Annotated in this window: 47 protein-coding genes (1 of these 47 running past the window's edge); 14 read left to right on the top strand and 33 right to left on the bottom strand. The window is 70.1% G+C overall.

The annotated features are described in order from the left end of the window. Positions 1–285, bottom strand: the 5' end (the start) of a protein-coding gene (gene glyA, locus ACFW0G_RS35145; protein ID WP_378329786.1) for a serine hydroxymethyltransferase. Its footprint begins 1026 nt before the window's first position; 285 of the gene's 1311 nt are visible here — the first part of the coding sequence; the start codon lies at positions 283–285; the stop codon falls past the left edge of the window. Between the two features lie 59 nt (positions 286–344). Here glyA and ACFW0G_RS35140 point away from each other — a divergent pair, with 59 nt between their 5' ends. After that, positions 345–992: a GntR family transcriptional regulator gene (locus ACFW0G_RS35140; RefSeq protein WP_378329785.1), complete on the top strand. Its 648-nt coding sequence runs from the start codon at positions 345–347 to the stop codon at positions 990–992. A gap of 2 nt (positions 993–994) precedes the next feature. Here ACFW0G_RS35140 and ACFW0G_RS35135 read toward each other — a convergent pair whose 3' ends face one another. The 4 genes from ACFW0G_RS35135 to ACFW0G_RS35120 all read right to left on the bottom strand — a co-directional run bounded on the left by ACFW0G_RS35135 (position 995) and on the right by ACFW0G_RS35120 (position 4825). Further along, the gene (locus ACFW0G_RS35135; RefSeq protein ID WP_378329796.1) at positions 995–2113 is read right to left on the bottom strand and encodes an aromatic ring-hydroxylating dioxygenase subunit alpha; all 1119 of its coding nucleotides are present in this window, start codon (positions 2111–2113) and stop codon (positions 995–997) included. Between the two features lie 46 nt (positions 2114–2159). Next, positions 2160–2789, bottom strand: a complete 630-nt coding sequence (locus tag ACFW0G_RS35130) for an MBL fold metallo-hydrolase (RefSeq protein WP_378329784.1) — start codon at positions 2787–2789, stop codon at positions 2160–2162. Then, entirely contained in the window at positions 2789–3874 is a 1086-nt protein-coding gene (locus tag ACFW0G_RS35125) for an S-(hydroxymethyl)mycothiol dehydrogenase (protein ID WP_378329783.1), read from the bottom strand. The genes ACFW0G_RS35130 and ACFW0G_RS35125 overlap by 1 nt, the downstream gene beginning before the upstream one ends. A gap of 375 nt (positions 3875–4249) precedes the next feature. Next, a complete protein-coding gene (locus ACFW0G_RS35120) occupies positions 4250–4825 on the bottom strand; it encodes a TetR/AcrR family transcriptional regulator (RefSeq protein WP_378329795.1) in 576 nt (191 codons plus the stop codon). Positions 4826–5027: 202 nt separating this feature from the next. Between ACFW0G_RS35120 and ACFW0G_RS35115 the strand changes: the two genes are divergently transcribed. The 5 genes from ACFW0G_RS35115 (at position 5028) to ACFW0G_RS35095 (ending at position 11417) form a co-directional block, all read left to right on the top strand. After that, positions 5028–6494, top strand: coding sequence for an aldehyde dehydrogenase family protein (locus ACFW0G_RS35115; protein ID WP_378329782.1), 1467 nt, complete (start codon positions 5028–5030; stop codon positions 6492–6494). A gap of 39 nt (positions 6495–6533) precedes the next feature. Then, positions 6534–8087: an amino acid permease gene (locus ACFW0G_RS35110; RefSeq protein ID WP_378329781.1), complete on the top strand. Its 1554-nt coding sequence runs from the start codon at positions 6534–6536 to the stop codon at positions 8085–8087. A gap of 19 nt (positions 8088–8106) precedes the next feature. Beyond that, a complete protein-coding gene (gene betA / locus ACFW0G_RS35105) occupies positions 8107–9789 on the top strand; it encodes a choline dehydrogenase (protein WP_378329780.1) in 1683 nt (560 codons plus the stop codon). Positions 9790–9915: 126 nt separating this feature from the next. Beyond that, positions 9916–10233 (top strand): bifunctional 3-phenylpropionate/cinnamic acid dioxygenase ferredoxin subunit, encoded by a 318-nt coding sequence (locus ACFW0G_RS35100; protein WP_378329779.1) that lies wholly within the window; start codon positions 9916–9918, stop codon positions 10231–10233. Beyond that, on the top strand, positions 10230–11417 hold the full coding sequence (locus tag ACFW0G_RS35095; RefSeq protein WP_378329778.1) for an NAD(P)/FAD-dependent oxidoreductase: 1188 nt from the start codon (positions 10230–10232) through the stop codon (positions 11415–11417). The genes ACFW0G_RS35100 and ACFW0G_RS35095 overlap by 4 nt, the downstream gene beginning before the upstream one ends. Before the next feature lie 9 nt (positions 11418–11426). Here ACFW0G_RS35095 and ACFW0G_RS35090 read toward each other — a convergent pair whose 3' ends face one another. The 3 genes from ACFW0G_RS35090 to ACFW0G_RS35080 all read right to left on the bottom strand — a co-directional run bounded on the left by ACFW0G_RS35090 (position 11427) and on the right by ACFW0G_RS35080 (position 14606). Beyond that, positions 11427–11630: a hypothetical protein gene (locus ACFW0G_RS35090; protein WP_378329777.1), complete on the bottom strand. Its 204-nt coding sequence runs from the start codon at positions 11628–11630 to the stop codon at positions 11427–11429. A gap of 141 nt (positions 11631–11771) precedes the next feature. Next, the gene (locus tag ACFW0G_RS35085; protein ID WP_378329776.1) at positions 11772–13280 is read right to left on the bottom strand and encodes a methionine--tRNA ligase; all 1509 of its coding nucleotides are present in this window, start codon (positions 13278–13280) and stop codon (positions 11772–11774) included. A gap of 168 nt (positions 13281–13448) precedes the next feature. After that, positions 13449–14606: an AAA family ATPase gene (locus ACFW0G_RS35080; protein WP_378329775.1), complete on the bottom strand. Its 1158-nt coding sequence runs from the start codon at positions 14604–14606 to the stop codon at positions 13449–13451. Positions 14607–14760: 154 nt separating this feature from the next. Here ACFW0G_RS35080 and ACFW0G_RS35075 point away from each other — a divergent pair, with 154 nt between their 5' ends. Both ACFW0G_RS35075 and ACFW0G_RS35070 read left to right on the top strand, forming a co-directional pair. Beyond that, positions 14761–15069, top strand: coding sequence for a hypothetical protein (locus ACFW0G_RS35075; protein ID WP_378329774.1), 309 nt, complete (start codon positions 14761–14763; stop codon positions 15067–15069). A 48-nt stretch (positions 15070–15117) separates the two neighbouring features. Beyond that, positions 15118–15348 carry a hypothetical protein gene (locus tag ACFW0G_RS35070; protein ID WP_378329773.1) on the top strand — a complete coding sequence of 77 codons (231 nt, stop codon included), beginning with the start codon at positions 15118–15120 and terminating at the stop codon, positions 15346–15348. Positions 15349–15351: 3 nt separating this feature from the next. On the opposite strand, the gene ACFW0G_RS35065 is transcribed toward ACFW0G_RS35070, so the two are convergent. The 13 genes from ACFW0G_RS35065 to ACFW0G_RS35005 all read right to left on the bottom strand — a co-directional run bounded on the left by ACFW0G_RS35065 (position 15352) and on the right by ACFW0G_RS35005 (position 29546). Beyond that, positions 15352–17442, bottom strand: coding sequence for a hypothetical protein (locus tag ACFW0G_RS35065; RefSeq protein ID WP_378329772.1), 2091 nt, complete (start codon positions 17440–17442; stop codon positions 15352–15354). 28 nt (positions 17443–17470) lie between these two features. Further along, entirely contained in the window at positions 17471–18403 is a 933-nt protein-coding gene (locus tag ACFW0G_RS35060) for a dihydrodipicolinate synthase family protein (protein WP_378329771.1), read from the bottom strand. Continuing rightward, entirely contained in the window at positions 18400–19164 is a 765-nt protein-coding gene (locus tag ACFW0G_RS35055) for an amidohydrolase family protein (RefSeq protein WP_378329770.1), read from the bottom strand. The genes ACFW0G_RS35060 and ACFW0G_RS35055 overlap by 4 nt, the downstream gene beginning before the upstream one ends. Next, the gene (locus ACFW0G_RS35050; protein ID WP_378329769.1) at positions 19161–20036 is read right to left on the bottom strand and encodes an amidohydrolase family protein; all 876 of its coding nucleotides are present in this window, start codon (positions 20034–20036) and stop codon (positions 19161–19163) included. Before ACFW0G_RS35050 ends, ACFW0G_RS35055 begins: the two co-directional genes overlap by 4 nt. Then, the gene (locus tag ACFW0G_RS35045) at positions 20033–21145 is read right to left on the bottom strand and encodes a mandelate racemase/muconate lactonizing enzyme family protein (RefSeq protein WP_378329768.1); all 1113 of its coding nucleotides are present in this window, start codon (positions 21143–21145) and stop codon (positions 20033–20035) included. The genes ACFW0G_RS35050 and ACFW0G_RS35045 overlap by 4 nt, the downstream gene beginning before the upstream one ends. Beyond that, positions 21142–21921 (bottom strand): amidohydrolase family protein, encoded by a 780-nt coding sequence (locus ACFW0G_RS35040; RefSeq protein ID WP_378329767.1) that lies wholly within the window; start codon positions 21919–21921, stop codon positions 21142–21144. Before ACFW0G_RS35040 ends, ACFW0G_RS35045 begins: the two co-directional genes overlap by 4 nt. Continuing rightward, entirely contained in the window at positions 21918–22643 is a 726-nt protein-coding gene (locus ACFW0G_RS35035; protein ID WP_378329766.1) for a creatininase family protein, read from the bottom strand. The genes ACFW0G_RS35040 and ACFW0G_RS35035 overlap by 4 nt, the downstream gene beginning before the upstream one ends. Then, a complete protein-coding gene (locus ACFW0G_RS35030; RefSeq protein ID WP_378329765.1) occupies positions 22640–23623 on the bottom strand; it encodes a Gfo/Idh/MocA family protein in 984 nt (327 codons plus the stop codon). The genes ACFW0G_RS35035 and ACFW0G_RS35030 overlap by 4 nt, the downstream gene beginning before the upstream one ends. Further along, entirely contained in the window at positions 23620–25197 is a 1578-nt protein-coding gene (locus tag ACFW0G_RS35025) for a dipeptide ABC transporter ATP-binding protein (RefSeq protein ID WP_378329764.1), read from the bottom strand. Before ACFW0G_RS35025 ends, ACFW0G_RS35030 begins: the two co-directional genes overlap by 4 nt. Next, positions 25194–26072 (bottom strand): ABC transporter permease, encoded by an 879-nt coding sequence (locus ACFW0G_RS35020; RefSeq protein WP_378329763.1) that lies wholly within the window; start codon positions 26070–26072, stop codon positions 25194–25196. The genes ACFW0G_RS35025 and ACFW0G_RS35020 overlap by 4 nt, the downstream gene beginning before the upstream one ends. After that, positions 26069–27031 carry an ABC transporter permease gene (locus ACFW0G_RS35015; RefSeq protein ID WP_378329762.1) on the bottom strand — a complete coding sequence of 321 codons (963 nt, stop codon included), beginning with the start codon at positions 27029–27031 and terminating at the stop codon, positions 26069–26071. Before ACFW0G_RS35015 ends, ACFW0G_RS35020 begins: the two co-directional genes overlap by 4 nt. Before the next feature lie 20 nt (positions 27032–27051). Then, complete coding sequence (locus ACFW0G_RS35010; RefSeq protein WP_378329761.1) at positions 27052–28629, bottom strand: ABC transporter substrate-binding protein; 1578 nt, start codon at positions 28627–28629, stop codon at positions 27052–27054. 125 nt (positions 28630–28754) lie between these two features. Beyond that, entirely contained in the window at positions 28755–29546 is a 792-nt protein-coding gene (locus ACFW0G_RS35005; RefSeq protein WP_378329760.1) for an IclR family transcriptional regulator, read from the bottom strand. A 109-nt stretch (positions 29547–29655) separates the two neighbouring features. Here ACFW0G_RS35005 and ACFW0G_RS35000 point away from each other — a divergent pair, with 109 nt between their 5' ends. Next, a complete protein-coding gene (locus tag ACFW0G_RS35000; RefSeq protein ID WP_378329759.1) occupies positions 29656–30930 on the top strand; it encodes an MFS transporter in 1275 nt (424 codons plus the stop codon). Here the strand turns inward: ACFW0G_RS35000 and ACFW0G_RS34995 are convergent. Next, positions 30908–33220, bottom strand: coding sequence for an FtsX-like permease family protein (locus ACFW0G_RS34995; RefSeq protein ID WP_378329794.1), 2313 nt, complete (start codon positions 33218–33220; stop codon positions 30908–30910). The two genes, ACFW0G_RS35000 and ACFW0G_RS34995, sit on opposite strands and share 23 nt — an antisense overlap. An 84-nt stretch (positions 33221–33304) precedes the next feature. Here ACFW0G_RS34995 and ACFW0G_RS34990 point away from each other — a divergent pair, with 84 nt between their 5' ends. Next, entirely contained in the window at positions 33305–33628 is a 324-nt protein-coding gene (locus ACFW0G_RS34990; RefSeq protein WP_378329758.1) for a GerW family sporulation protein, read from the top strand. A gap of 87 nt (positions 33629–33715) precedes the next feature. Then, entirely contained in the window at positions 33716–34657 is a 942-nt protein-coding gene (locus ACFW0G_RS34985; protein ID WP_378329793.1) for a methyltransferase, read from the top strand. Here the strand turns inward: ACFW0G_RS34985 and ACFW0G_RS34980 are convergent, their stop codons facing one another. Then, positions 34658–35143, bottom strand: coding sequence for an SRPBCC family protein (locus ACFW0G_RS34980; RefSeq protein ID WP_378329757.1), 486 nt, complete (start codon positions 35141–35143; stop codon positions 34658–34660). Positions 35144–35349: 206 nt separating this feature from the next. Here ACFW0G_RS34980 and ACFW0G_RS34975 point away from each other — a divergent pair, with 206 nt between their 5' ends. Then, positions 35350–36606 (top strand): erythromycin esterase family protein, encoded by a 1257-nt coding sequence (locus ACFW0G_RS34975; RefSeq protein ID WP_378329756.1) that lies wholly within the window; start codon positions 35350–35352, stop codon positions 36604–36606. Between the two features lie 70 nt (positions 36607–36676). Here the strand turns inward: ACFW0G_RS34975 and ACFW0G_RS34970 are convergent, their stop codons facing one another. Beyond that, positions 36677–36886 carry a DUF397 domain-containing protein gene (locus ACFW0G_RS34970; RefSeq protein ID WP_378329755.1) on the bottom strand — a complete coding sequence of 70 codons (210 nt, stop codon included), beginning with the start codon at positions 36884–36886 and terminating at the stop codon, positions 36677–36679. Further along, positions 36883–37746: a Scr1 family TA system antitoxin-like transcriptional regulator gene (locus tag ACFW0G_RS34965; RefSeq protein WP_378329754.1), complete on the bottom strand. Its 864-nt coding sequence runs from the start codon at positions 37744–37746 to the stop codon at positions 36883–36885. The genes ACFW0G_RS34970 and ACFW0G_RS34965 overlap by 4 nt, the downstream gene beginning before the upstream one ends. A gap of 323 nt (positions 37747–38069) precedes the next feature. On the opposite strand from ACFW0G_RS34965, the gene ACFW0G_RS34960 reads away from it, so the two are divergent. After that, positions 38070–38765, top strand: coding sequence for a hypothetical protein (locus ACFW0G_RS34960; protein WP_378329753.1), 696 nt, complete (start codon positions 38070–38072; stop codon positions 38763–38765). An 11-nt stretch (positions 38766–38776) separates the two neighbouring features. Here ACFW0G_RS34960 and ACFW0G_RS34955 read toward each other — a convergent pair whose 3' ends face one another. The 8 genes from ACFW0G_RS34955 to ACFW0G_RS34920 form a co-directional block, all read right to left on the bottom strand. Next, a complete protein-coding gene (locus tag ACFW0G_RS34955) occupies positions 38777–39787 on the bottom strand; it encodes a TolB family protein (RefSeq protein WP_378329752.1) in 1011 nt (336 codons plus the stop codon). A 78-nt stretch (positions 39788–39865) separates the two neighbouring features. Further along, on the bottom strand, positions 39866–41440 hold the full coding sequence (locus ACFW0G_RS34950) for a discoidin domain-containing protein (protein ID WP_378329751.1): 1575 nt from the start codon (positions 41438–41440) through the stop codon (positions 39866–39868). Positions 41441–41593: 153 nt separating this feature from the next. Continuing rightward, positions 41594–42478: a hypothetical protein gene (locus tag ACFW0G_RS34945; protein ID WP_378329750.1), complete on the bottom strand. Its 885-nt coding sequence runs from the start codon at positions 42476–42478 to the stop codon at positions 41594–41596. 32 nt (positions 42479–42510) lie between these two features. After that, positions 42511–42795 (bottom strand): LuxR C-terminal-related transcriptional regulator, encoded by a 285-nt coding sequence (locus ACFW0G_RS34940; protein WP_378329749.1) that lies wholly within the window; start codon positions 42793–42795, stop codon positions 42511–42513. A gap of 153 nt (positions 42796–42948) precedes the next feature. Further along, entirely contained in the window at positions 42949–44289 is a 1341-nt protein-coding gene (locus ACFW0G_RS34935; RefSeq protein ID WP_378329748.1) for an OFA family MFS transporter, read from the bottom strand. A gap of 400 nt (positions 44290–44689) precedes the next feature. Beyond that, positions 44690–47524 (bottom strand): LuxR C-terminal-related transcriptional regulator, encoded by a 2835-nt coding sequence (locus ACFW0G_RS34930; protein ID WP_378329747.1) that lies wholly within the window; start codon positions 47522–47524, stop codon positions 44690–44692. A 793-nt stretch (positions 47525–48317) separates the two neighbouring features. Continuing rightward, positions 48318–48677 carry a hypothetical protein gene (locus ACFW0G_RS34925; RefSeq protein ID WP_378329746.1) on the bottom strand — a complete coding sequence of 120 codons (360 nt, stop codon included), beginning with the start codon at positions 48675–48677 and terminating at the stop codon, positions 48318–48320. 95 nt (positions 48678–48772) lie between these two features. After that, entirely contained in the window at positions 48773–51595 is a 2823-nt protein-coding gene (locus ACFW0G_RS34920) for an ATP-binding protein (RefSeq protein ID WP_378329745.1), read from the bottom strand. 487 nt (positions 51596–52082) lie between these two features. Between ACFW0G_RS34920 and ACFW0G_RS34915 the strand changes: the two genes are divergently transcribed. Continuing rightward, positions 52083–57554: a biotin carboxylase N-terminal domain-containing protein gene (locus ACFW0G_RS34915; protein WP_378329744.1), complete on the top strand. Its 5472-nt coding sequence runs from the start codon at positions 52083–52085 to the stop codon at positions 57552–57554. The last annotated feature ends 117 nt before the right edge of the window (positions 57555–57671 follow it).

Genomic DNA, 57671 nt, shown 5'->3' with positions numbered 1-57671 from the left:
GCCGAACAGCGCCTTGATCCGGTCCAGCGCCAGTCGCTCGATGACGTCGACGTGCTCGCACCCGCCGTAGTAGCGGCGGCCGGGATAGCCCTCCGCGTACTTGTTGGTCAGCACCGAGCCCTGGGCCTCGAGCACCGCGCTCGGCGCGAAGTTCTCGCTGGCGATCATCTCCAGGGTGCCCTGCTGACGGGCGAGTTCCTCGTTGATCGCCTCGGCCACGGCCGGGTCGTACTCCGCCAGCGAGCGGTTCAGCACCGCGCGGCGGCTGTCGATCGTCGCAGTCATGGGCATCCTGTTCTGCTGGTCGACTACTGGTATATCAGTCGTCGTGTAGACTAGCTCGCGTGAACACACAGGTCAACAGCCCGTCTCTCGCCGAGAAGGCCTACCTCCACATCCGTGATCGCCTGGTCATGCTCGACATCAAGCCGGGAGAGCCGATCAACGAGGAGGGGCTCGGCCACGCCCTCGGCATGGGCCGCACCCCGATCCGGGAAGCGTTGAAGCGACTCGAAACCGAGCGGCTGGTCGTCGCCTTCCCGCGCCGCGGCACGTTCGCCACCGAGGTCAACATCTCCGATCTCGCGCACATCTCCGAGGTGCGCCGGACGCTGGAGCCGATGGCCACCGCCGCGGCCGCCGAACGCGCCTCGGCGGCCGAACGCGAGGCGCTGCGCATCCTGCGCACGGAGCTGGACGCCACAAAACCGGCTGATGACAACGCCGACCTCCTCAAAGCCGATCTGGGCGTGCACCGCGCGGTCTACCGCTGTGTGCACAATCCCTTCCTCGAAGACACGTTGCTGCGCTACGACAACCTGGCCACGCGGATCTGGTGCGTCTTCGTGCCCCGCCTGCGGGGCATGGCGGGGCACGTCGACGAACACGTCCCGCTGCTGACCGCGATCATCGAGGGCGACGCGGGCAAGGCGGCCGAGCTGACCCTGAAGCACGTCCAGAGCTTCGAACGCGCCATCCGCGCCCTCATCTAGCGTTACGCGAGCCGCGCCTTGACCCAGTCGTGGAACTCGCCGATGTGGTGTTCGCTCGGCACGAGCACCCCGCCCTTGGCGTACGACCGCGAGTCCATCGCCAGCTGGCAACGCTCGCACGCGTCGAAGTCCTGCTGGTTCACCCGGTGGAACAGCTCGACCGAACGCGTGAGGTCCTTTCCGGACTCCACGACCTCGGGCAGGTAAAGCCAGTCGCAGCGCACGATCGTGCGATCCGGGGCGAGCGGGAACATCCGGTGCACGATCACGTGATCCGGCACCAGGTTGACGAACACCTGTGGCCGGACGGTGATCGCGTAGTACCGGCGGTCCTGGTGCTCCCCCACCCCGGGCAGCCGGTCGACGCCCGCGCCGCCGTCCACGGTGAAGCCCTGGACCTCCTCGCCGAACTCGGCGCCGTGGCCGACGTAGTACTGAGCGGCGTAGCCGTCGGCGAACTCGGGCAGTACCTCGGTGAGTTCGGGATGGATGGTCGCGCAGTGATAGCACTCCATGAAGTTCTCGATGATCTGTTTCCAGTTCGCCTTCACGTCGTACTCGATGCGACGGCCCAGCGCCAGCTCGTCGATGTCGTACGCGGCGATCTCGTCCGGGCCGCCGAGCCTGCTGTGGATGTCGGCCATCACGGTGGTCTCGAAGGACGGCGGATCATCGGCGAGACACACCCAGGCGTAACCCAGGTACTCACGCAGGTGCAGGCGGGTCAGCCCGTACTCGGCCCGGTCGATGTCCGGCATCCCGGTGAGGTTGGGCGCGGCGATCAGCTTGCCGTCGAGCCCGTAGGTCCAGGCGTGGTACGGGCATTGGAAGGATCGCTTGACCGAGCCGCTCTCCTCGGTGCACAGCCGGGCGCCCCGATGACGGCAGACGTTGAGGAAGGCGTTGAGCTTCCCGTCGCGGCCGCGCGAGATCAGCACGCTTTCCCGTCCGATTTGGACGGTCTCGAAGGTGCCCGGCGCCGGCAGGTCGGCGCTGCGCACGGCGCAGAACCACGACGTCTCGAAGATCCGCGCCTGCTCCAGCGCGAAGATGGTGCGGTCGGTGTAGTAGTGGCCGGGCAGGGTCGCGATGAGACTCGGGGGCAGGTCGGTGCGCGGCAGGTCGGTGCTGGTCACCACGAAGCTCCTCTCGGTGGCGGGAAGTCGGTCAGTGGCCGCGGGAGATCCACTCGCCGAGGTGCGGGGCCTCGGCGGCGATGGTCGTGGTCGGCCCGTGTCCGGTGTGGACGGTTGTGGTGCCGTCGAGGACGAGCAGCCGGTTCGCGATCGAGGCGATGATGACCTCGAAGTCCGAATAGGACCGTCCGGTGGCGCCGGGGCCACCCTGGAACAGCGTGTCACCGGAGAAGAGCCAGCCGTGCTCGGGAACGTGCAGGCTGACACCACCCCAGGTGTGCCCCGGTGTGTGCAGCACGCGGACGTCGAGCCCGGCCACGGTGAGCCGCTCGCCGTCCGACAGCGACCGGTCCGGCGGCCGGTTCGGGTACACCGCGTCCCACAGCTCACGGTCCGCCGGGTGGAGCAGGATCGGGGCGCCGACCTTGTCCGCCAGCGGGACCGCGCCGTTGATGTGATCGTTGTGCGCGTGCGTGCAGACGATCGCCGAAACCGTGCGCGTGCCGATCGCGTCGAGTACCGGCTCGGGGTCGTGTGCCGGGTCGATCACCAGGCATTCGGTGTCGTCACCGAGGATCCAGACGTTGTTCTCCACCTCGAACGTGCCGCCGTCGAGAGTGAACTCGCCGGACGTGCGAACGAGGTCGACCCGCGCGGACATCAGAGGATCACCACCGAACGCAGCACTTCGCCGTGGTGCATCTTCGCGAACGCGTCCTCGACCTCGCCGAGCCCGATCGTCTCGCTGACGAACGCGCCCAGCGGCAGGCGGTCCTGACGGTAGAGATCGACGAGCATCGGGAAGTCCCGGCTGGGCAGGCAGTCCCCGTACCACGACGATTTGACCGCGCCGCCGCGCGAAAAGACGTCCACCAGCGGTAGTTCCAGGCGCATGTCCGGGGTCGGCACGCCGACCAGCACGACGGTGCCCGCCAGGTCCCGCACGTAGAACGCCTGCTCGAACGTCTCCGGCCTGCCGACCGCGTCGATCACGACGTCGGCACCGTGGCCGCCGGTGAGCTCGCGAATGGCTTCCACCGGATCGGCCTGTTTCGCGTTGATCCTTTGCGTGGCACCGAGTTCGACGGCCTTGGCGAGCTTCGCGTCGTCGATGTCGACCGCGATGACCTCGCGGGCACCGGCCAGCCGCGCCCCCGCGATCGCGGCCCCGCCGACACCCCCGCAGCCGATCACGGCCACCGAGTCGCCGCGGCCGACCTGCCCGGTGTTGATCGCGGCGCCGATCCCCGCCATCACGCCGCAGCCGAGCAGGCCCGCGACCTCGGGCGGCACGTCCGGGTCGACCTTCGTGCACTGTCCGGCGGCGACCAGGGTTTTCTCGGCGAACGCGCCGATGCCGAGCGCCGGGGACAGCGGGGTGCCGTCGGTCAGCGTCATCGGCTGCTTCGCGTTGTGCGTGTCGAAGCAGTACCACGGACGGCCACGCTTGCAGGCCCGGCACACCCCGCACACGGCACGCCAGTTGAGCACCACGAAGTCGCCGACGGCCAGATCGGTGACCCCGTCGCCGACCGACTCGACGACGCCGGCGGCCTCGTGCCCGAGCAGGAACGGGAACTGGTCGTTGATGCCGCCTTCGCGGTAGTGCAGGTCGGTGTGGCAGACCCCGCAGGCCTGCACCCGCACCACGGCCTCGCCGGGACCGGGGTCGGGAATCACGATGTCGGCCACTTCCACTGGTGCGCCCTGCTTGAGCGCCACCACGCCACGAACCTGTTGGGGCACAGGCTCTTCTCCTCTCCGCGGGTCCGGACGTACCGGGTCGGGAACGGGCAGCACGCTGTCTCCCGGGACGGCCGCGCCGGCGGGATCAGGAGCTGCGGGGGATGATCGAGTTCGGGATTGAGTTGCGTATTACGCACGAGGTTGCCCTATCGGAAACAAACGATGACTGGGCATCAGGCCGGTGTCAAGACGCGTTTTCCGGCGAGCCACGATCGGAGCAGAACTACCCGGCGGTAACGATTTGCCGCGCCGGGCCAGGAGATGCCGCGGGGCCGGGGGTGCCGGGGGACGCCTTGGGTGCGTTCGATGCACCGGGGGCGTCCCTCGGTGCGGCCAACGCACCAAGGGCGTCCCTCGGCTCACCGGGCCGGGCGGTCAGGGGCCTTCGATGGCTCGGCGGAACAGGGCCTCGATCTCGGCGTGGGTCGGCGACGGGTCGGCCAGGACGACCTGCATGACCAGGCCGCAGAACATCGCCGCGAGCACGCGGCCGGTGAGCGGATCGGTGCGGGAGCCGAAGAACTGGATCAGCGCGTTGTCCCAGGCCGCACTCGCCGGGCGCAGCCGCGGCCGGTGCAGGGCGGCGACGTACAGGTCGTACTCGACGATCGTGTGCCGGGACGCGTCCTCGAGGTAGCTCATCACCAGCGCGGCCAGCTCGACGGCGAAATCGGCGTCCGGGTCGAGGCCCTTTTCCCACTCCCGCAGCTGCCGCACGTTGTTGTCGGCGGCTTCGTTGAGCGCGACTTCCAGCAGATCGTCCAGCGTCGCGAAGTGGTAGGTGGTCGACCCGAGCGGCACGTCGGCCACCTTGGCCACCGCCCGGTGCGTAAGCCCGTCGATGCCCCGCTCGGCGACGACGGCGATAGCTGCCCGCGCGATCTTCGCCCGCCGATCGGGATCGTTCGGCCCGCGCAGCCGTTTCCGCCCGTTCTCCTCGATCTTCGCCATCGTCCCGGCCCCAGCTCCCTCGCGGTCTCCGGCGGACATCGAACCGCCGACGGTGATCGTCGCACGACGCCCGGTGCGGAAATTGCCCGCCTCGCGATGTGGACAGACGTACATGCTTCGCGTACAAATGTACGCACTCGATGTGCTGCCTGTCACATCCACCCAGTTCACGGCCGCAGCGCTCACCGACGGGAAAGGCCGCATGAAAGACCTCCACCTCGACGGAAACTGGTCCGAGTCCTCCGACGGGACCCGCTCCGACGTGCTCAATCCCTTCAACGCCGAAGTGCTCTGCACGGTCGCCGTCGCGAGCCCCGACGACGTGGCCACGGCGGTCACGGCGGCGAGAAGAGCGTTCGACGGCGGCCCCTGGCGACGGACGAGCGCCGCGGAACGCGGCCGGATCCTGCGTCACGTGGCCGAACTCCTCGTCCGCGACCGCGACGAACTGGCCCGCACCGAAAGCCTCGACACCGGCAAGACGTTCGCCGAAGGACGTATCGACGTCGACGACGTCACGGCCGTCTTCCGCTACTACGCCGGGCTCGCCGACGCGGACGCCGGACGCGTGGTCGACGCGGGCAGCGGCACCGTCGTCAGCCGGATCGTGCACGAGCCGGTCGGCGTGTGCGCGCTGATCGCGCCGTGGAACTACCCGCTGCTCCAGATGTCCTGGAAGGTCGCCCCGGCGCTGGCCGCGGGCAACACCCTGGTGCTCAAGCCGAGCGAGGTCACCCCGCTGACCACGATCAAGCTCGTCGCGCTGCTCGAAGAGGCCGGGGTCCCACCGGGGGTGGTCAACCTCGTGCTCGGCCCTGGCCACGTCGGCGCGACACTGACCGAGCATCCCGGCGTCGACCTGATCTCCTTCACCGGCGGGCTGGCCACCGGCGAGAAGATCATGGCCGCGGCGGCGAAGGGCGTCCGGCGCGTGGCGCTGGAACTCGGCGGCAAGAACCCGAACGTGGTCTTCGACGACGCCGATTTCGACACCGCTCTCGACTACGCGCTGGCCGCCGCGTTCGTCCATTCGGGACAGGTCTGCTCGGCGGGTTCCCGGCTGATCGTGCAGGACGGGATCCACGACCGGTTCGTCGCCGAACTGGCCGCGCGGGCGGACCGGATCCGGCTCGGCAACGGACTCGACCCGGAGACCGAGACCGGCCCGCTGGTCTCGGCCGAGCACCGGGCGAAGGTCGAGCGGCACATCGCGGACGCACTCGCGGCGGGCGCGGTGCTGCGCGCGGGCGGCTCGCGGCCGGACGACCCCGCGCTGTGCGACGGATTCTTCTTGCGCCCCACCGTTTTCAGCGAATGCACCGCCGACATGGCGGTCGTACGGGAGGAGGTGTTCGGCCCGGTGGTCACCGTGGAGCGCTTCCGCACGGAGACCGAAGCCGTGGCGTTGGCGAACGACACCGATTATGGGCTGGCAGGGGCCGTGTGGACGTCGGACGCCTCGCGCGCGCAACGCGTCGCGGGCGCGCTCCGGCACGGCACGGTGTGGATCAACGACTACCACCCCTACCTGCCCCAGGCCGAATGGGGAGGCTTCGGCAAATCCGGCATCGGCCGGGAGCTCGGCCCGTCCGGGCTCGACGAGTACCGCGAAACCAAGCACGTCTACCACAACATCGCGCCGGCACCGCAGCACTGGTTCAAGGGCTGACGCCCGCTCCCGAAGTCCCCCACCACAGAGGACGTGGCCATGACGACACGCTCCAAACCCCCGAACACCCCGCCCGAAGCCGCCGACAGCTCCGAACTCGCGAAGTTCGGCTACCGCCAGGAGCTGGAACGCTCGCTGGGCGGCTTTTCCAGTTTCGCCGCCGGGTTCAGCTACATCTCGATCATGACCGGGGTGTTCCAGCTGTTCTTCTTCGGCTTCGGCTCCGGCGGCCCCGCCTTCATCTGGACCTGGCCGATCGTCTTCCTCGGCCAGCTCGCCGTCGCGCTGTGCTTCGCCGAGCTGGCGGGGCAGTTCCCGCTCGCCGGGTCGGTCTACCAGTGGGCCAAGCAGATCGCGAAACCCGCGACGTCGTGGATGGCGGGCTGGATCATGATCATCGGCGCCATCGTGACCGCGGGCGCGGTCGCCGTGGCCTACCAGATTATCCTTCCCCAGGTCTCGCAGGTGTTCCAGATCGTCGGGAGTCCCTCGGACGCCGGGCTGACGAGCACACCCGGCGGCGCGAAGAACGCGATCCTGCTGGCGCTCGGCCTGGTCGTGTTCGCCACCGTCGTCAACGTCATCGGCGTCAGGCTCATGGCGAAGATCAACAACTTCGGTGTCGCGGTCGAACTGACCGCGGTCATCCTGCTCATCATCGCGCTGGCCGTACACATCAAGCGGGGCCCGCAGGTGGTGTTCCAGACCCACGACACCGGCGGCGGCCATTCGCTCGGTTACCTCGGCGCGTTCCTGGTCGCCTCGCTGATGAGCGCGTACGTCTTCTACGGCTTCGACACCGCGGGTTCGCTGGCCGAGGAGACGACCCAGCCGCGCAAGCACGCGCCGAGGGCGATCCTGCGCGCGATCACGGCGTCGTTCGTCGTCGGCGGGCTGGTGATGCTCTTCGGGATGATGGCCGTCGGCAACATCAACGCCGAAGAGCTGTCGACGTCCGGAATGCCGTACCTGCTCAAGAGCACGCTCGGCAACGGACTGGGCAACGCGTTCCTCATCTGTTCGGCGATCGCCATCACGGTGTGCTGCCTCGCGGTGCAGACCGCCGCGATCCGGATGACGTTCGCGATGGCGCGCGACAACCGGCTCCCGTTCTCGAAAGCGCTTTCCCGGGTGTCGCCCAAGTCGAAGACCCCGATCGTGCCCGCGCTGATCACCGGCGCGCTCACCATCGGCGTCCTGCTGATCAACCTCGGCAACCAGCGCGCGTTCTTCGTGCTGACCTCGACCGCGATCGTCCTTTTCTACATCCCCTACCTGATGGTCACCGGCCCGATGCTGCTGCGCCGCCTGCGCGGCCAGTGGCCCCGCCCCGGCCACGGCCCGTACTTCAGGCTGGGCCGCTGGGGCACGCTCGTCAACGCGATCGCCGTGCTCTACGGCGCCGCGATGACGGTCAACCTGATCTGGCCGCGCGCCGAGGTCTACGGCGACGACCACTGGTACTTCCAGTGGGGCGCGGTGCTCGTCACCGGCCTGATCGTCGTGGTCGGCGGCGTCCTGCTCTACGTCCGCCGCAAGCGCTGGGCGGCCACCCACACCGGCCAGGCCGTCCCCGAACCGCTCACTCCCTAGCACCAGGAGGAATCACCCGATGAGTTCCACCCAGTACGACTTCGTCATCGTCGGCGGCGGTTCGGCGGGCAGCGCGCTGGCGAACCGGCTGTCCGCGGACCCGGCGAACAAGGTCCTCGTCCTCGAAGCCGGGCGCCCGGACTACCCGTGGGACGTGTTCATCCACATGCCCGCGGCGCTGACCTTCCCGATCGGCAGCAGGTTCTACGACTGGGGCTACCGCAGCGAGCCCGAGCCGCATATGAACCGCCGCCGGATCTACCACGCCCGCGGGAAGGTACTGGGTGGTTCCAGCAGCATCAACGGGATGATCTTCCAGCGCGGGAACCCGATGGACTACGAGCGCTGGGCCGCCGACCCCGGAATGTCCACTTGGGACTACGCGCACTGCCTGCCGTACTTCCAGCGGATGGAGAACTGCCTCGCCGATCCGCCGGACGGGCCGTGGCGCGGCCATTCCGGGCCGCTGGAGCTGGAACGCGGCCCGGCCACCAACCCGCTGTTCGGCGCTTTCTTCGACGCCGCCGAGCAGGCCGGGTACCCGCGCACCGACGACGTCAACGGCTACCGGCAGGAGGGATTCGCCCCGTTCGATCGCAACGTCCGGCGCGGGCGGCGGCTTTCGGCGGCCGGGGCGTACCTGCGGCCGGTCATGCACCGGCCCAACCTGACCGTCCACACGCGAGCGTTCGTCTCGCAGATCCTGTTCGACGGCGACCGCGCGATCGGCGTCGAATACGCACAAGGACGTCACGCACCCACCGAGGTGTACGGCAAGGAGATCATCCTGTGCGGCGGCGCGATCAACACCCCGCAGCTTCTCCAGCTCTCCGGTGTCGGCAACGCCGCCGAGCTGGGGAAGCTGGGCATCGACGTCGTCGCGGACCTGCCCGGCGTCGGCGAGAACCTGCAGGATCACCTCGAGGTGTACATCCAGTACGCCTGTAAGCAGCCGGTGTCGATGATGCCGTCGCTCGCGAAGTGGAAGCGGCCGCAGATCGGCGCGCAGTGGCTGTTCCTGCGGTCCGGACCCGCCGCCACCAACCACTTCGAGGGCGGCGGGTTCGTCCGGAGCAACGACGAGGTCGCCTACCCGAACCTGATGTTCCACTTCCTGCCGGTGGCGATCCGTTACGACGGCTCGGCGCCGACCGCGGGACACGGCTACCAGGTGCACGTCGGGCCGATGTACGCCGACACCCGCGGCACCGTCAAGATCACCTCGACCGACCCGCGCAAGCACCCGGCACTGCGCTTCAACTACCTGTCGACCGAGCAGGACCGGCGCGAGTGGGTGGAGGCGGTCCGGGTGGCGCGGAAGATCCTCAACCAGCCCGCCCTCGACCCGTACAACGGCGGCGAGATTTCGCCGGGGCCCGGCGTCGAGACGGACAAGGAGATCCTCGACTGGGTCGCGCGCGACGCCGAGACGGCACTGCATCCCTCGTGCACCGCCAAGATGGGCGTCGACGAGGGGGCGGTCGTCGATCCGGAGACCATGCGCGTCCACGGCCTGAAGGGGCTGCGGATCACCGACGCCTCGGTCATGCCCTACATCCCCAACGGGAACATCTACGCCCCGGTGATGATGACCGCCGAGAAGTCCGCGGATCTGATCCTCGGCAACACTCCCCTGGCCCCGATCAAGCAGCCCTTCCACCGCCACGAAAACTCGTCGAAACTACCTCGCCGTAGCTCTTGACGAGATCCTGACGCGCGATTCAAACTTGTTGCGTATCCCGGTTCGAGTTCCGCAGTACGCAACTCAACACAGCGCAACTCAACTACTCCCCCCGAACTTCAGCCCGGCACATCCCGGAGGTCCGACATGATGCGCGCGTGCACGGTGGACGAACTGCCCCCCGGGGAATCCGTGAGGATCCCCGGGGCCGTGCCCATCGCGGTGTTCAACGCCGACGGTGAGCTGTACGCCATCGACGACACGTGCAGCCACCAGGACGCCTCCCTCTCCGAGGGCTGGCTCGAAGGCTGCTTCGTGGAATGCCCCCTCCACGCCGCCCTCTTCGATCTGCGCACCGGCATGCCTTCGTGCCTCCCCGCGAAGAGGCCGGTGCGCACCTACTCCGTCGTGGTCGACGAGGGCGTCATCTACGTCCAGGCGGAGTCGCAGGAGGACGCGGCGTGAAGAGCGTCGCGATCGTGGGAGCGTCGCTGGCCGGTGCCCGCGCGCTCCAGGAGCTGCGCGGTCAGGGTTTCGAGGGCGACGTGGTCATGGTCGGCGAGGAGCCACACCGGCCCTACGACCGGCCGCCGCTGTCCAAGGAGTTCCTGGCCGGGACGAGCGACCGGGAGTCACTGGACCTGCTCGACGCCGAGGACGAACTCGGCGTCACCTACCGGCTCGGCGTCCGGGCGGAACGGCTCGACCCGGCCAACGGCAGGCTGACGCTTTCCGGCGGCGAGGAGATCTTCGCCGACGGCGTCGTCATCGCGACCGGTGGCCGGGCCCGCACGCTTCCCGGCGCCGAGGGCGTCGCCGGGGTGCACGTGCTGCGCACCCTCGACGACGCACTGGGGCTGCGTGCCGAGCTGACGGGGTCCCCGCGGGTCGTCGTGGCCGGGGCCGGGTTCATCGGCGCCGAGGTCGCCTCCACCTGCCGGGGACTCGGCCTCGACGTCACCGTGCTGGAAGCCCTCGACGCTCCCCTGTCCCGGGTGTTCGGCCCCGAACTGAGCGCGGTCTGCGCGCGGCTGCACGCCGAGCACGGGACACGGCTGCGCTGCCGGTCCGTCGTGAGTGGACTGACCACAGTGGACGATGGGCCGCGGGGCCGCCGGGTCACCGGCGTCGATCTGGCCGACGGCGGGCACCTGCCCGCGGACGTCGTCGTGGTGGGCATCGGCATGTCGCCCGCAGCCGACTGGCTGATCGGCTCGGGGCTGACCATCGGCAACGGGGTGCACACCGACCACGGGCTGGTCACCAAGCTGCCCAATGTGGTCGCGATCGGCGACGTCGCGCAGTACGCCGGCGGGGAAGCCGGGCAGCGGCTGCGCCACGAGCACTGGACGAACGCGACCGAGCAGGCCGGCGTCGCGGTGGCCAACCTGCTGGCCGGGCAGACGATCCGGAGCTACACGGCGAGCGGGTACGTCTGGTCCGATCAGTACGGCGGCCGGATCCAGGTCGCCGGGCACCCCGCGCCCGGTGACCGGCTCGTCCTCGTCGAAGGGACCACGGAGGATTCCTCCTTCGTGGCGACCTTCGAACGGGACGGTGTCACGGTCGGGGCGTTCGCGCTGAACAACGTGAAGCTGTTCAACCGGCTCAAGCGCCAGGCGCTCCGGCCGCCCGCACCGGTCGCCTGACGCTTGAACTCACTGCCCGGCGTGCCAGCTCGCGCGCAGGACGCGCTTGCCGTGCTCGTCGGTCACGGGCCGCCAGGTCATCCGCAGTGCCGGACGCGCGGCGGGCTGTTCGATGGACCGCCGCGGTGCCGGAGTGACGACGGGGGCAATGGGGGCAAGGCCGTCACCCCGGCTACCGCGCTGGGCGATACGGAAGAAAGCAGTCATGGTCATGGTGACCTCCCGGAGGTTCGAGGGATGCGGGTGAGCCGAGACTGTGTTCCGGACTCATGGCCCTCACCTCCTCCGGTCGACGTTCCGCTCGCTCAGTAAACCCCAGGTCACCCCCATTGGTCAAATGATTGTGCAAGTGTTCTAGCGTTGGCCTGCCGCGAGACGCGGGAAGAGCGGGGACGCGGCGGGCAGCCGCCCGCCCCGCTCCGTACAGGCCTCGGTCACCCGCGCCGCCGCGTCCGGCAGGAACGGCGCCAGCTCCTCGCCGACCGTCCGGCACGCCAGCACGAGCGTCGCCAGCACGGCGTCGAGAGCGTCCGGCGCGGCGCCGTCGCGTTCGGCCTTCGCCAGTTCCCACGGTTTGGCCTGGCTGACGAAGCGGTTGGCCTCGTCGACGATCGCCCAGACCGCCGCGGTGGCGCTCCGGAAATCGAACTCCGCCAAGGCTTTTCCGACTTCCGCCCGCACCGTCCCGACCGCGCGGTCCACCCGTTCGCCGCCCGATGCCCGGCCACCGCGCGGAACGGCCCCGGCCCGGTAGCGGTGGACCATCGCGACCACGCGGTGGACGAGATTTCCCAGCCCGTTGGCGAGTTCGTCGTCCGCCCTGGCGACGAGCCTGGCGAGGGTGAAGTCGGCGTCGCCGACGCGCGGTACCTCCCGTAACAGCCACCAGCGGACGGCGTCGGTACCGCATTCCGCCGCCAGCGTGGCGGGATCGACGGTGTTCCCGGCGGACTTGCTGATCTTGCGTCCGTCGTGGGTGAGGTAGTCGTGCACGACGATGTCGGTCGGCAGCGGCTGGCCTGCCGAGAGCAGCATCGCCGGCCAGTAGACCGCGTGGAACCGGAGAACTCCCTTGCCCACCAGGTGAATCCGGCGATCGGAATCGAGCCACCACCGCTGGTGCCCGGTGCCGCCGGAGCCGTAGCCGAGCGCGGTGAGGTAGTTGCCGAGCGCGTCCCACCACACGTAGATCACCTGACCGGGATCGCCGGGCACCGGGATGCCCCAGCCGCGCGCCCGCTCCGCCGAGCGCGAGATCGAAAAGTCTTCCAGTCCGCCGGCGAGGAAACCGAGAACCTCGTTGCGCCGCTGCGCGGGTTCGACCCGGAGACGTCCGCTCGTGACGAGATCGTGCAGTTGCCCGGCATAGCGGGAAAGCCGGAAGAACCAGTTCTCCTCGGCCACGTGCTCCGGCGCGACGTCGTGCTCCGGGCAGCGCCCACCGTCCAATTCGGACTCGGTGTAGAACTGCTCACAGCCGACGCAGTACAGGCCCTCGTAGTACCGGCGGTAGAAATCCCCGGCGCCGGCACAGGCACGCCAGAAGTGTTCGACCCCGGCGCGATGTCGCGGATCATGGCTCGTGCGCAGAACATCGTCCGTGGAAAGGGAAAGCGGCTCCCGCAACGCGACGAACGCCGCGGCGTTGCGGTCGACGAACTCCCGCACCGGTACGCCCGCGTCCTCGGCGGCCAGCACGTTCTTCAGCGAGTTGTCGTCGGTGCCGGTCTGCAGCCGGACCTGGTCGCCCTCGCGGCGCCGATGCCGGGCGAGCACGTCGGCCTGGACGAGTTCCAGCGCGAAACCGAGATGCGGCCGCGCGTTGACATACGGGATGGTGGTGGTGATGTAGGTGTGGGGCATCGGAACCTCCGGGTGGACACGGGGCTCCGACAGCCGGCGAGGCCCCTTGGACAGGGCCTCGGACGGATCGTCCGCGCGTGCTACCGGCCCCGGGAGCGGGGCATCATGGCGGTGCGCGCGAACGTCATGACGTCAGGTTAGCGAGCGCGGCGTCGTCCGGCCACCCGTTTACCGCGTGACCGAGCCCGGCCACTCCCCCGCTCGCGCGCGGACCAGCCGCGCCACGTCCCCGGTGGACAGGCCGTCGGTGTCCACACGGAAGTCGCCTATCCCCGCGCGTTCCAGGTCATCGGCTTCGCGCGCGGCCCGTTCCGCGAGCCGGTGCAGGGCCTCGGCGGGTAGGCCCTTCAGCTCGTCACCCGGGATCGGCGGGCCCTCGCCGCGCCCGCGCCGCAGGATCCGCTCGGTCAGCTCCGCGGGGCCGGCGTGCAGTCTGCACACTGTCAGCTTCGTGCCGGGTACCGCAGCGGCGTACCGGCGGACGGCGGCTTGGCCGGTGACCCCGCCGGAGACGATCAGGCAGCGGGCTCCGGCGGCGCGGAAGTTCGCCCACAGGGCACCGAGACTTCGCGCCTTGAGCGTGTGGTTGTCCGGATCGCCGTCCGGGATGGGCCGAAGAAAACCGAGCTGCGCCAGGTCGACATACGCAGTCTTGGCGCCGGAGCTCAGGAGATCGGCGAAGATCTCCCAGCCGACGGCGGATTTGCCGACCCCTTGCGGACCGCACAGCCACAGCAACGGCAGGGCCTCATAGTCTATTGTGGACACTGGAAGCGGCGCCACCGGATAGGTGATTTCGGCGGCGGGTCCGGGCCACCCGGTCTTCGCGCGCACCAGACGGGCGACGTCCACTGCGGACAGTCCACCGGTATCGACGCACAACTCACCGATGTCGGCGCGGTCCAGCGCCTCGGCATGACGGACAGCCGCGTCCGCCAGCTGCGTCTGCCAGCCCCGGGTGACGATCCGGTTTCGCAGCTCCGCCTCGTCGGCGCGTAGGCGGCATGACGTCAACGCGACCCCCGGCAGGCGATCGACGTACGCGCGAACAGCGTCGGCGGTGTCGAGGATTCCGGACACCACCAGGCAGCGAGCGCCCGCTTCGCGCAGGATCGGCCAGACCGCCGCGAGATTCGCCGCCTTGAGCCGATCGTTGCCCGGATCGTCGCCGTCCGCCGGATAACACAGGGCCAGCTGATCGATGTCGGCATACGCGGTCCGCGGCCCGGAACGGCCGAGTTCGGCGAAGATCTCCCAGGCCACCGTGGACTTGCCGACACCGGACGGGCCGTGCAGCCAGAGCAGGGGGAAGGAACCGTCACGCACGCCGGAGAGGCTAGGACAACACGTGGAGCACGGCTATTCAATTACCGCTGGGCTGCCAGTGGACTGCCAACCGCGCTGCCAACGGTCATCGGCGGCGGGCCGGGCTGCGAAGGTCGGTGGTGTCCGAACACCGCACCGACAAGGAGGAACCATCGTGAAGATGCTTCGCAACGGGCTGATCGCCGGGGCTCTCGCGCTCGCGATCGGCGGACTCGCCGCACCCGCCGCGTCGGCGGGCACGCTCGCACCGGTCACCCCGGACAACGGGATCGGGATCCTGAAGACCTGGCACGCCACCGTGCAGTGCCAGATCGTGCGCATCAGCGACAACCACGTCACCGGGTACAAGCGTGCCGACGGCGTGGGCAAGACCCGCGAGGACGCCATCAAGGACGCCAAGCGCAATGTCCCGGTCCCAGCGGGACACTACAAGCGTCATTGCGACGCCAAGCGGACCTGGTAACGTCGGCGGGGCGAGCCCGGCTCGCCCCGTTCAACCGTTGGGTGAGGGATGGCCGAAGAAACGAGTATCTGGGAAATCCGGCTGGGGATGCACACCACCCGGCAGCAGGCCGAGGAGATCAAGGAACGCATCGAAAGAATGCTGTGCCCCGATCCCGGCCACGCTCCGCCGTGCCCCATTCCCTGGTCGATTTCGCTGCTCCCGGAGGATCCCGAGGACGGCGAAGCCTACCCGGAACTGGTCGAGCAGGCCCGCCTCGAGGGTGAGCGGAACTCCTGATCATCAGCGCACGATCCTGATCGCCGGGGTCACCGCGGAATCGTCGGTTTTCAGTGTCCATCCGCCGGATGTTTCGAATCCGGGATTCCGCACCGCCAGCCCGATCGTCTCGACGTTGTCCACTCCGACGTCCACGGCGAGGTCGGCCGCCGGGGTGCCGGTGCAGAGCTGGAACGACAGGGTCACCTTGTCCTTGCCCCGCACGAACTCGGTGACGTCGATCGGCCCCTGCGCGGACTCGCCGTTCATCCACAGCCCGGCCCACCAGTCGGCCACGTCGTGGTCGTACACGAGATTGCCGTCCACCAGGACGCGCTTGAACAGATGCCCCTGCGCGACGAACGTCTTGGCGTACTGGTCGTAATCCCAGAACGATACCTCGTACCGGGCCGACGCCTTGTCCACCGTGACGAGCTGGCTCGCCGACGCGCAGGTGCCCGCCTTCGTAGTGGTCCGTTCCGGGACGGTGAAACTGAGCCTTCCGTCGCCGTACATCGCGCTGTTGTCGGTGCGGTAGCCGCGCGTCGGCGGTTCCGGCGGGAAGGGCCGGTTCACGAACGGCAGCCCGCGCAGCGTCGTGGCCACGGCGTCCCGGATCCGTGCCGGGCGATCCTTGGCGTAGTGGTCGAACGACGGCAGCAGCGCGTGGTTGTCGGCGATGAGCTGCCAGCCGCGGTCACCCTCGAACCCGCCGTTCACCACCTCGACGCCTTCCCCGGTGACGTCGTCGAAGCCGACGTCGAGCGGGAAATCGCCGACGCCGTTCTTGTCGAGGATCCGCAGCGTGATGGTCGCGGAAGTCTTGCCCCGTAAGGCTTCTGTCAGGTCGACGGTGTGCCGTACCCAACCGAAACCGCCCGGATCGGCGACGTCGGATTCCCAGGCGACGGCCCCGTCGACGAGCAGTTGCTTGAAGTGGTAGCCGGCGCCGCCGAGGTTCCCGTAGTAGCCGTCGTTGTCCACAAAGGACAAGGACTTGCGAGGAGCCGTTTCGCCGACTCGCACTCGTTGCTCGGCCCCGGCGTAGTCACCGGGCTTGGTCCCGGTGAAGGACGCGAGCGCCACGCTCAGCCTGCCGATGCCGTGGGCGGCCCGGTTGCCCGCCGTGATGTTCGGCTTGTCCCCCAGCGGCAGGCCGTAGTTGTTGATGCCGAGGATCCGGCCGTCCCGCACATACGGCATGGCCGCCTCGATCGACGCGGCCACGTACGTTTCGTCGGGTGGCAGCGCGGCGTCCAGGAATCTGTTGGTGTACAAGAGGAACAGCACACCCATGTCGCGAGGGGCCGCCTGCGCCACGATCGCGTCCAGGTTCGGCTTGACCGCCGTGGGGTCCTGGGTGTTGCTGTTGAAGCCGAGGTACGGGTACACGATGCCGTCGATGAACGGGGCGAAGCGCTCGTAGAACGCCGGGCTGATCGCGTCGGAGTAATAAGCGGTCGTGTAGAACCCCAGCTTCGGGTTGACCGCGTCCTGCGCGTCGACGATCTTGTGCATGTACTCCGGGGTGAAGAGCTTGCCGTTCTCACCGATCATGAAGTCGTCGATCGCCCACGAGACCACGTTCGGGTACCGCAGCGACAGCTGGGCGATCTCGTTCGCCCAGCGGACGAAGTCCAGTTTGTACGGTCGCGAGCACCGGCCGCGGCGGTACGGGACCGGATCGTCGAAACACTCCGACGGCGGAACGACGTACACCCAGATCCTGATGCCCGCGGCGGCGGCCGCGGGAGCGAACTCGGTGCGGAGGTCGTCCCAGTCCGTCGGCGAATCCCAGATCCCGTAGACGTAGGTGTTCAAACCCTCGCGTCTCAGCTTCGCCACGAGCCGCGGCGAGTCGATGTGCCGGTAGCCGTCGGCGCGAGGACTCCGTTCCCGGACATCGGCGTAGACGGTGTTCCCGCCCGTCATCGCCGCCTTGATCCCGCCTTCGGGCACCACGGACCGGCGGATGTCGGCCAGTGAAGCGGCCTTGACCCGCCGGGTGCCCGGATCGGGCTGGGCGGCCACAGCGGGCGCGAACGCCGTGAGGGCCAGTGCCACGCACGAGCCGAGGACGAGAGCCAGTGTCGACGTACGGTGGGGACCGCGCATGGTTTCCTCCAGCCTGGTCGGGTACCTCTCAGAAATCCAGTGGGGGCAACAGGTCTTCGAACTCGGCGAGGAACCGGCCGACCATGGCGGTCTCCTCGCGGTCGAGCCGGTGCCCCGGCTCGCGACAGTGGGCGCTCCCGAACAGGCCGCGCCGCACCGAGATCAGCTTCTCCGCGGCGATGATCAGCTCCTGGTCGAGCATCCAGTACGAGATGTAGGGCAGCAGCCGCCGGTGCAGCTCGTCCCCGCCGGCGTGCTCGCCCTCGGCGAACCGCCGCCAGATCTCGACGTAGATCTCGGTGAACGAGCAGCCGGGCTGGGTCCCGACCGCACCGCGGCGGAACGCGTCGGGCAGCTGGACACCCGCGTACCCCTCCACGGCGGGCAGCGGTGGATCACCCGCGGCCAGTTCGGCGATCAACGCGCCGGGCGGGCTGGCCTCGACCTTCACCAGCCGCAGGTTCGGGTGCTCGCGGGCCAGCGCGGACAGCGCCGGGCCGTCGAGGCTGGTGCCCGTCTCGGTCGGCGCGTACTGCAGTACGACCGGGGTCGGCGCGACCGCGGCCAGCACCGCGCCGACATGCGCGAGGATCGCCCGCCGGGACGGGGCGAGGAAATGCGGCGGCAGCAGGTTGACCAGGTCGGCACCCGCGTCCACCACGGCGCGGGCCCTGGCGACCGCCAGCCGGGTCGCGTGGTCCTGCACCGCGATGATCGCGGAGACGCCGTCCGCCGCCGCGGTCTCCGCGAGCAGGATCGCGGTGAGCCGCGTGCGCTCGGACTCGTCGAGCTTGTGGAACTCCGAGGCGAATCCGGGGAACATCACGCTGGTCACGCCGGTGCCGAGCACATGCCGCACCACCCGGTGGAAGCCGGGGACGTCGATCGCGCCGTCCTCGGTGAACGGCACCTGCAGCACCGGGGAGACTCCCCGCACCGGCGGTGCCTGCGTGGCGGTCATCGGCGATCACTCCTTCGGTGCGATGCCCCGAGCAGGGTGAGCAGCGTCCCGCCGAGCACGGCCGCGCGCTCGTCCTCGCCGATGGTCCAGTCCCGCACCCTGGTGACCTCGGTTTTCGGGACGGTGTAAGGGGAATCCGTACTGAAGATCACCCGCGAGGTGCCGATCCCGGGGTCCCGCGCGAACTCGCTGAGCACGGTGTCCCACGGCGCGTACGCCGTGTCGGCGTAGAGGTTCGGCGCGTACCGCAGCGCGGGCGCGGCGTCGATCCAGAAGTCGGTGGCACCGCTGCGGCCCATCAGGAACCGCACGCCGGGATACCGCCGGGCGAGACTCGCCAGGGGCAACGGGAGCGCGCTCGGCGGGGTGCCGGTGCGGACGTAGACGAGCCAGCCACGATCGGCGGCGAACGCGAGCAGCGGATCGACGAGCCCATCGAGCAGGTCGAAGCCCTGCAGCACCGGGTCGACCGCCAGCGCCACCGCACCCGCCTCGGCCGCCCGTGCCAGCTCGGTGAGCGCCGCCGCGCCCAGCCATGGGTTCGCCACCGCGTAGGCGAGCAGCCGCCCGCCGGACTCCCGCGCCGCCGCGGTCACCACGTCGTTGCCCTCGGCGTTGGCGACCGCGGTGCATCGTTCGTCCGGGGCGATCAACGCCCGGTCGATGCCGAGCCGGTCCATGGTGGCCAGCAACGTCTCGGTGCCGAGGGCGACCTCGCGGCCGGTGCCGAGCCGGACGTGCGCGTCGACAACGGGAGTCATGACGGTAACTCCAGTCCGAGAGCGCCGAGCGCGTCCGCGTGGATGATCCGCTCGATGGCCTCCTCAGGCACCCGGGGCAGCTTCGTGCCTTCGAGGATGTCGTTGACCCGGCGCAGCCCGGCCATCGCCTCACCGGTGTCCGCGATCGGGAAATCGCTGCCCAGCAACAGTTTCCCGGTACAGCCCCATTCGACGGCGGCCAGCAGCGACTGGTAGCACACCCACGGCCGCAGGTAGATCGAGGACACGTCCGCGTACACGTGCGGATGCTTGCGGACGGTCACCACCGTCTCGGTTCCCCAGGGATGTCCCATATGCGCCATGACGATCCGCAGTTCCGGGAACCGCAGCGCCACCTCGTCGGTGACCAGCGGGTAGGTGTAGCGCAGTGGCGCGTGCCGCATCGGCGACGCGCCCTGATGGAACAGGATCGGCAGCCCGTGCCGCTCGCAGTAGGCGTAGAACGCCAGCGCGGACTCCCCCAGCGGGTCGAAGTCCTGGTAGTTGGGGCCGAGCTTGACCCCGGCGAGGCCGAGTTCCCTGCACCGCTCGGTCTCCTCGAAGGCATTGTCCCGCAACGGGTTCACCGAGAGGAACCCGATACGGCGGGCCGGGTCGGCGGCCACGAACTCGGCCGTCGCGTCGTTCGTGCGCTCCGGCGGGTACGGCAGCCCGGTCATGGTCTCGGGATCGTCCACCGCGATGTTGAACACGATCGCGACGTCGGCTTCGGCCATGGCGGCGTCGAAATCGGCCCACGAGTTCGTGGTCGTGACCGGCCGGTCGGTGCGCCAGTTCTCGTACACGCGGCGTTCGGTTTCCGGCACCGCGTCCCGGTGGGTCGGGGTGTGCGTGTGGACGTCGACGATCACGTGAACCTCCCGCGCAGGTCGCTCCTGGGCACCACGCCCAGTCCGGCACCGTCGCCGAGCCGGACCCGGGTGCCGTCGCTGTCCAGCGGTTCCGCCAGGACGTCCTCGGCGTAGTAGTGCGCCCCGATGATGTCCGAGGGGAACGACGACAACCGCGGCAGCGCACACGCCACGTGCAGCTGCGCGGCCGCGCCGATGCCCAGCTCACCGTTGGAACCGATCAGGACGTCGAGACCGGACGTTTCGGCGAGCCGCGCCAGGGCGACCGCGCGGCCGGGCCCGCCCGCCTTGCCGACGTACACGCTGACCACGTCTGCGGCGTCCGCACGCGCGAGCCGCAGCAGGTCCTCGGTGCCGAACACCGCCTCGTCGGCTACCACCGGAAGGCCCGCCGGCCGGAGTGCCGCCATGCCCTCCAGATCGCCGGGCGCGACCGGCTGTTCGACGAAGGCCGGGCCGAACTCCGCCAGCTCGCGCAGGACAGCCCGGGCTTCGGCCCGGCTCCAGCCGCCGTTGGCGTCCATGCCGAGGAACGCGTCCGGCCCGGCCAGCTCGCGTGCCCGTGCCATCCGCGCCAGATCCCCCGGCACCCCGAGACCGACCTTGACCTTGAACGCGCGGAACCCCGCTCGCGACGCCGTTTCGTACGCCTTGTCCAGCCGGTCGCCGTCGCCGGAGAGGGACAGCTTGATCGGCACCTCGTCGCGGTACGGGCCGCCGAGCGCCACGGCGAGCGGGACGCCGAGGGTGCGCGCGAACGCGTCCCACAGCGCGATCGACACTCCGGCCTTGGTGAACGGGTTCGCCGCGAGCACCGTGTCCACAGTGGACTCCAGCGCGCCCACCGGTGCCAGTGGCTTCCCGAGCAGCGCGGGCGCGAGCAGCTCGGCGATGAAGTGCCGCGCGCTCACGCCGTCCTCGCCACTCCACAGTGGTGTCGCGCTGACCTCGCCGTACCCTTCGACGCCGTCGGTGGTGACGACCCGGACCAGCAGGAAGTCCGACCGGTCGTGCGTCCCCTTCGCCCCGTGCACCACGAGGTCCGGCCGCGCGTCCATCGTCACCGGGGCGGTCTGGATCGCCGCGATCCTGGCCTCGCGCGGGTTCATCCCGGCCTCCCGTGTTCCAGCCGCCCCGCGAGGAGGCGCCGGGGGTTGTGCACGAGCATGTCCGCGCGCTGCTGTTCGGTGATGCCCCAGCCGTCGATCTCGGCGACCCTGGCGACGGCGTAGTCCTGACCGGCCTTGTCCGAGAGCCCGGCGTCCGTGCCGAACAGCACCTTGCCCGGCGGCGCCGCGGCGAGGACGCGCCGGGCGGCGTACGGCGGGGTACCGCACAGGCACAGATAGAGATTGTCCGTTTCGCACGTCACCGCCAGCGCCTCCCGCCAGCAGTCGTGCAACCCGCCGTGGCCGAGCACGACCGGCAACGCGGGATGACGGCGCGCGAGCGCGGCGATCTGCGCGGGCGTCGAGTACGGCGGGGTGCCGTCGTGCGAGAGCAGGATGCCGCCCGCCTCGGTGACGGCCTCGCAGATCGGGTCCAGCACCTTCTCGTGCATGCTGAAGCCCTGCAGCCACGGATGCAGTTTCAGCCCGCCGAGGCCCAGTTCCGCGAAACACCGGCGCGTTTCGTCCACCGCGTTCGCATGCCGCGGGTGCACCGTGCCGAAGCCGATCATCCTGGCCGGGTCCGCCGCGGCGAACGCGGCCAGTTCGTCGTTCGACTCGGGCGTGGCGTTGAACAGCCCGTCGTGGGCGAGCAGCACCGCGGCGTCGATGCCCGCGGTGTCGAGGAAGGCCAGGAACTCGGACGGGCCGAACTCGGTGCCGCCGAGCCAGGTGCCGGTGTGCCACGCGGGGGTGTGGGTGTGGAAGTCGATCATGGCCGGTTCGCCAGTGCGATCAGCCGCCCGGCCAGCGCGCCGAGGCATTCGTCCAGCCATTCCGTCCCCCGCTCGTGCGTCGCCCGCGTGGGATCGTCGGTGTAGCCGTCGATCCGCCGCCACGCCGCGGCCTCGTGCATCTCGGCACCGTCCACACCGGACTCCTCCGGCGGGGTTCTCGGCCGCCGTTGCCGGACGAACTCCGGGCGGAGCGCGAACAGCATCGCGGTCTCGAACTCCCCCGCGTGCCCGGGGATCGGGGTGCCTCCCGCGTCCGCGATCAGCTCCCAGTAGTGGATCACCGACACGGTCATGTCGTACGCCGAGGCGATCTTCGCCGCGGCCACCTGGGCCACGCCCCGGTTCCCGCCATGACCGTTGACGATCACCAGCCTGCGCCCTCCACACTCCACAATGGACCGGGCGAGATCGGTGAGCACACCGATGGCCGTCTCCGGGGACAGCGACAGCGTCCCGCCGAACGGCAGATGATGCTCGGACACGCCGAAGTGGAGACACGGCGCGAGCACCATCCGCGCCGAATCCGCCGCGCGGACGACCGCGAACCGGCAGATCGCCTCGACGATCGCGGCGTCGGTGCCGGTGGCCAGATGCGGGCCGTGCTGCTCGGTCGCGCCGATCGGCAGCACGACCAGGCTTTCCGGCAGTGCTTCCCGCAGCTCCTCGCGGGTGCAGTCGGCCCAGATCACCGGCGGCCTCATCGTTCTCCCTCCAGGAGCTTCGTGATGCGTTCGGCGAGGACGAGCGTGGCGACACCATCTTCGAGGCTCGGGCAGGCTTCGTCCCGTTCACCGGTGATCAGCTCGGCGAACCGGGCCAGCTGCCGATCGAAACACCGCGTCGTCCGGTCCGGTTCGAAGCCGAACCGTTCGACACCGCGTGCGGTGCTCAATTCCATCTCGAAGGTCCGCCCGTCCAGCAGGACATGGCCACGATCGCCGAGGACGCTGATCTCGCACCGGGGCAGCGCGCCGGTGAGCCAGCCGAACTCGGCCAGCACGACTGTCCCTTGTGGATAGTGCAGCCGTGCCCCGCACAGGTTCGGCGCGGGCAGTCCGCTCCGGGTGGCCAGCGTCCAGGCGTCTTCGACCCGTTCGGGCGGGCCGAAGAGCACGCGGAACCAGTCGAAGACGTGCGCGCCCTCGTGGACCAGCGGAAGCCCATGCCGCAACGTCTCCTCGATGCGCCGGGCGTGCGCGGGGTCCGCCGGATCGCGCCCCTCGTCGTAGATGTGCGCGCGGACGAGCAACGGCCCGCCGAGCAAGCCCGACCGCAGCCAGTCGCCGAGCAGTTCGAGCGCGGGATCGTGCCGGTAGGCAAGGCCGACCTGCACCCACCGCCGTTGTTCCTCCGGCAGGTCGAGCAGCGTTCTCGCCGCTTCGAGCGACGTCGCGACCGGCTTCTCCGCCAGCACGAACCGCCCGGTCGCGGCCACCTGGCCGATCAACTCCGTGGTCACCCACGGCGGCGTCGCCAGCACCACGCCCCGCACCGACGGATCGCCGAGCACGTCACGGATGTCCTTCGCCACCGGGGCCTGGGCGTGCGCCGCCGCCAGTGCCCGGCGGGCCGGGTCGGGATCGACCAATGCCGCGACTTCGACGTCCGGATTCCGCAGCAGCGCGGGCAGATGCGCCCGCAGTGCGATGTCCCCGAGCCCCACCAGCGCGACGCCGATCATCCCGTCACCCCCTCGAGCACGGGGATCGCGGCGATGAGCGACCGGGTGTAGGCGTGCTTCGGCGCGCCGAAGATCTCTTCCCTGGTACCGGTTTCGACGATCCGGCCCCGGTACATCACCGCGAGCCGCGGCGCCAGGTACCGCACCACCGCGAGATCGTGGGAGACGAACAGGCAGGTCAGGCCGAGCCGGGCCTGGAGTTCGCGGAGCAGTTCGAGGATCTGCGCCTGGATCACCACGTCGACCGCCGACACCGCCTCGTCCAGCACGAGGAACGACGGCTCGGGGGCGAGCGCGCGGGCGATGTTCACCCGCTGGCACTGACCGCCGGACAGCTCGTGCGGATACCGTCCCGCGAACGACGCGGGCAGCCCGACCAGCTCCAGCAGTTCGGCCACTCGCCGCCGCAGGTCCCGCTTCGCCGCCTTCCGGTGGACGAGCAGGGGAAGCCCGACGATGTGCTCGACGGTCTTGCGCCGGTTGAGCGAGCCGACCGGATCCTGCAGGACGATCTGCATCTCCCGGCGCAGGCGCCGCAATCCGCTCCGGCCCAGGGATGCCAGGTCCGTCCCGCGGAACCGCACCGAGCCCGCCGTCGGGGTGTCCAGACCGAGCAGCAGCCTGCTCAGCGTCGACTTGCCCGACCCCGATTCCCCCACCAGCCCGAAGGTCTCCCCGCGCCGGACGCTCAGCGACACGTCGTCCACGGCCGTGACCCCGGTGCCGAACCGGCGGACCAGCCCGTCGGCCTCGACCAGTACGTCGTCCCCGGCGGGACGCTCCCTGGCCGGGGTGGCGTCCAGCGTGACCACCGAGCCGACGAGCCGCCGCGTGTACTCGTGCCGGGGCGTGGCCAGTACCTCCCGCAACCCGCCCGATTCGACGATCCGGCCCGCGTGCATCACGTGGATCCGGTGGCACAGCGCCGAAGCCACCGCGAGGTCGTGGGTGATGAACAGGACCGCCATCCCCCGCCGCTCGGCCAGCGTGCCGAGCAGCCGCAGGACCCTGGCCTGGGTGGTGACGTCGAGCGCCGTGGTCGGCTCGTCGGCGACGAGCACGTCCGGCTCGCACGAGATCGCCATCGCGATCATCACCCGCTGCCGCATCCCGCCGGAGAACTGGTGCGGATAGTCGCGGACCCGCTTCGCCGCGTCCGGGACCCCCACCTCCTCCAGCAGCCGGACCGCGTGGGCGCGGGCCTCCCCGGCGGAGACGTCCCGATGCGCGCGGATCGCCTCGGCGAGCTGCGCACCGATCGTGCGCACGGGATTGAGGCAGGACAACGGATCCTGATAGACCATCGCGATCCGGCTGCCCCGCACCCGTTCCAGTTCGCGTTCGCTCGCGGTGGTCAGCTCGGTGCCGTCGAGCAGGATCCGGCCGCCGGTGACCGCGATGCCCGCGGGGTTGAGCCGCGGGACCGCCAGCGCCGTCATGGTCTTGCCGCTCCCGGACTCGCCCACCAGCGCCGCCCGCTCGCCCGAACGCAGCGTCAGGTTCACCTCGTGCACGATCGGCCGCCCGCGCACGCCGACGGACAGCTCTTCCAGCCGCAGCACCTCGTGCGTCATCGGCTGCTCCGGAAGCCGGCCCGCAACGCGCGCTGGAGCTGGTCGCCGATGGTGTTCAGCGCCGCGATCGCCGCGATGATCAGCAACGCGGGCATCAGCGGGTACCAGATCGACTCGTACAGCCGGTCGTAGCCGACCTTGAGCAGGGTGCCCCACGAGGCGTCCGGCGGCTGGATGCCGAGCCCGACGAAGCTCAGCGTCGCCTCCAGCATCAGGGACGTCGCGACGTTGAGCGAGGCCTGCGCCAGCAGCGCCGGGACCGCGTTCGGCAGTACTTCGGCGAACAGGATCCGGAGCCGGGACGCGCCGACCGCGTCCAGCCCACGCACGTACTCCGACTTCAGCTCGGCGAGCACCGCGGACCGCGTGATCCGCGCGGTGAGCGGGGACATCAGCAGCCCGGCGACGATCGTCATGGCCAGGATGCCCGACCCGAACGCCGCCACGAACACCAGCGCGAACAGCAAGGTCGGGATCGCCAGCGCCGCCTCGGCGACGCGCATCAGCACCTCGTCGAGCCAGCCCGGCCGGGCCGCCGCGAGGATCCCCCACGCGACGCCCAGCACCATCGCGACCGCCGTCGCGCCCACCGCGAACCCGAGCGACAGCTGACCGGCCTGCGCGACGCGGGACAGCAGGTCCCGGCCCAGTTCGTCGGTACCGAACGGATGCGCGAGGCTCGGCGCCGCGAACTTGTTCCGCGCCTCGATCCTCGTCGGCGACGCCAGCGCGAACGGCTGGAGCACCGCGAGCAGGACGAACACGCCGAGCACCGCCAGCGCCGTGACGGCGGGCGGCCGGGCCAGGAACCGGCGCAGGACACCGCGTCCCGCGGTGCCGACACCGTCCATTTCGGACAGATCGATCGTGCTCACGACACCGCCTCCCCCACCCGCAGCCGCGGGTCGAGGACGCCGTAGGCGACGTCGACGAGAAGGTTCACCAGGACGAACACCGCCGCCAGCAACAGCACCGTGCTCTGGATGACCGCGTAGTCCCGTTTGTACACCGAGTCCACGATCAGCGAGCCGAGCCCCGGCCAGCGGAAGACGAACTCCACCACGACCGCGCCGGAGAGCACCTGCCCGACGGTGACGCCCAGCGAGGTCAGCGCGGGCAGCAGCGCGTTCGGCAGCACGTGCCGGAGCACCACCGCCCGCCGCCGGAGGCCCTTGCCGACCGCGGTACGGACGTGCCGGGAATCCTCCACTTCGGACAGTGTGGCGCGCAGGTACCGGATCAGCGGGGCGGACAGGCAGATGCCCAACGTCACCGTGGGCAACAGCAACACCCGGAGATTGCCCGCGAAATCCGCCGAAAGGGCGACGTAACTTTCGTTGCGCAGCACGCCGAGCTTGACGACGAAGAGTGCGATGAGCACGATCCCGAACACGAACGGCGGAGCCGCCATGCCCAGTGTGGTGTACCCGCCGACGAGGCGGCCCAGCCAGCGGCTACGCAGGATCGTCGGCAGCACCGCGAGCGCGAGCGCGAGCACGACCGCGAGCAGCACCCCGGCGAAGGACAGTTCCAGCGTCGGGCCCAGCCGCTGCCCGATGAGCGTGCCGACGTCGAACTGGCTGAAGTACGACCGGCCGAGATCACCGGTGAGCAGCCCGGTGATCCAGTGCCAGTACTGCACCGGCAGCGGGTCCTCCAGCCCGAGTTCGGCGCGCAGCCGCAGCAGCGCTTTCGGGTCGATGCCTTGCGCCGCACCGACTTTCGTCACCGTCGGATCACCGGGGAGCAGGCGCAGCACGACGAAGACGAGCACGGACACGCCGAGGAGCATCAGCGCGCTGACACCCGCGCGCCGCAGGATGTACCGGACCACCGCCACCCCCTCCGTACGTGTTATGCCGCGAACCCGGCTTCCTCCAGATGCAGCGTTCCTTCGGCCTGTACCCAGGCACCACGCACGTTAGCGGCGGCCACCGACAAAAACGCGGTGCTGCCGATCACCACGATCGGGCTCTCCCGGTTCAGCACCTCCTGGGCGGTCCGGAACGCCGCGTCCCGCGCCGGACCGTCCCCTGTGGACTCGACGACCGCGACGGCGTCGTCGTATTCCCTGGGGGCCGCCCAGTTGCACTCACAGGTCCCGGACCGGCCGGCGAACCAGGACAGCGCATAGCCGTCGGGCAGCGGGGTGAAGGACACGTAGTTCGCCGCGATCGTGTCCGGGTAACGTTTCCCCTTGGGGTAGAACTTCGCGCTCCACGTGCTGTTCTCGGTGCTGCGGATGTCGAGGCCGATCCCGATCTTCTTGAGGTCCTCCTGCAGGATCTGCGCGATCGTGGTCCACTCCGGGTTGCTCCCCGCCTTGGTCCAGAAGACCAGCGTGCTCCCCTCGTGGACACCGGACTCTGCGAAGAGCCGCTTCGCCTTGTCCAGGTCGAACCCGTGGGAGGGCAATGCCGCGTCGTAGAACCGGTTCTTCGGGTTGACCGGCACGTTCCCCGGTGTCGGGGCGCCGTAGCCGACGTACGCCGCGTCCATCATCACCGCGCGGTTCGCCGCGTACGAAAGTGCCTGCCGTGCTTGGGGTTTGTCGAACGGCGGGGACGTGGTGTCCAGTTCCCACACGACGTACCCGGCCGGTTCGGCGGCGGTGAGCAGCTGACGGCCGTCGGTGGCGAGGTTCTTGACGACGTCGGGCGCGACCGCGCCGAGCACCTGGAGATCGCCGGAGCGCACCGCCGTCTGCGCCGCGGTGGCGTCGGCGTAGCGGGCGATCCGGACGCCGTCGAAATGCGGCCTGCCCCGGAAATAGGCGTCGTTGCGCACCAGGTCCACGGTCTGGTCGGGGACGAACGCCTTGAGCCGGTACGGGCCGGTTCCGTTCGCCGTGCTGTTCACGTTGGCGATGTCGTCGACATCGGTCATCTTGACGTCGATGACATCGACCGCGAGTTCGGGATTCGGGGACTTCAGGTCGAGCACCAGCGTACTGTCGTCCGGCGCCGTCACCTTCGAGACCATGGCGATCTTCGCGGCCACCTGGGCCGTCGAATCCGGCGCCAGCACCCGGTCGAAGTTCTTCTTCGCCGCCGCCGCGGTGAACGGCTTTCCGTTGTGGTACTTGACTCCCGGGTGCAGCCGGAAGGCCCACTGCCGGAGGTCCGGGGTGTGCGTCCACGAGTCGGCGAGGTCGGGCTGCGCCGAATTGTCCGGCGCCCACCGCGTCAACCCGTTCCACAGCAACGTCTGCAGCTGGGTCTGCGCGGCACTGGAGATCTTGTTCGGATCGAGCTGGGTCACGCCGTCGGCCTGGCCGTAGACGAGTGTGCCGCCGTCCTTGACCGCGCCCTGCCCGCTCTTCGCGGACGCCGTGACCTCCGGCCCGCCCGAACCACCCCCACCGCACGCCGCGAGCACGGCCGCGACGGCCACCGACACACCCAGGACAGCGAAACCACGTTGTGCCCGCACAGCTACCTCCACACAGGGACGCCGCTCCGGGAAACTCTCGCCATTTCGAAAATATCTTCTGCCAGCTGAAAAAGAGTAAGCCGCCCGCGTCCGGCGACGCAAGGCCGTACTGGTTCGGCACCGGTTCAGAAGCCGAGCCCCGCGGAGATCTCCCCGGCCCGGCCGACCACGAGTCCCGCCGCCGTGCCGAGACGCCGCTTCACGAGTTCGCGGGAGAAACCGGTGACCCCGATCGAACCGACGACCCGGCCTTCGGCGCTGAAAACCGGTGCGGCGACACAGGCGATCTCGGCCTCCTCCTCTTCGTCCTCCACCGCGTAACCCGCTTGGCGCACCTTGGCGAGCTGGGCACGGAACGCCCGTGCCGTCGGCCTTTTCGCCTTGGGCCCGGTGCCGGGCGTGAGCCGGGAAAGCAGCGGATCGAGGTCCGCTTCGGGCAGGTGTGCGGCGATCGCGCGGCCGAGCGCGGTGAGGTTGAACGGCGACACCTTGCCGGGGTAGGTGTCGAACTGGATGAACCCGGACGTCGCCGCCTTCGCGACGTACACCACCGACGCGCCGTCGAGAACTCCGGCGTGCGCGGGCATCTTCAGTTCGTCGGCGAGCATTCGCAGGTGCGGACCCGCGATTTCGGCGAGGTCGCCCTGCCGGGCGAGGGACGCCCCGAGGTCGTAGAGCCGCATCGTCGGCCGCCAGAAATGACTGCGGCCGACGACCCGGCGCGCGGCGTAGCCCCGTTGTTCGAGGGTGTAGACCACGGACGCACACGTGGCGAGCGAGATGTCCGTCGCCTTCGCGAGCGCGGTGAGGGTGAGCCCGCCCTCGGCCGCGACCAGTGTTTCCAGCACCGTCAGGACGCGGTCCGCCGAGGGCGAGGCCGGCCGCTCCGGCGTCCCCTTGCCCGCTGCCATCGCCATCACCGCGATCCTTCGCATTCCCGAAGTAGTCTTCGACATAGGGATACTACGTGTCCGCCGAGAGAGAAACCTCCGGTGCGCGACAGCGCCCCCTGCTAGCTTCGATCTCGTGACCGGGGAGGAGACGGCGCGGCTGGGCGGGAGATTCGCCAGGCTGTGGGCCGCGAGCACGACGTCGGCGCTGGGCAGTGGCCTGGCGACCGTCGCCGCGCCCCTGCTCGTCGCGTCGCGGACGAGCGACCCGCTGGTGGTGTCCGCCGCGGCAGGGGTGTCCTGGTTGCCGTGGCTGTTGTTCGCGCTGCCCGGTGGCGTGCTGGTCGACCGGGTGGACCGGCGGCGGCTGATGATCGCGATCGACTGGATCCGGGTCGCCGCGCTGCTGGTGCTCGCCGGTTCGCTCGTCACCGGAACGAGCGGTATTCCCTTGCTGTACACGGTTTTGTTCGTCGTCAACACCGGCGAGGTCGTGTTCCGCTCGGCGAGCAGGGCCATGCTCCCCTCGGTCGTCCCGCGTGCCCGCCTGGACCGGGCGAACGGCTGGTTGATCGGCGGCGTCACGCTGATGCAGCACATGATCGCGGGCCCGCTGGGCGGTTTCCTGTTCGTCGTCGCGGCGAGCATCCCGTTCTTCGTCAACGCGGCGACGTACGCGGTGAGCGCGATCCTGATCGCTCTCGTCACCGGTGCCTACCGCGCCGAACGGCGTCCCCCGGACTCGGCGGCCGTCGCGCCACCGCGGTCGGCCCGCCGGGAACTCGCCGAGGGGTTCCGCTGGCTGATGGGCCAGCGGCTACTGCGGACGATGGTGACGCTGATCGGCCTGCTGAACCTGACCCTCACCGCGGCGACCGCCGTCCTGGTCCTGCTCGCCAGGGAACGGCTCGGGCTCGATTCGGTCGGCTACGGTCTGCTGTTCACCTGCATGGCCGTCGGCGGCGTACTCGGCTCGCTCGTCGGCGACCGGATCATCCGCCGGGTCACCGCCACCTGGACGCTCCGGATCGGTCTTGTCGTCGAAGCCGGGACCCACCTCGCCCTCGCGGCCTCACTCGACGCGTACCTCATCGGCTTCGTGCTCTTCCTGTTCGGTGTGCACGGATCGCTGTGGAGCATCGTCGGCAATTCCTTGCAGCAACGCCTGACCCCGCCGGACATGCTGGGCCGGGTCGGCAGCACGAGCCTGTTCATCATCGCCGGGGGCAACTGCGCCGGCGCGCTGCTGGGCGGCGTGGTCGCGACGAAGTTCGGCCTCACCACGCCGTATTGGGCGGGTTTCGTGGTCGCCGCGCTCGTGACTGCGGCGACCTGGCACGTCTTCGACCGCGCCACCGTCGAGGCGGCCTACGCCGAACCCGCCGATGTCACTCCGCCCGTGACGACGTGATCCGGGTGGCCCGGCGCAGCAACGGGAACGTCAGGCCGGTCACCACGAGAACGGCGAGCACCGCCGTCCCGAGCAGCCCGCCGAGCGTCGCCGGATCGACCACGACCGGTGAACCCGCGAGGCGGAGGATCGGCAGGGTGAGTCCCATCCCCGCGCCGAGCGCCAGCAGCACCCCGGCCACGACCGGCAACGCCATCTGCCACAGCAGGCTCCGCGCCAGCACCGCCAGTGGCACCCCGGTGGCGACCATGGCGGCCAGCAACCGCCGCCGTTCGGTGATCTGCTCGACCGAAAGCATGAACAGGCTGAGCGTGGCCACCGCGAGCACGAACACCGACGCCGTCAGTGTCACCTCGCGCAACAGGGCACTCTGCCGGTCCAGGTCGGCGGCCGCGTCGCTCGCCGGATCATAGGCCCGGACGGAGACCCGCCAGTTGAGCGGGCCCAGCGCGTCCGCCACCCGATCGGCCAGGTCCCGGGGGCGGTCCGGTCCGGTCACCAGCACGCCGACCGGCACGCCGAGCGCCGCGACGTCGATGCCGTGCATCGCCCCCGGCGTCACCAGGAGGAAGCCGTCCGCGCCCGGCGCCGCCTCCGTGGCGGGGACGTGGCGCACCGCCGCCGGAACCGTCCACTCAGGACCGTTGTGGCCGGGGAGCGTGTGCGGCCCCGGATCCAGCCGGACCGGGCCAGGCGCCAGCGGTGCCTCGTCCCCGTCCGGCCGCGCGTCCACGGCGAAGACGTCACCGTCGTGGCAGGAGCCGATTCGCGCGCGCAGTGCCAGCGCCGCGCAGTCGCCGATCTGCAGTCTTCCCGAGCCGTAGTCCCGCCGTTCGGCGTGCACCGTGCGCACGACATGGACCCCGCTCACTCCCGGCGCGGCCCCGGCCCGGTCGAGCGTCTCGGTCAGCAGCTGTTGCCGCGTCTGGATTTCCACCGGGGCCCCGGCCATCGCCGTCACCAGGGGCTTCGGGGCGGTGGCTTTGATCGTCGTGAGCACGTTCTGCACGAGGATCATCCCGGCCAGCACGACGACCAGCCCCGCGACGACACGGCCCGCCGTGCCGCTGTCCAGGTGCAGCCGCCGCATCGCGAGCTGCCACGAAGGCGGGCCACCCGTCAGCCGCCCGACGATCCGTTCCACCGCCCACGGAAGCAGGGCGACGATCCCGAGCAGGACCAGCGCGGCGCCGCCGCCCACCGCGAACATCGCGAAGCCGTCCCTCGTGCGCTTCTCCATCGAGAACGTGTACGTCAGCAGCGCGACGCCCGCCCCGGTGATCGCCCAGCGCCACCACACCATCCGATCGACCTGCCTGGAGTGCCGCACCACGCCGAGCGGTTCGACGACCGTATGACGCAGGCCGAAGACCGCGGCCCCCATCGCCAGCACCGGTACCAGCACCACGACCGCAGCGGCCGACGGCAGGGACGGCACGAAGTCCTCGCCGAAAACCCGGAACCCGAACAGATCCAGCCGTCCGATCACCGCGTGGAGCCCGAGGAACAGCACACCGCCGAGTCCGAGTCCGGCGAACGCGCCGAGCAGGGACTCCGCGGCGGCGATCCGCCGGATCCGGACCGCGTCGACACCCAGCAGCCGCAACGCCGCGAGCCGCCGCTCCCGTTGTGCCGCGCCCATGCGCGACGCCGTGGTCACGAAGATCAGCAACGGCAGCAACAGGACCACGGACAGCGGGACGACGAGCAGCAGGATCCGCGTGTGGAGCGCGAATCCGTCGTCCGGCCCGCCGAACCCGTAGACCTTCCCGGTGAGCGGATCGGCGGCCAGCTCGGCGGCCTCGGCGCCGGCGTAGAGCCGCAGTTCGCCCGCGTCGTGCAGACCCGGCTTGCCGAGCACGCCGACCACGGTGCCGGGAAACCGCGCCCGCAGCGATACGCCGTCCGGCGCGGCCAGTTTTTCGCCCAGCGCGGGCGAAACCACCAGTTCACCCGGCGCGGGCAGGCGCGACAGTCCCGGCGGTACCGGGGAGGACGCACCGGACGCGGCCACCCGTTCCGTCTGGATCTGGTCGCCACGCACCCGCGTGTACCCCGCGGAGTGATACAACGGTGCCACGCCGGGAATCGGCCGCGTGACGACTTCGGCGGCCGAGACGCGCTCCCCGCGCAGTTTCACCACGTTCGCCGCCGACGCGGCGGCCAGCAGCATCGAGACCGCGAGCGCGATCCCGGACGCCGTCAGCAAAAGCCGGGGCACGGCGGTGTGGGACAGCCTGCCACCGCCTGCCGACAACCGGATTCCGAACGCGATGTCCTTGCCGAGCATGATCACGAGCGCGGACTATACACGGAAGGTATACACATCATGTATAGGTGTCGGCCGCTAAGCTCGCCCGCTCGGGAGGTGGCGATGAAGCTCGACGAGCTGATGACGACCCTGCGCACCGCGGTTTCGGCCCGAGCCGTCTTCGGCGAGCCGGTCGAACAGGGCGAGGTGACCGTGATCCCGGCGGCGCGGGTGTTCGGCGGAGGCGGCGGCGGACAGGATCTGCCCGAGGGCGAAGGGCTCGGCCTGGGGTACTTCGCACGGCCGGTCGGCGCGTTCGTCGTCGAACGCGGCCGGGTCCGCTGGGTACCGGCCGTCGACGTGACCCGGCTGGTGACCACCGCCGGGGCCGCCGTGATCACCTGCCTGCTCGCCCACCGGAGCATCGTGCGGGCCAAACGCGGCTGATTTCCGGTTGACCGGCATGCCATCGTGATCTTCGTGCGGGAACACGACATCGCCGAAATCCGGAAACTGGCCGGGCTGGCCACGCCGATGGCGCTGCGTGTCGCGGTGACGCTGGGCCTGCCGGACCGGCTACGCGGCGACGGCGCCACCACCGGACAGGTCGCGACCGAGCTCGGCGTGTCACCGGTCGCGCTCGAGCTCCTGCTGGGCCACCTCGCGACGCTCGGGATCGTCGAGCACGCGCCGACCGGCTACCGGACGACCGGCTACGGAACAATCCTCTGCACCGACACCGGCAACGAGCTCACCAACTTCCTGCACCTGGACATGGCGGGCGGCCGCGCCGAGCTGGCGTTCACCGAACTCCTGCACAGCGTCACCACCGGCGATGGCGGCTACGCACGCCGCTACGGCCAGGATTTCTGGGCCGACCTCGCCGAAAATCCCCGGCTCCGCGCTTCCCTCGACCAGCAGATGACGGACCGCTTCCGCACCCAGATCCCGGGGATCGTGGCCGGGTACGACTGGGACCGGTTCCCTGCCATCGTCGACGTCGGCGGTGGTCACGGCACACTCCTCGCCGCGATCCTGGCCGCCCACCCCCGGATCCGCGGACATCTGCTCGACCTCGATCCCACCGCGACCGAAGCCCTCGGCACCTTCGCCGCGCACGACGTCGAGGATCGCGCCCAGGTGACCGCGGGGAGCTTCTTCGACCCGCTTCCCGAAGGCGCGGACGCCTATCTGCTGTGCGACATCCTGCACGACTGGGACGACGAGCACGCGCACCGGATCCTCGATCGCTGCGTCGAGGCCGTTCCCCCGACCGGCCGTATCCTGGTCGTCGAACCGGTCGGCGGACGACGCGCCGGCACCGAATTCGACCTGGCCATGCTCGTGATCTTCGGTGGTCGCGAGCGCCGGGTCGACGAATTCCAGGCCCTCGCCTCGGCCCACGGACTGGTCCTCGACGGCGTGATCGACCTGACCGGCCAGCGCTGCCTTCTGGAGTTCCGCCTCGCCGTCTGATCAAGAAGGACGCACGGGTTCCGTCGCTTCGGCAAGGGTTTTGACGGCGGCGAGCGTGTGCTCGATGGAACCGGCGTTGAAGCCCGGCCGGTCGGCACGTCCGGTCACCCGCGGGCCGAGGAACCGGCGGACGAACCAGTTGCCGACCCGGTACCAGTGTTCGGTGAGCACGCAGCCGCCCTCGGCCGGGGTGATCTGGTAGGCCCAGCGGGAGACCCGCATCCCGAACGGGCTGCGCACGTCGAAGGCGAACCAGTGCCCCGGTTCGCAGGCGATGACGGTGACCCGCGTCCACCACTGCTTGGCGCCGTTGCGGTTGGTGCCGCGGAACCTGGCGCCGAGCGCGGGCCCGGTGGCACCGCCGACCCAGGCACCACCGGCGTTTTCCGGGCTGAAGCGTCCCATCCGCGGCAGGTCCGTCACCATCGACCACACGGCTCGCGGCTCGGCGGCGACATGCACACTGCGCGAAATCGTCGGATCCACCCGGGAAAGGTAACCAGCGCCTCCCCGCCCGACAACACGCACGGCCCGACGCCGCAACGCGGGAGAACGCGTCCCGCGCCCCGGGCCTCACTCGCCTGTTGAGGGTTACTTGACGTCAACCACTGGAGAAACGACGAAAGTTTAACCCGACTCTTCAACGATACGGTCGAAGGTGTCGCGGAACCCCGAGAAGAACAGGATTCGAGATGACCTCTGGCCCTTCGATCCAGGACGCCGGCTGGGCCTTCGCCGAAGGACACGGCACCGACATCGGAGCCGTGCTGGCCCAGTTCCTGCCCTCGCTCACCACCCGCCCCCGCCTGCTCGGCTTCGGCGAGCCCCTGCACGGGGAGGAATCCTTTCTCCTGCTGCGCAACCGGCTGTTCCGGCACCTGGCCGAGTACGAGGGGTACCGGTCGATCGCCCTGGAAAGCGATTGCCTGGCCGGGTTGATCGTCGACCGGTTCGTCTCCGAGGGAACGGGCAACCTCGACGACGTCATGCGAGACGGTTTCAGCCACGATTTCGGGGCCGCGGCGGCAAACCGCGAACTCGTCCGCTGGATGCGCGAGTACAACCAGGGCCGGGCGGACGAAGACCGGCTGCGGTTCTACGGTTTCGACGCGCCGACGGAGATCACCGGCGCCGTCAGCCCACGCCGGGCGCTCACCGCACTCCACGGCTACCTCGCGGCCCACGTCGATCCCACGCTGCTGCCCTGCACCGTGGAAACCATCGAACGACTCACCGGCGACGACGAGCGCTGGACCAATCCCGCGGCGATGTACGACCCCGCGGAATCGGTCGGCTCTTCCGAGGACGTCGCGAAACTACGCCTGCTCGCCGATGACCTGCAGGCGTTGTGCCACACGGAATCCCCGCGCCTGCTCGCCGCGACGTCACCCGCCGCGTGGTGGCGGGCACAGCTGTACGCCAGGACCGCCACGGGCCTGCTCCGCTACCACGCGGCGATGGCCGCCCCCTCGCCCGCGCGGCTGACCCGGCTGATCGGCCTGCGGGACGGCATGATGGCAGCCAACCTCGAATCCATTGTGGACGAACAGGAGCGGCGGGGGCCGACCATGGTGTTCGCGCACAACCTCCATCTGCAACGGGACAAGAGCAGGATGACCATGGGCGGCCAGGTGCTGGACTGGTGGAGCGCGGGCGCGCTCACCGGTGCGCGGCTGCGCGACCGGTACGCCTTCATCGCCATGGCGGTGGGCAGCGCGCCCGCGCACGGCCTCGGCTCGCCGCGAGAGGACACCCTCGAAGGCGTCTTGGCGTCACTGCCGGAGAACGGATACCTCGTCGATTCGTCCCGCCTGGGCAAGGCATTGCGGAACGCGGGTGTCACGCCGGCGCCCCGCGTCGAAACGTCGGGCCATCACGGCTACTTCGCGCTCGATCCCGAGCATTTCGAAAAGACCGACGGCATCGCCTTCCTCAAGGAAGTCGGCTGATCGCACGCCGTGTGCGTCACACCCGAGGGACGCACACGGCACTCCGCCGGAAGCGTGCCCGGCGCGGCGATCAGTGGGCGACGGCGCGCAGAAACGATGTCCAGCCGTTCGCGGACACGGCGATGACCGGCTGGCCGGAACGCCGGTCCTTGCTGTCGCGGACCAGCACGCCGCCGCTGGTGAGCTTTACCTCTACGCAGCTTCCCCCGGCGTTGGAGTGGCTGCTCTTGAACCACTCTTCCCGGGTTCGCGGTGCCGAGGGCGAAATGTTGTCGGTCAAGCCAGTTCCTTGATGCGCTGACGGATGAATGTCCGTGTTTCCTGCTGGGTCTGGGTACGCCGGAACGCGTCGTTGTAGGTCATGGTGAGGTCGCGTACCAGGGTGGAGTCGTCGATGATGCCCCACGTGCTCACGGTTTCCTGCCATGCCACGGTGGGAAGGCGGGGACTGTCGAAGTCGATCAGATGAACCGTCGCGGCCCCGAAGAGCCCACACGCCGTCGCGGTGAAGGGGATCACCCTCACCTCGATGGTTTCCGGATGCTCGTCGATCATGTCGGCGAGATGCTCGAGTTGGCGCCGAAGGACGTCGGGGCCGCCGATCTGCTGCCGCAGGGCGGCTTCGCTGAGGATCGCCGTCAGCTGGAGCGGATGCTCACCCCTGAGCCGTTCCTGCCGTCGCAGCCGCGCCTCGACGCGCTGGTCGATCTCGACCTGGCGAATGGTGACGTCGGGGGTCATCAGCGCCCGGGCGTAGTCGGCGGTCTGCAGCAGGCCGGGAAGGATCAGGTTCTCGTAGGTCCGGATACTCCGGGCGCCGTGCTCGAGTCCGTAAAGGCGCTGAAGGTCCTCGTCGAGAAGGCCGGAATAGCGGGCCCACCAGCCGTGCTCCTTGGCCGCCGCGCGCAGTTCGAGCAGCTCCTGCCGCTCCTCGCGATCGAACTCGAACAGTTCGATGATGCGGAGAAGGCTTTCCTCGGAGAGGATCTTGCGCTCGTTCTCCACGGCGGACCAGTAGTTGCGCGTGAAGCCCAGCGTCTGGGTGATGGTCTTGACCTCGATACCGACCTGTTCGCGACGCTTGCGCAGCCGGAGCGCGAGCTCCCAGGCCGCGACAACGGGCGACATCGGCGTTGACACGTCACTCCCCCATCAGGGCGACACAGGTCTCTGTTGACTCATCCAGTATACAACCAGGTGCCATCATGAGTACCTCCCCCGGCGCATCCCATGGTTACGGTAACCGAACGATACTCGCGGGGCTGTGGCGGTGCCACCCGACCGGGCTCTATCGTCCGTAGTGACTCACCGAGTCGCGGCGATCACGCTGCGGACACTCGACGCACCCAGGCAGCTCCCGGCCGCTCGGCCCCCGAGGAGTCCGTACGAGGTCGACGGACGTTCTGCCCTCGTCGCCCACCGGTCGTCGCCGAGGACAGTTCTTGTGTTGCCGGGGAGGAATGATGGAACCGACTTCGGAGCGGCTCGACGCCGAGCCGGTGCCCAGGTCACGCTGTGGCGAAACGGCACTACCCGCACCCGAAGATGTCGAACTCCGTGCGGCGGCGGAGCGGCTGGAAAGAGTCATGGCGGCGACGGCGCACTGCACGATCGTCACCGTCGACATCGAGGGATTCGGCAGGCACACCAGGAACAACACCAACATGGTGCGGATCCGCCACGGCCTGTACCTGGCGATGCAGTACGCGTTCGACTCCGCCGGCATTCCCTGGGCCTCGTGCCGCCGTGAGGACCGGGGCGACGGCGTGCTGGTGCTCGCCCCCGCGGAGATCCCCAAGACGTTGTTCGCCGACCATCTTCCTGGCACGCTGCTCACCGCTTTGGCCTGGCACAACAAGATCCATCCCGCCGAGGAGCAGATCCGGCTCAGGCTCGCCATCCACGCCGGCGAAATCAACTACGACGAGCACGGCGTGACCGGGGCCTCCATCGTCCACACGTTCCGGATCCTCGACTCCCTCGAGCTGAAACGGGCGCTCGAGGAGACCAGCGCGGTCCTCGCGGTCGCCGGCTCCGCCTGGTTCTTCGACGAGGTGATCCGGCACAGCGAAGGCAGTTGCGCGCAGGCCTACGAACCCGCCGCCATCACCAACAAGGAGACCACCACGCAGGCATGGATCCGCCTGCTCACGGCATAGCCGGGAAAACGCTACGCGACGGACGGGGACGCGGCCCGCGGAACCAGCAGCCGCGGCGTGCCCGAGCCGTCCGCGGGGACCGCCCAGATGTCGCCCGCGGCGCCGTTCTCGCCGGGCAGCCCGTAGGCGATCGTGTTTTCGTCGAGCCAGATCACCTGATCGTCCACGCTGCGGGTCTCCGCGAGCGGTGTCTCCTTCATCGTGGCCAGGTCGAGAACGTGTTCGCGCCACGGCCGCGCGCCGTCGGCCGAAACCCGTTTCTTGAAGGCGAGCTTCGTGCCGTCCGGTGAGAGCGACGGGCATTCCGCGTTCTCCCGCAGGGTGTGGGCGGCCCAGGCTTCGTTGTCGCCCTGGACGAGGTAGGTGCGCCCGCCGGTGGCCACCGTGGCGTAGAAAACCCGGTTGTCCTTCGCGAAGGTGACGCCCCAGTAGTTGACGTCCTCGCCATGGTGCCGCCGATCGCCGATGCGGAGCGGGATGTCCTCCATGTTGCTGGACAACTGGTCCTCCCGGCGGTCCATGATCGCGGTGCGGGTCGAGAAGCTGCCCGCCTGGGAGTACGAGTCGCCGGTGACGAACGTCGTCCAGGAGGCCATCCGGCCGTCGGCGGACAGCTTGGCGCGATTGGGGATTCCGGCGACGTCGACGCGTTTCACCTCGGCGAGACCGGCGTCGACGAACACCGCGGCGGCGCTCGGTGCCGGGCCCGGCACCCCGATCAGGCACAGCCCCTCGTTCGCGGCCGCGGAGAACCGATCGCAGCCGAGAGTGCTCACCCGCCGTGGCCCGCCGGGATCCGCGAGCGAAACCGACGCGACCTTGCCGTGGTCCACTCCCCCGGCGAGACTGCGGAACAGCAGCCGTCCCGGTTCCAGCCGCGCCGGGCGCGCCTTGTCCACGGCGACTTCGGCTTGACGTCGTTCAGGGCTGTTCGCCTTGGCCTGCAACGTATAGACCACCGAAGCCGTCACCAGCAGGGCCGTGCCGATGAGCGCCGCGGCGAGTTTCGCCTTGAGGTTCACGAAAGCTCCTTAGCGCCGGAAGTCCGCCGGACCGTGCCCGGTGCCACCCCCGACACGGGTGGCACCGGGCGACGGCGATCACCGGCAGGTGAACGGGCCCGCCTTGTCGAGCAGTTTCCCGTCGGTGCCGATGATCTCCCAGGAGTACGACTTTCCGGTGAGCACCAGCTTCATCACGCCGTGCTTCGAGAACGACTTCTCGACGCCTTCACGCGGTTTGATCTGGCTGTAGAGACTGTCCCCGCCGATGCCGACGACGGCGGAGCGGACGCCGTTGGCCTCGTCGACGTGGCCCGCCGAGTTCAGCGGCTTGATGCGCTCGTAGTGATGGTCGTGCCCGCCGAAGACCACGTCCGCCTTGGCCTTGACCATCTCGTCCCAGAGCGGCGCGACACTCTTGATGTCGCCGTACTGCCCGGAGTTGAAGCGCGGATGATGCCAGTAACCGCCGACGCACGCCTTGGTGTTCTTCGCGAGGTCCTGACGCAGCCACGCCACCTGGTCCCCGGAAATCCCGTCGGTCACCGGATCCGAGTCGAGCGCCACGAAGTGGAAGTCGCCGACGTCGAAGCTGTAGTACGGCTGCCCCTGTGGAGTGGCGATCGGGCCGAAGTACTGCTTGTACCCGTTGAGCTTGTCATACCACTCGTGGTTGCCCGGCGTGGGTTTGGTGATGTTCTTGAACTTGCCCCACGTCTTGTCGTAGTAGGACCGGAACTCGCTGATCGTCCCGCTGTCGTACTGGTTGTCGCCGACCGTCAGCACGTACTGCGGGTTGACGCCCGCCACCAGCTGCGCGGTTTTCTGGTGCTCGGACGGGAACTGGGCCTTGGCGATGTCCCCGGCGACCACCAGCGTGATGCCCCCGATACCGCCACCCGGCTGCGTGGCCGCCTTGGCCGGAGCACTCGGCGCGGACAGGTTGCCCGCCGCGTCGCGCGCCCGCACCGTGTAGGTGAACTCGGTGCCCGAAGCCAGTGAGGTGTCGGTGTAGCCGGTGGTCGCGGACTTGCCGACGACGTTCCCGTTGCGCAGCACCTCGTATTCGGTGACACCGACGTCGTCCTTGGCGGGTTCCCAGGCCAGCGTCACACTGTCCGAAGTGGACGATGCCGCCCTGAGCCCGGTCGGCGCGGTCGGCGGCAGGACGTCGCCGCCACCGGTGCGTGAACCGTAGACCTCCAGCTCCCACAGCGAATACCCGTAGGTGGTGGCACGGACGGTACCCTCGATCCGGACGTGCCGCGCCGACGCGTTCAGGCCGGTGATCTCGTCCGTGCCACCGTCTCCCCCGGTGATCGCCTTGACTTCACGCCAGGTCCGGCCGTCATCGGACGCTTGGATCCGGTAGTCCTTGGCGTAGGCGGCCTCCCAGTTCAGCTTGACCCTGGTGATCGCCGCCGGACCGCCGAGGTCGACGGCGATCCACTGTGGATCGGCACCCTCCACACTGGCCCACCGGGTGGTGGTGTCCCCGTCGACCGCGAGGTTCCCGGCGAACGTGGCGTTCTCGATCGACGAGGTCGTGGTGGGCTTGTTGGCGGACAGCAGGGATTCCGCCCGCGTCTCGGTGCCGGACGCGATCAGGGGCTGGACGAGCAGGGTGGCCGCCGCCAGCGCGACGACGCCCAGGACGGCTTTCTTCCGTTGCATACGCACTCCTCGACATGCCTGGATCGACGAAGACCGGCGCTGGGCGGCGTCGTGCGGCCGGCATCGGGTGAAGAGCGTGACCTAGTTTGTAAAGCAGACTTCCTAACTAACGCAGAGCGTAACGGGAGGTAAAGAGATCGTCAACAGATGAGGTCAGACGACGCGGACCCAACCGCCGCGCGCTTCGTCGTCGGTGCCGTACAGCACCTGATCACACGACGCGGAAAGGCAGGTCAGCGCCTCGATCTTGTGGCCGGGGAAGTCGCCGATCCTCGCCGGGGTCCCGGCGAGCGTGATCACGCCGTCCGCGCCGAGCGTCCCCGCCGCGTACACCGCCGAGTCGAACGGGCCGTCGTCCCCGGGGTCCGAGGCCGAGGAGACGAGAACCCGGTTGTCCTCGGTGATCTCGACGTCGGAGGCGTGCCGCACGTTGGCCGTGGGGTAGGGAACCCGGAACTCCACCGACGCCGGCTTCCCGAAGGACAGCGTGGCGAGGTCGAACGCGGCCGAGTAGAGCGTCGCCGGCCTGCTGTCCTGGCCCCGGTCGGCCCACACCGCGAACAGCTTGCCCGACACGGACTTCAGCGCGAACCCCTCGTAGTTGTCGCCCGATTTCCCCTTCGGCAACGGGAACGTCTTGAGCACCCGCGCGGTCAGCCCCTGCAGCTCGATGTGGAAACCCTTGCCCTTGCTGGCGAGCGCGACGTACTCCCCCGCGCGGCCGGGCACCGCCTCCACCGCTTCCAGGTCCACCGGGACCTCTCCGGACCAGGTGATCGCGTCCACCCCGGTCACCTTGCCGCCGGCGATCCGGACGCGTGCCGCCCGGTTCTCCCCGGACTTCTTGTTGTCCCGCACCACAAGTGCGTCGATGCTTCCCTGGCCTCGACTCAGGACCGCGACACCGCTGGCCCCCGAGGTCATCCCGTCGCCGATGGTCTCCCAGCCGTCCGCACGCGGCACGGCGTGGGCGGCCGGAGCGGGGACGACGACAGCTACGGCGATTGCGGAGAGAATTCCGAGACAAGTACGTTTCATGCCGGGTAACGTAGCCGATCGAACCGCGATGATCAATGAATGAATTCCTCACCGACCCGGGGCGGCCACTCGTCGGCGGAAAGGATTCCGGCCGTGTAGGCCCGCGCGATCATTTCCGCCCGATTGGCGGCTTTCAGCATCCGCATCAGCCGGGAACAATGGTATTCCACACCCCGGACGCTGAGCACGAGCCGAGCGGCGAGACCGCCGGTCGAGTGCCCCGCGGCGATGCCCGCCAGCACATCGGCGGCGAGCGGGCTCAACGCGGGACGGCCTGCCGGCTCCGCGGAAGAGTGCTCCCGCACGGACGAGGTCATGAACGCCTCCCCTTTCTTTTGTGCGAGCCGAGCCCTTCCAGGCTCCTCGAGAGCGGAACGGAAGAATACGGGAAAACCGGCGCCGAAAAGGGAATGCACACCGGCGCCGGTTCCGCTCAGGACCCGGACCGAATACCGCCGGATCCTGAGTGACTAGCCACTCGTCGTCACTTCGTGCCGCAGTACGGAGTCGGCGGATTCCGCGGGCGGCGACGACAGCTCGGGCCCTGGGGAACGGCCCGGCTGCCGCAGGAAACACGCCAGCAGCGCGGAGAACAGGCACATGCACCCGGCGAGGATCCACGCGCCGGTGTAGCCGACCCCGCTGACCACCCAGGCCGCGATCCCGCCGCCGCCGATGCCACCGACCAGCTTCGCGCTGTAGAGCAGGCCGTAGTTGGAGGCGTTGTTGTTCTCCCCGAAGTAGTCCGGCACCAACGCGGCGAACAGCGGGTAGAAGGCGCCGCCGCCGAAGCCGACGAGGAACGCGAACACCATGAACAGCGCGCCGTTGTGCGTGTTCCCGGCCCACAGCAGGCCGAACTGCGCGACGGCCGCGATCAGCAGCACGAGGATCAGGGTCTGCTTGCGGCCGATCCGGTCGGAGGCCCAGCCGACCGCCGCGCGCCCGGTGCCGTTCACGACCACCAGCACGCCCGCGGCGGAAGCGGCGACCAACGCCCCGAAGTCGCTCTTCTTGGCGAAATCGACCATGAAGTTGATGCCGAACAGCGAAACGACGCCGATGCACACCATGCACACCCACATCAGGGGGAGCATCCCGGTCTTGATCGCCTCCAGCGGCGTGTACTGCCGCATCGCGGGCGGGTTCTTCGCCAGGCCGGTGCCCTTCGCCCTGTTCCTGCTCCAGGCGACGGGGTCGACCTCGGCGGGCCACCAGCTCTTCGGCGGGTCCTTGAACAGGAAGCCGCACACGCCGACCACGACAACGATGTAAACAGCGATCAGATCGAGGATCGGTGTGTAGTTGTCCTTGGTGAGGAACGCGGCGAAGATCGCGAGGAAAGGCAGCGTGCCGTAGGCGAACCCGCCGTTCACGAACCCGGTGCGGGCACCCCGTTTCTCCGGATACCACTTGCCGACCATGTTGATGCAGGTGGCGTACACCAGCCCGACGCCGGCGCCACCCACCACGGAGTAGCCGAGGAAGGCGAGCACCAGGTTCCCGCTGTGCGCGATCGAGAACAGCCCGATCCCGCAGCACACCGCGCCGGCCAGCATCGCGGCGCGCGCCGAGACGATGTTCTTCTCCCGCAGCCGCCCGGCGGGGAAGGCCACGGCCGCCTGCAACGCCGCCCAGATGCCCGCCACCCAGAACGCTTCGGCGGTCGACCAGTGGTACTTCGCCTCGAGCGTCTCCTCGACCGCGCCGAAGCCGTACTCGAAGACACTCACCGCCATCATGGCGATCCAGGGCAGCCAGACCATCCACGCCCGCGACCTGCCCATGATGTCGTGGGGACTTTCCCCCACTCGGTATACTCGCCCGTTCTCGTCGGCTATCTCCTGATAGCCCGCTACTGCGGCCATAGGAATACTCTTTCGCGATGGATCTCGCACTCGGGAAAAGGTGCGGGAAAATGTGAATGCGGCTTCGTAAACCCGCTCCGGAAGGCCCTCGCGGTCACCCGGATTCGATGAGACGAACCTAGGGTTTTTGGCCCGTTCGGGTCAACGGTTCCCGGCAACCGGCCGCTTAACCCCCGTGCCCGCCCGCGCGACGGGGTTCGGTCCGGCCACTGTGGACGGAGCGGCCACGCACCTCGTCCCCGCACGGTCTGCCGGGCGGGAACGTGCATCGGTCAAGACTCCGCACAGCAAGGTTTTCCGGCCGCCTCGTGCCCACGGCGGCCGGTCGCACGAAGGGACGAACTCAGTGCGCCGAGTTCTCCACACTGCTCACCGGGTGCAACCGGGCGGCGAGATCCTTCCGGTCCGCGACATCGAGTTTCCGGTAGATGTTCCGCAGGTGGAACTCGACCGTGCGCGGTGACACGAAGAGCGTTTCCGCGATTTCACTGTTCCGCCGGCCGCGGACGGCGAGCTCGGCCACCCGGCATTCGGTCTCGGTGAGAATTTCCGTGCGTATTCCGGACAACACGGTACTGGGAATCGAACGCGCGCGACCGCCCGCGGATTTCAACAGGGACTTCGCTTCGCCGGCGAGCGCGGTGGCACCGCACGACGTACTGAGATTGAGCGCCCGGCGCGCGTACTTCCGCGCGCCTTCCTTGTCGTCCGCCGTCAGCAGCGACCGGGCGAGCGCGAATTCGGTGCGCGCGAGCTCCAGCCGTGCCGGGGACGCGGCCAGGATGCCGGCCGACTCCGCGAGCAGCTCCCTGCCACGGGCACCACCCGCCGCGATCCCGGCCGCGCGCAGAGCGATCCCGCGTGCTCGCGGCGTCCGCCACCGGCCGGCCGAGGCCAGCTCCTGCTCCGCCAGTTCCCTGGCGCGCTCGTGGTCGCCCAGCGCGGTCAGCACCTCGACCATGGCCGGGCGCCATCGCAGCGGTTCGGTCAAGGTGCCGGTGGATCGGCCGGCGAGGTTCAGGCCCGCTTCGAAGCAGGCGAGCGCGCTCCGCAGATCGCCGCGCGCCAGCCGGATCCTGCCCCGGACATCGAGGAAAACCGCCGAGACGAAGAGAAAACCGCTCGCCGGCTTCCCGTCGAACCGGCCGAGTGCAGCTTCGGCTTCGTCGATCTCACCGCGTTCGAGCAGCAGCTGTGCGTGCACGAGGTCCACAAAGGAACGAAGACGGGGAGCGTCCCGCCGGAACCGCTGCGCGGTGTCCGCGTCCACCGCGGCCCGCGCGAGGTCCCCGGTGCGGTGGCGCAACAGTGCCCGTGCGGTGAGTCCCTGCAGGTACATCCACGGATCGACGCGCCTGCTGTTGTCCACGAGCCGGGTCAGCGCCTCCTGCGCGCCGTCGACGTCGTCGGCGGCCAGGAGCACTCCCCCGGCGCACAGCTCGGTGAAGCCGACCGCGCCGGAATCGCCGCCCTTGAGCGCCTCGCGAGCCAAGGCGGCCGCTTCCGCCGCGGGCTCGCCCTGCTGGAGCGCGACCACCGCCAGCCCGGCCAGCAGGGACCGCTCGGCGTCGGTGTTCCCGGCCGGGCGTGCCAACGCCCGTGCCCGCCGCGCCGCGGAGTCCACTGTGGATTCATCCATGACGCTCGCCAGCAGCAGCGTGGCTTCGGCCGACGTCAGCAGTTCCCGCTGTGCCTCGTCCGGCTCGGACGGCAAGCTCGCCCGCAGCTGTTCGAGCGTTCCGGCGAGCAGGGGCACCGTTTCGGCGGCCCGCCCCGCGTGCACGCCGAGCCGCCCCGCCGTGATCCCGATCCGCGCGCGGCTCAGGGGGTCCCGGACCTCGGCCAGCGCCGACCGCGCCACCCGCAGTGCCTCCGCCGGATCGAGCCGGCTCAGCGGGCCGACGGAATCCAGCAGCAGCGGCAACCGGGACGTCCCGTCGTCGCCGGCGAGCGCGTGCCGCAGGTAGCGCAGCGCCGTCTCGGGGCGCCCGCGATCCAGTTCCAGCCCGGCGGCGCCACGCAGCACACCGGACATCCACCGTTCGATGCGCCCGGGGACGTGCACCAGCTGTTCGGCGACGTCGTCGTGGGGACGGCCCGCCTCGTTCAGCAAGCGCGCGGCCCTGGCGCGGCGCCGGATGCGCTCTTCCGGTGTCAGGCGGCCGAGTACGGCGGAGCGCAGGACGTCGTTCCCGAGATCGGCTGTCGCGCCGGAGACGAGTTCGAGTTCCCGCAGCACCCAGATCGCGCTGTCCACCACGCGCGGCGGCACCCCGCTCAGCACGGGGACCAGGTCGAGATTGCGGCCGCCGAGGATCGCCGCCGCGCGGGCGACCTCGAGGACGTGTTCGGGCTGCCCGTCGAGCCTGGCGACGATCATCGGCCCGACGACCTCGCCGCTCAGCTCCCCCACCCTGGACACTCCCGCCGCGTCGGGTGTCACGCCCTCCTCACGCAGCCTGCCGATCAGCCGCCACAGGGCGCGGGGATTCCCGCCGGACGCCTTGGCGCAGGCGGCGGTGAAAACGCTGTCAGGGTTGGCGGGCAAGGCTTCGCGCAGAATCTCGTGCACCTGCGGCGGGGTCAGCGGCGCCAGGTCGAGTACCGCGCAGCGCGGGTCCGCCGCGAGCCCGCCCATGCCCTCGGCCCCCGGTCCGGCACGGCCGGTCCGCCGGGCGAGCAGCACCAGCAGCGGCAGCCGGTCCGCGCGGCGCAGCAGGAAGTCCAGCCACCACATCGACGGCTCGTCGCACAGTTCGGCGTCATCGATGACGAGCGTCAGCGGCCGCTCGGCCAGCAGGCTCGCCGCGAGCCAGTACAGCCCCTGCAAAGCAGGGTATGCCTCGGCCAGCGTCGCGGATCCCGCGAACCCCTTCGGCGAGTAGAGGCCGGCCAGCGCGCGCCGCGCCACGTCGTCCCGGGAGCGATCGTTCCCGGCCAGCGCCCGGATCGGCTGGAACAACGCGCGGGCCACACCGAAATCCGAGACGTCGCCGAGTTCACCACAGTGGACGGTCAGCACCCGCGAACGCGCCCGCAACGCCGAAGCCGTCGCGTCGAGCAACCTTGTCTTGCCGATACCCGCCACCCCGCGCGCGACCACGATCCGCGCGGTGCCCGCGAAAGCCCGGTCGACCACCGGGGCGAGCGGGATCTGGCCTGCTTCCCTGCCGGGCACGGGGCTACCCGTCCATCCGGTAAATCGTTACTTCCTGCCACCATTCGCACTATACGGCGCCCCCGAGCGGTTGCCAATTGCCGCGCGATGACTACTCAGCGGAATCACCGTCCCCCATTCGCGCGTTAACTGCCACCGCAAGAAGGACGATGCCCAGGTCGATCCCACCGAACTCTGGTAACGAAGCGTGAAACATCCGGCTCCGCTCCCCTGTGGCCGCACCGGAAAAGTCACCCCGGCCGCGCGGGAACGCTGTCCGGCTACCGGTCAACGGGAACCCCTGAATGTCTTTCATTTCCTTGGGGCACCCGGGTTTCGGGAACACTATGAACGAAACCCCCGGGCGTCACCGCGGCCGTGGTAACTGGAGATGCTTTCACGGCATTCGGCGAGGGTCCGGGGTGCGGGTCCGGTGGGATGTGTGTTGTTCGCGGGGTTGTCGTGGCGGCTGGGAGTTCGCGCCGCGATCTGGATGTCGCGAACGCTCCGTCCGGGACGTTCATCGTCGTCAACGGCCCGTTCGCGACATCGGCGACGCTCTCGGCGTGGGTGGAAAAGTCCGAGGGACCCCCTGGGCGCATCCACCGCACCCAGGGACGCCCCTGTCGCATTCAACGCACCAAGGGACGCCCTTGTCGCACCCCGGGCCAGCGCACCGAAAGCGTCCCTCGGCACATCCGCAACCCCCACCACACCAGAGCCTTAATGCGAAAACCCCCAATGCACCATTCACGATCCCGGCTCACGTTGAAAATTCAAACGTACACGCCGGACGGAAATCTCCGCGGAACCGCTACCGGCGGACCCGGCCCGCCTGCCGTACGCGCCTTTTGGCGGCGTCACGCCGGGCGAGTTCGGCCGTTCTGTCCAGCCACCGCTCCCGTCCCGCGTCACTCGACCCTTTCACCGGCCCGAACCGGGTCGTCCACACAGGACGGATCCCGCAGTACCGCAACGTCGCCGCCCGCAGCTGCTTCACGGCCGTGTCGCCCATCAGCCGCAGGTACCACCACGGTGAATCGGTCGTGAGCACGAGACGTCCGGTCCTGCCGTTCGGCAATCCGGCGGGCCTGCCGTCGGGCCGGATCTCGAAGGCCCGTCGCGGAAGCAGCACGGCTGCACGGCCGTCCTCGATCTTCTCGCGGGCGAGCACGACCACTCCGGCGAACTCGTCACCCCGGCCCCGACTGGCGGCCCGTGCCGCGCTACGCCCTCGACGGCATTCGGCGGGCGAGCGGTGACGGCGGGTCAGTCGTCCTGGCCGGACACGGCGAGCGCGGCGGGTAGCCCGGCCCGGCCCGCGACACCGAGCTTGCGGTACACCTTGGTCAGCTGCTTTTCGACGGCGCGCGTGCTCACCCGGAGCGCGTTCGCGATGTCCTGGTTCGTCGCGCCGCCGACGGCGTAGCGCGCGACTCTGGCTTCGGCGGCCGTCAGCTCCCACTCCGCCGAGGCGGCTGTGCTCGCCTGACCGCCCTGGGATTCGACGAGGTGGGCGGCCCCGCAGGATTCGGCCAGTTCCCGGCCTTCCCTCAGCAGTCCGGCCGCCTGCCGAGGACTTCCGTGTGCGGTGAGCGCCCGGCCGAGCCGCACCTTCGCGATGGCGAGTTCGACCTTGTTCTCCGACCGGCCGAGGACTTCGACGGCCTCCCGCAGCAACGCGACCGCGCGGTGACCGCCGAGGACGTCCGCCCGGACCCGCAGTGCGCGGCCGAGCGGACCAGGCGCGCCCCAGGTGAGCACGGACCGGTGGTCCTCCGCCGCGATCGCCTTGGCCTGCCCGAGATCGCCCGCGCGCAGGCACAGTTCGGCGGTCATCGCCCGCCAGGGGAGAATCCCGTTGCCGTACCAGCATTCCCGGTCGAGCGCCCGGCCGCAGTCGAGCACGCGTTCGGCCGCACGCGCGAACTCCCCGCGTTCGGCCGCGAGCATCCCGTCGAACAGCCGCCAGAACGGCCGGGTGCACCGGGCCCGGTTCCGTTCGTACGCCGGGTCGAGCCGGTCGGTGGCCAGCCGGAGATCCCCGGTGCGGACGGCGGTCAGCGCCAGCGTCGCGGTGATCGGTTCGGCCGGCTCGTCGCCCGAAAGCTCCCACGCCTCGACCGCCGCCGCGCGGGCCGGGCCGAAATCGCCGGTGTGCAGGTGCACCAGCGCGCTCTGCGCGCACAGCCCGCGATACACGACCGGCGCGTTCCGCGCGTGGGCGCGCTTGAGCGCGGCGTCCAGCCACAGCGCGAGCCCGGCGGTCGCGTCCGCCGTGATCAGCACCGAAACCAGCAGCGGCAGCGCGGGGTACGGGTGATCGGCGTCCGGCGGTTCGGCCGCCAGCAGCCGGTTCGCCAGTTCCGCCACCCGCGCGGCGGGCAGCGTCATCCGCTGGGCCGCCTCGTGGAGCAGGACCGCGGACAGTTCCCGTTCGGCACACGTCGAGGTGGCCGGTTCCCCGGCGAGCGCGGCGAACCGGCCGCCATGGCCGTGAGGCCGCAGGCGTGCCCCGAGGCGCACCGCGAGATCGCGTTCGGCACCGGAAAGCCGGGCGGGAGCCCCGAGGTCTTCGGCGGCCTGACGCACCAGTGCGGCGACGGGTTCGGGCGCGGTCGCGGGTGCCAGCGGCGCGAACGGGAGCACGGCCGCGGCGCGTCCGGCCGCGGTGGGCAGCATCGGGACGGCCTGCGCGAGATGGCGGACCGCCGCGCCGGCGTCGTACCGGCCTTCCACGGTGGCGAGGTCGACCAGCAGTTCCGCGCGTCCGGGGCCGTCCTGCGCGTGGTACCTCAGCGCGTGCCGCAGGAATTCCACCGCCCGCGCCGGACGGCCGTCGCGGGCCGCAGCCACCGCCGCGGCCCGCACCGCCTCGACCGCCCATGTCCCTTGTGGACGGTCGACCCCGAGCAGCAGACCGGCGATCCGCTCGGCGGGACACCCGTGGCGGTGCAGCGACCTCGCCGCGGCGAGGTGCAGTTCCTCGCGGTCCGCCATCGGCAGCAGTTCGTCGACGGCCGCGCGGACCGCGGGATGCGCGAACCGGGGCCCGGCGGGCGACGCAGTGAACACGCCGGCCAGCCGCAGCGCGCGTTCGGCGTTCCCGGCCTCGGTCGCGTCGAGCCCGGCCAGTCCGGCGAGCACGTCTCGCTCGACCGGGTCGCCGACGACGGCGACAGCGGTGGCCAGCTTCAGCGCCGCGGGCGGCAGCTGGCGCAGGAAGGACAGGAGCCGTTCGCGGAGCCTGCCCGGCAACGCCGATCGCACGACGTCGGCCGACGCGCCGCGTGGCGGTGTCCCGCCCGCTTCGAGCGCACGCAAGATCGCGGTGAGCACCATCGGGTTCCCCGCCGCGCGTTCGTGGCAGGCCAGGAGGAACTCGTCGTCCGCCTCGGCGAACACCGCCCTGACCAGCCGCGCGCTCCCCCGCGCGCTCAGCGGGCGCGGTGACAGCACCTCGCGTGCCGACGACGTCAGCCCGGCGAGGTGCCCCGGCCCGGCGTGGTGGTCGCCCTGGTGTGCCGCGACGGCGATCACCACCGGCAGGGTGGCGAGCCGGTCGGCCAGAAAACCGAGGCAGCGCAACGAGGGCAGGTCCGTCCACTGGAGATCGTCGACGAGGAGCAGCAGCGGGGTCCGCGCGGCCATGTTCGCCACCAGCGCCCGCAGTCCTTCGAACAGCGGGTGTTCCGCACGGTACCGGCGCACGCGGGCAGGGTCGTCGTCGAGCAGCGGACGCGCGGCGGCCGCCGCCGCGCCGAGCCAGGCCGCGCGGCGGGCGGGTTCGGCCGTGCGGACCGGGGCGTGGAACAGCTGCCGGACGACGCCGAACGCGAAGTCGCGCTCGAGCGGGGCCGCGGCAGCCCGCAGGACCCGTGCCCCGTCCGCGCTCGCCTGCTCCGCGAAAGCGTTCAACAGCACGGTTTTCCCGATGCCCAGCGGGCCGGAGACCACGACGAGGCCACCGGCGCCGCGACGCGCCGATCGCAGTACCGACGTCATGGCGGCCAGTTCCGCCGCGCGCTCCACCAGCACTGTGCTCCTCTCCGCCCTCGTCCACGGCGACCGCCGCAGCGCCACGTAGTGCATACAGTATACCTAAGCCAGTCGACAGTTCTGACTTTGGTGACACCGTGTTCTTCTGTGGATTCCCACAGTTACTTTCGGGTGCTGCCTTGTTACGTTCTCCCGGCGCGACCCCGCCGGTCGCGGTGAAACTCCCCGGTGACGGCGCCCGGGGGAAAGCGGCCTGCGCCCGGGTTGGCGGCGACCCCGGGCGCAGGCCCCCTATTTCCCGGCGTGCCGCCCCCTGTCTTCGCGGGGGAGCCGCCGCGTGAACCCCTCGTTACCACTGGGCGGCCGCCACCCGGCTTTGTGGCAGATCTGGAGCGAACGGGCCTCCAGCCGGTGTGGCCTGGGCCGCTTTTTGGATGGTTCCTCCAAAAGCGGGGCCACGGCATGCGTCATAGCTGACATTGGTGTACCCGCCGGTAAGAGAGCACTGTGTAGGAAGGTGCAGGCGACGCTCCGGAACCCGGAGGCGTCGCCTTCTGTGCGTACTTGGGAGGCTCTGTCGGTGTTCAGTCGTGTCGCCATCGTGAACCGCGGGGAGGCCGCGATGCGGCTCATCCACGCAGTCCGGGATCTCTCCGCGGAGACCGGGACGCGGATCGAGACCGTGGCTTTGTACACCGACGCGGACCGGACGGCGACGTTCGTGCGCGAAGCGGATCTCGCCTACTCGCTCGGCCCCGCCTCGGCGCGGCCGTACCTCGACTACCAGGTCCTGGAGCGCGCGCTGGTCGAGACCGGCGCCGACGCGGCCTGGGTCGGCTGGGGCTTCGTCGCCGAGGACCCGGTTTTCGCCGAACTGTGCGAAAAACTCGGGGTCACCTTCGTCGGGCCGAGCGCCGAGGCGATGCGCAAGCTCGGGGACAAGATCGGCGCGAAGCTGATCGCCGAGGAGGTCGGCGTCCCGGTGGCGCCGTGGAGCCGCGGTGAGGTGGCGAGCCTCGACGAGGCGCTCGAAGCCGGCGCGAAGATCGGCTACCCGCTGATGCTCAAGGCGACCGCGGGCGGTGGCGGGCGCGGCATCCGCAAGGTCACCTCCGCCGGCGACCTCGCCGACGCCTACGAGCGCACCAGCCAGGAGGCGCTGCGCGCGTTCGGCTCCGGCGTCGTGTTCCTGGAGCGCCTGGTCACCGGCGCCCGGCACGTCGAGGTCCAGGTGATCTCCGACGGCGAGACGGCGTGGGCGCTCGGCGTCCGCGACTGCTCGGTGCAGCGACGCAACCAGAAGATCATCGAGGAGTCCGCGTCGCCGGTGCTCGCGCCGGAACAGGCCGCGGAGCTGAAGGCGTCGGCCGAGCGGCTCGCCGTCGCGGTCGGCTACCGGGGCGCCTGTACGGTCGAGTTCCTGTATCACCCCGGCGAGAAGCTGTTCGCCTTCCTCGAAGTCAACACCCGGCTCCAGGTGGAACACCCGATCACCGAGATCACCACCGGCACCGACCTGGTCAAGGCACAGCTGCACGTCGCGAACGGCGGCAAGCTGGAAGGCCCGCAGCCCGCCGAAGCCGGGCACGCGGTCGAGGCGCGGCTCAACGCCGAGGACCCGGACCGCGACTTCGCCCCCTCCCCCGGCCGCATCGCGCGCCTCGTCCTGCCCGCGGGTCCGGGCATCCGCGTCGACACCGGGGTCAGCGAGGGCGACACCATCCCGGCCGACTTCGACTCGATGATCGCCAAGATCATCGCCTACGGCCGCGACCGTGACGAGGCACTGGCCCGGCTGCGCCGGGCGATGGCCGAAACCACCGTGATCATCGAGGGCGGCGCGACCAACAAGAGCTTCGTGCTCGACCTGCTCGACCGGCCCGAGGTCATCGACGGAAGCGCCGACACCGGCTGGATCGACCGCGTCCGCGCCGACGGCGACCTGGTCACGCACCGGCACTCGGCGATCGCGCTGGCCGCGGCCGCGATCGAGGCCTACCAGGACGAGGAGGACGTCGCCCGGCAGCGGCTGCTGGCCACCGCGCACGGCGGACGTCCCCAGGTGCAGCACGAAAGCGGCCGCCCGCTCGATCTGAAACTCCGCGGCGTGGCCTACCGCGTCAGCGTCGCGCGCGTGGGGCGGAAGCGTTTCCGCGTCGGCGTCAGCGGCGGCGGGGACTTCCAGCCCGCCGACGTCGAGATCGAGCGGTTCGACCAGCACAGCGGGCAGATCACCGTCAACGGCACGCGGTTCCGTCTCGTCACCGGGACACACGGGCCGATCCACCTCGTCGAGGTCGACGGCGTCACGCACCGGGTCAGTCGTGACGAGGGTGGCGTCGTCCGCTCCCCCGCTCCCGCACTCGTCGTCGCGACGCCGCTTTCGGTGGGTGACGAGGTCGAATCCGGGGCACCGATCCTGGTGCTGGAAAGCATGAAGATGGAGACGGTGCTGCGCGCGCCGTTCCGCGCCCGCGTGCGGGAATGCCCGGTTTCGGTCGGCAGCCAGGTCGAGACCGGCGCGCCGCTGATGCGCCTGGAACCGCTCGCCGACGGGGACACCACCGACGAGTCCACTGAGGACGGTTCCGTCGCCGAGGTCGACCTGCCTCTCCTGCGGATGAGCACCTCGGCCGCCGAGCGGGCCGCCCGCGGCCTGCAGGATCTCCGGGGCCAGCTGCTCGGCTTCGACGTCGACCCGCGAACGCTGTCGGACTACCTGGCCGCGCGTGCCGAACTCGCCGACCCCGAACAGCTTCTGGACGGTGAGCTCGGCCTGCTGTCGGTGTTCGCGGAGCTGTCCGAGCTGACCCGGAACAAGCCCGCCGGTGAGGACATCGAGCCGAACACGCCGGTGCACAGCCCCCGCGAGTACTTCCACACCTATCTGCAGAGCCTCGACGTCGAGCGTGCCGGGCTGCCGGAGAAGTTCCAGGCGCGGCTGCGCCAGGTGCTCGGCCAGTACGGGGTGACCGATCTCGAGCGGACGCCGGAGCTGGAGGAGGCGGTCTTCCGGATCTTCCTCGCCCAGCAGCGCGCGTCCTCGGACGTGGCCGTCGTTTCCGCGTTGCTGCGTCAGTGGATCACCGAGGCACCGCCCGCGGACCCGCTGCGGGAGCCCGCCGGGCTCGCGCTGGAGCGGCTGGTGGCGGCCACGCAGGTGCGCTTCCCCGCGGTGTCCGACCTGGCACGCGGCATCGTGTTCCGCTGGTTCGCCCAGCCGCTGCTGCGCCGCACCCGCGCCCGCGTCTATGCCGAGGTCCGCAGGCACCTGCGCCACCTCGACCAGCACCCGGACGCGCCGGACCGCGGCGAGCGGATCGCCAAGATGGTACGCAGCACCGAGCCGCTGGTGCGGGTGCTCGGGCAACGGCTCAACCGCGACCATCTGGACAACGCGGTCATGCTGGAGGTGCTGACCCGCCGGTACTACGGCAACAAGGGCCTCACCGCCGTGCGCACCAAGCAGGACGCCGGCTACACGTTCGTGGTCGCCGAGCGCGCCGGCTCGTGTGTGGTCTCCGCCGCGGTGGCCTTCGAGGCGCTGGGCAGCGCGCTCGGCGGGCTCGCGGAGCTGGCGGGTGAGAACGGCACCGTCGACGCCGACATCTACCTCGCCTGGGAGGACCAGCCGGAGGACTTCGACGCGATGGCCGCCGCGCTGCAGGAGGTCATCGGCGCGCACCCGCTGCCGGGCCAGGTGCGCCGGCTCACCACCACCGTCGCGGGCAGCGGCGGCGCGGTGATGCACCACCACTTCACGTTCCGCCCGGCGACGGACGGAACGACGACCGGGATGACCGAGGACCGGCTGATCCGCGGCCTGCACCCCTACATCGCGGAGCGCATGCAGCTGGAGCGGCTGAGCAAGTTCGACCTCACCCGGCTGCCGTCCTCGGACGAGGAGATCTACCTCTTCCGGTGCGTCGCGCGGGAGAATCCCACCGACGACCGCCTCGTCGCCTTCGCGCAGGTGCGCGACCTGACCGAGCTGCGCGAGCACGACGGCAGGCTGGTCGCGCTGCCCACGGCCGAGGACGCCATCACCACCTGCCTCGACTCGATCCGGCGCGCCCAGGCGCGGCGTCCGTCGAAGAAACGCTTCAGCACCAACCGGATCGTGGTCTACGTCTGGCCGCCGAGCAGCCTGACCCGCGCCGAGCTGGAGATGATCGCCGGGCGCGTGCTGCCGACGACCGCGGGTGCCGGCCTCGAGGAGATCCTGTTCATCGCGCGGCAGCGCGACGAGAGGACGGGCGAGCTGAAGAAGGTCGCCGTGCGCGTCTCGTTCGACGCGACCGGCGGCGCCGTGCTGACCGTCGGCGAGCCGTCGGTCGAGCCGGTCGAGCCGCTCGACGACTACCGGCAGAAGGTGTTGCGCGCGAGCGCCAGGAACACGGTGTACCCGTACGAGCTGACCTCGATGCTCGCCGGGAACCAGGGCGGCTTCGTCGAGCACGACCTGGAGAACGGCGTCCTGGTCCCGGTCGACCGGCCGCGCGGGCACAACAAGGCGGCGATCGTCGCCGGGGTGGTCAGCACGCCGACCCGGCGGTACCCCGAAGGCGTGACCCGCGTGGTGCTGCTGGGCGACCCGACGAAGTCGCTGGGCGCGCTGTCCGAACCGGAGTGCTCCCGCGTCATCGCGGCGCTGGACCTCGCCGAGCGGATGCGGGTCCCGCTGGAGTGGTTCGCGCTGTCCTCCGGCGCGCGGATCTCCATGGACTCCGGCACCGAGAACATGGACTGGGTCGCGGCGGCGCTCAAGCGGATCGTCGAGTTCACCCAGGCGGGCGGCGAGATCAACGTCGTCGTCTCCGGCATCAACGTCGGTGCCCAGCCGTACTGGAACGCCGAGGCCACGATGCTCATGCACACCAAGGGAATCCTGGTGATGACGCCGGATTCGGCGATGGTGCTGACCGGCAAGCAGGCGCTGGACTTCTCCGGCGGCGTCTCCGCCGAGGACAACTTCGGCATCGGTGGTTACGACCGGGTGATGGGGCCGAACGGGCAGGCGCAGTACTGGGCGCCGAACCTCGGCGCGGCACGCGACGTGCTGATGTCGCACTACGACCACACCTACGTCGTTCCCGGTGAGGCGGCGCCACGACGCGCTACCACGGCGGACCCGTTCGACCGGGACGTCTCGGTGTTCCCGCACGCGGTCGTCGGCAGCGACTTCACGACGGTCGGCCAGATCTTCTCGGCCGAGCACAACCCGGACCGCAAGAAGCCGTTCGACATCCGGACCGTGATGCGCGCACTGTCCGATCAGGACCATCCGGTACTGGAACGCTGGGCGGGCATGGCGGACGCGGACACCGCCGCGGTGCAGGACGTCCATATTGGAGGGTGGCCGGTCTGCCTGCTGGGCATCGAATCGCGGTCGGTGCCCCGCCGCGGTTTCCCGCCCACCGACGGGCCTGACGCGTTCACCGCGGGCACGTTGTTCCCGCGCTCGTCGAAGAAGGCGGCGCGCGCGATCAACGCGGCCAGCGGGAACCGGCCGCTGGTGGTGCTGGCGAACCTGTCCGGCTTCGACGGCTCGCCGGAGTCGCTGCGCAAACTGCAGCTGGAGTACGGCGCGGAGATCGGCCGCGCGATCGTGAACTTCGAAGGTCCGATCGTGTTCACCGTGATCTCGCGGTACCACGGCGGTGCGTTCGTGGTCTTCTCGAAGACGCTGAACCCGAACATGACGGTGCTGGCGCTGGAAGGCTCGTTCGCCTCGGTGCTCGGCGGTGCCCCGGCGGCGGCCGTGGTGTTCACCCACGACGTCAACACCCGCACGGCGAACGACCCGCGGGTGGTCGCGCTGCAGAGCCGGGTCGAGGGGGCCAGTGGCGCCGAACGGGCGGCGCTGACCGCGGAACTGGCCGAGACGCAGTCCTCGGTGCGCGCGGAGAAACTGGGCGAGGTGGCCGCGGAGTTCGACCGCGTGCACAGCATCCAGCGTGCCGTCGAGGTCGGCTCGGTCGACGCGATCATCAGCGCCGCCGAGCTGCGCCCGCGCATCATCGAGGCCATCGACCACGGCATGAAGCAGTAAGCCGGAACGCTTCCGTTCCCGAGGCGGCCCATGCGCCCCAATGTGGCGTGTGGGGGGGGGCGAGCACCCACCCCGGGGTGGGGTTAAAAAAAAACAGACCCCCACACAGGTAAAAAA

It is taken from the genome of Amycolatopsis sp. NPDC058986 (genome assembly GCF_042741125.1).
Classification (GTDB): Bacteria; Actinomycetota; Actinomycetes; order Mycobacteriales; family Pseudonocardiaceae; genus Amycolatopsis.
Note: the sequence above shows the minus strand (reverse complement) of the source record. Positions and strands in the feature narration are given on the sequence as shown.

Bases quoted from the DNA above. Each gene is read 5' to 3' on its own strand.
- ACFW0G_RS35120 (WP_378329795.1), bottom strand. From the start codon at position 4,825: ATGGCGAAGATCGAGGAGAACGGGCGGAAACGGCTGCGCGGGCCGAAC.
- ACFW0G_RS35055 (WP_378329770.1), bottom strand. From the start codon at position 19,164: ATGACTCCCGTTGTCGACGCGCACGTCCGGCTCGGCACCGGCCGCGAG.
- ACFW0G_RS34960 (WP_378329753.1), top strand. From the start codon at position 38,070: ATGGAACCGACTTCGGAGCGGCTCGACGCCGAGCCGGTGCCCAGGTCA.
- ACFW0G_RS35070 (WP_378329773.1), top strand. From the start codon at position 15,118: ATGGCCGAAGAAACGAGTATCTGGGAAATCCGGCTGGGGATGCACACC.
- ACFW0G_RS35130 (WP_378329784.1), bottom strand. From the start codon at position 2,789: ATGTCCGCGCGGGTCGACCTCGTTCGCACGTCCGGCGAGTTCACTCTC.
- ACFW0G_RS35090 (WP_378329777.1), bottom strand. From the start codon at position 11,630: ATGACCATGACTGCTTTCTTCCGTATCGCCCAGCGCGGTAGCCGGGGT.
- ACFW0G_RS34940 (WP_378329749.1), bottom strand. From the start codon at position 42,795: ATGACCTCGTCCGTGCGGGAGCACTCTTCCGCGGAGCCGGCAGGCCGT.
- ACFW0G_RS35025 (WP_378329764.1), bottom strand. From the start codon at position 25,197: ATGACGCACGAGGTGCTGCGGCTGGAAGAGCTGTCCGTCGGCGTGCGC.
- ACFW0G_RS35060 (WP_378329771.1), bottom strand. From the start codon at position 18,403: ATGACCGCCACGCAGGCACCGCCGGTGCGGGGAGTCTCCCCGGTGCTG.
- ACFW0G_RS35115 (WP_378329782.1), top strand. From the start codon at position 5,028: ATGAAAGACCTCCACCTCGACGGAAACTGGTCCGAGTCCTCCGACGGG.
- ACFW0G_RS35030 (WP_378329765.1), bottom strand. From the start codon at position 23,623: ATGATCGGCGTCGCGCTGGTGGGGCTCGGGGACATCGCACTGCGGGCG.
- ACFW0G_RS35100 (WP_378329779.1), top strand. From the start codon at position 9,916: ATGATGCGCGCGTGCACGGTGGACGAACTGCCCCCCGGGGAATCCGTG.
- ACFW0G_RS34950 (WP_378329751.1), bottom strand. From the start codon at position 41,440: ATGCAACGGAAGAAAGCCGTCCTGGGCGTCGTCGCGCTGGCGGCGGCC.
- ACFW0G_RS35085 (WP_378329776.1), bottom strand. From the start codon at position 13,280: ATGCCCCACACCTACATCACCACCACCATCCCGTATGTCAACGCGCGG.
- ACFW0G_RS35040 (WP_378329767.1), bottom strand. From the start codon at position 21,921: ATGATCGACTTCCACACCCACACCCCCGCGTGGCACACCGGCACCTGG.
- ACFW0G_RS35065 (WP_378329772.1), bottom strand. From the start codon at position 17,442: ATGCGCGGTCCCCACCGTACGTCGACACTGGCTCTCGTCCTCGGCTCG.
- ACFW0G_RS35035 (WP_378329766.1), bottom strand. From the start codon at position 22,643: ATGAGGCCGCCGGTGATCTGGGCCGACTGCACCCGCGAGGAGCTGCGG.
- ACFW0G_RS34920 (WP_378329745.1), bottom strand. From the start codon at position 51,595: ATGCACTACGTGGCGCTGCGGCGGTCGCCGTGGACGAGGGCGGAGAGG.
- ACFW0G_RS35005 (WP_378329760.1), bottom strand. From the start codon at position 29,546: ATGGCGATGGCAGCGGGCAAGGGGACGCCGGAGCGGCCGGCCTCGCCC.
- betA (WP_378329780.1), top strand. From the start codon at position 8,107: ATGAGTTCCACCCAGTACGACTTCGTCATCGTCGGCGGCGGTTCGGCG.
- ACFW0G_RS34975 (WP_378329756.1), top strand. From the start codon at position 35,350: ATGACCTCTGGCCCTTCGATCCAGGACGCCGGCTGGGCCTTCGCCGAA.
- ACFW0G_RS34995 (WP_378329794.1), bottom strand. From the start codon at position 33,220: ATGCTCGGCAAGGACATCGCGTTCGGAATCCGGTTGTCGGCAGGCGGT.
- ACFW0G_RS34985 (WP_378329793.1), top strand. From the start codon at position 33,716: ATGGCGCTGCGTGTCGCGGTGACGCTGGGCCTGCCGGACCGGCTACGC.
- ACFW0G_RS35110 (WP_378329781.1), top strand. From the start codon at position 6,534: ATGACGACACGCTCCAAACCCCCGAACACCCCGCCCGAAGCCGCCGAC.
- ACFW0G_RS34945 (WP_378329750.1), bottom strand. From the start codon at position 42,478: ATGAAACGTACTTGTCTCGGAATTCTCTCCGCAATCGCCGTAGCTGTC.
- ACFW0G_RS34990 (WP_378329758.1), top strand. From the start codon at position 33,305: ATGAAGCTCGACGAGCTGATGACGACCCTGCGCACCGCGGTTTCGGCC.
- ACFW0G_RS35045 (WP_378329768.1), bottom strand. From the start codon at position 21,145: ATGAACCCGCGCGAGGCCAGGATCGCGGCGATCCAGACCGCCCCGGTG.